Raw genomic sequence first — 57,671 nt, forward strand, 5'->3', positions numbered from 1 at the left:
TGAACGAGATTATCTGGAGGATGTACAGAAACGTCTTCGGGATATCATTGGCGTCACAGTGCTCATCTACGATCAAGCCTGTGCCACAGAATTACGTCGTAAAAGAAAACGGGGTTTAGCGCCAAAAGTAACGCGGCGCGCCGTCATCAATGAATTGGTCTGTGAGGGATGTGGTGACTGTCAAATACAATCAAATTGCCTGGCCGTAATTCCAGTCAAAACGCCTTTAGGCACTAAACGCAAGATAGACCAACACGCTTGCAACTCAGATCTGTCCTGCCTGAAAGGATTCTGCCCCAGCTTTATCACTGTCGAAAATGCCAACCCACGTGCGGATCTCAGTAAGATCATCACACAGACTGAGTTAGATAAAATTATCCACAAACTACCTCAACCGACACTGACTTCTGCCGAAATACCTTATGAAATCCTGTTAGTCGGTATCGGTGGTACAGGTATCGTCACCGCAGGACATCTACTTGCCAATGCGGCGCAATTAGACGACTGCTTTGTCAGTCTGCTCAATTTTACCGGATTTGCGCAAAAAGGCGGGGAAGCCATAACCCATATTCGGCTATGCCATGACCAGGATAAACTGCATCAAGTCAGGATTGATCGCGGGCGTGCTAATCTGGTTATCGCCGCCGATTTGGTGGCTGCCACAGGGCAAAATGCACGGGAAGTGATGTCAAGGGGATCAACAAAATGCATACTGAACACCCATGAAACCCAAGTCGGCACTATGCTTCGCTCCCCTATGCTGGATTTGGATCACCCCAAAATGCTGGACACCCTGAATCAACATACACAAGTATTACACGCCATTGATGCAGAAATCATGGCTGCACATCTGGTCGGTGACAAAGACCAAACCAATATCATATTAATGGGTTATGCCTGGCAGCTCGGCAAGATTCCAATCACATTAACTGCCATCAACAATGCGATGCAAGAACTGGGAGCCTCAGCAGATAATGCCCGACGAGCTTTCTGTCTGGGCCGCATCGCGGCAGCCCAACCCGATATTCTGCAAAAACACCTCAATATTACGCCGCCAGAAAATATAAAAAGTCTGGACGATCTCATTATGCATCGGTATCAATTTCTGGTTGATTATCAAAATGAAAGATATGCGATGCGTTATCTCAGCCGTATAGCCCAGGTTCAAATGGTGGCTCAGCAGATCGACGCAGAAGAAATTACTCAATCCGTTGCTGAAAACTTATTCAAGTTAATGGCGTATAAAGATGAATATGAAGTCGCCAGACTCTACGTTAAAACCGGTTTTTTCGATAAGCTCCGCTCACAATTTGATAATACAGAAACCCTCCGCTTTCACCTTAGCCTTCCTCTCTTCAATCGCAAAGATCCCCGTACAGGCCAACGCGGAAAAAAAGAATATGGTTCGTGGATCGTTCCTGTATTCCGCTTTCTTGCCGCATGTAAATCGCTACGAGGCACTGCTTTTGATATTTTTGGCTATCAGGAAGAGCGTAAACAGGAAAGAAATCTGCTGCTTGAATATGAGCGATTAATTGATTTTTTAATCGAAAAAATGGAACGCAATAATTTGGCAATCTGTCGGCAAATTGCGGAGCTTCCCAATCAAGTGCGCGGTTTTGGGCATGTGAAACAAAAAGCGATGAAAAACATGATGGAACGTAAGGAAATATTGCTGAAAGAATTACAAAAAGTGATGTGATAAAGCGTGTTGGACATTATCAATAATAATGTCCAACACTTTTCGAACCGCGATCAGCTATAGATACAATGTTCATGCCTTTCAAACACTATCCTTTCCAAACACTATCCCTTCCAAACACTATCCTTTCCAAACACTATAGTAATCACGTAACCGCCTAGTTATCTGCTCATCATGGCAAGAGAATGCAACCAAATCAGGAGGAGGCGTATAGATCGCATCAATAGATTCAACGTGCGCACGATACTTATTGTGTAAACCTTCATGGATTAATTCATCCCATCCTGGCTTAATATTCCAGAGATATTCATAACCCATCGCGACTGTTTGCTGCGCCGCTTCTAAAATAGTTTTCTCTCGGTTAAGTCCCACTAAGGGCCGACGGATAGGTATAAAATCCCCCAGATCAATATCCAGATTAGGCCGCCCCATAAGTGCATTTGCAACATAATCTGCTAAAAGCGGAGATTGATGCAAACCGTCCCGATATGTTCCCGTCACAAGCCACAACCCATCTATGCCACACTCCCCAATCAAGGGAAAACCATCTGCTGAGATGGGTCGATTGCCCACTTGAACAGCAATAATCTCAGATGCAAATAAATCAACGTTTATCTGATTGTAAACGCATTCTAAAAGGAACTGTGTGGTAGCAACTGTTGCATATTTACGAGGTTGGCTGAATACAAGATTGGTCGCACCAACGTAGAGAATACCATCACCACGCGGAACACAATGTAATCCACAAGCAAATGCGCGGTTAGGTGTTCGAATAACTGATGTTGGTAAATCATCGGGATTTTTAACTTTGAGTAAAACAGAAACGCCATGACCCGCAAAAAGCGGAGGGATCTTCTGCACGATAGAAAGCTGGTCTGATAATATATCAAGTGACTGCACTCCTGCTGCAATCACTACTTTATTTGCTGTAAAGCGCACCCCATCGATGGTTTCAACACCGGTTATAGCCCCCTTTTCTGTAAGAACACGTTTAACATTATTATCAATAAGTTCTCCCCCTTCCTTGAGAAAAGCAGCATCCAGCATTTCAAGCAATATATGAGAATTAAGGGCATTTTCTTCTGAAATATAAATTCCTTTGAGCGAACGTACCAAATCGTTAGCTTTCATTCCCTTAATCGATTGCGGATCGACAACCTCATAGGGTTCATTATATTCACGAAGAATACTTTCTATCGCATCATAATTAACACTATCAACAGCAGCCATTCCTGCGGTATTGAGAATGACATGAGTACCTTTTGCAGTAAATAAAGGACGGGGATCTCCCGAAGATGCGATTAAACGCTGTGCCCATATTGACCAACGCGCTTTCGCGATACAATCCATTTTGAGTTTCAGTTTTCCATAATCGCTCGCAATCAGCCCGCTGGTCACTTCACCAAAACAGCCATTCATTGCCCCCGCAGCTTTTGACGCTGCATTGCTACGATCAAGACGTCCCAACCTGCATATTTTCAATTGGCGACTAGCCAGTTCATAAGCAATTGAACCTGCAATGGCACCAGATCCTACAACAATAACATCATACTTCATCGGCTCTATCCTTGTTCACATTGACAGATAAACATCCTTAAGAAACCCTTAAGGACAGATTAGAGATGCTTTGCAGATAACTGGATTATGGAGAGCTTCCATCATACGTTCACTCCCATTGCAGGGAGATTACGTTAAATTGATTTCTATGAGTGATTATAACGATCGATTCAATCTACCAAAGGATTTTAATATTCGTCAACATGAATATGACAGAATCGCAACATTGTAACTGAGCAAATTTCAGTACCGCTGAATATTCAGAAAGTTGTTGGCTTTGGTTGGAATTTTGAAAACAAAAAAAAACGCACTTAGGCGCTTTTCTTATGACTTGCAGACCTGGTTAGCAATCTACCGTCTTGAATTTGGAGCGGGAAACGAGACTCGAACTCGCGACCCCAACCTTGGCAAGGTTGTGCTCTACCAACTGAGCTATTCCCGCATTTTGTACGGCTTGCATTAAGCCTGACTTGAAATACCCGAATAAATTTTAATTTGGAGCGGGAAACGAGACTCGAACTCGCGACCCCAACCTTGGCAAGGTTGTGCTCTACCAACTGAGCTATTCCCGCATATATTCTGGCATGTCGTACAGTTGAAATTTTTCATCGGTACGGGGAGCGCATTATACGAAAAATTATGCCGCTGGCAAGTCCCACAACACAAAAAATTGTATTTTCCCTCCGATTGATGATTAAACCCGCAAACAATCCGCTTAACCATCAATACAGAGATTAATTTACATACAAATCTTATATCAAATACCGTTCTTTATTTTTAGATCACATTTTATTTTTGGATAAAGTGCTCACGGTAATACACCAATTCAGCAATGGATTCCCGGATATCATCCAGGGCCTGATGGGTATTTTTCTTACTGAATCCTGACAGCATCTCAGGCTTCCAACGACGGGCCAATTCCTTAAGCGTACTGACATCCAAATAACGGTAGTGAAAATACTTTTCCAACTCTGGCATATAACGAAACAGGAAACGACGATCCTGCCCCACGCTATTACCGCAAATGGGTGATTTTCCTGCCGGCACCCATTGTTCCAGAAAGGCAATAGTTGCTTTTTCAGCTTGCGCATCATCAAACTGGCTCTGCTTTACACGTTCTACCAATCCACTCGCAGTATGCGTCCGTACATTCCATTCGTCCATCAATGCCAATTGCGCATCCGACTGATGAACCGCAATCACAGGCCCTTCTGCAAGGATATTCAATTCCGAATCGGTGACAATAGTTGCCATTTCAATTATGCGATCGCGCTCGGGATCTAACCCCGTCATCTCTAAATCTATCCAGATAAGATTGTTCTCACTTTTTGACATGATATATCCTAGTTTCCTTCAAAAGAGGTAGTCTGTATCTGTGAGGTATCATAACGGTTTTGATCACTCACAGCGATGATCAGCAAGATAGATGAAATATAAACAAAAAATAAGTGAGGTTCGGTGGCTAAAAGTAAACTCTCCAAAGGGCAACAACGCCGTGTGCAAGCCAATCATCAGCGCAAGCTGAATAAGGCCGATGCTCAAAAGTCAGAAATGGATGACAGCCAGTTTGGTGAGCCACAAGAAGGGCTGGTGATCAGCCGATTCGGGCAACATGCCGATATTGAAGCAGCCGATTCTTCTATACAGCGTTGCAATATCCGTAGAACAATCCACTCATTGGTCACGGGTGATCGCGTTGTATGGCGCCCCACGCTGCAACTCCAGTCTGATGTCAAAGTGAATGGTATTGTAGAAGCGGTCCATGAGCGTACTTCCGTTCTTACTCGTCCTGACTACTATGATGGCATCAAACCCATTGCATCAAATATCAACCAAATCGTGATAGTTTCTGCTATCTTGCCTGAACTCTCACTGAATATTATCGATCGCTATTTAGTCGCCTGTGAAACACTCAATATCGAGCCTCTGCTCGTACTCAATAAAATCGATCTGTTGGATGCCGAGAGCCGTGAGTGGGTTAACGATGTCATGGATATCTATCGCCATATCGGTTATCGCGTACTGGAAGTTTCCCGCTATACCGGCGAGGGTATCCCTGAACTCACCACGATGCTGACTAACAAAATCAGTATCTTTGCAGGCCAATCTGGCGTCGGGAAATCCAGCTTACTCAATACCCTGTTGCCCGACATGAAAGAAGATATTCTGGTCAATAATGTCTCAGATAACTCAGGTCTCGGGCAGCATACCACGACCACCGCACGTCTTTACCATTTCCCACTGGGGGGAGATGTGATCGACTCTCCAGGTGTCCGTGAGTTTGGCCTGTGGCACCTAACGCCAGAACAGGTTACACAAGGTTTTGTCGAATTCCGCGAATATCTGGGGGGGTGCAAGTTCCGTGATTGCAAACATCTGGACGATCCGGGATGTGCCCTAAGAGAAGCATTGGAACAAGGCACCATTGCTCAGGAGCGCTTCGAAAATTACCACCGGATTCTGGAAAGCATGGTACAGGTTAAACCACGCCGAAATTTCACAAGCGCTCATAAATAAGGCAATAATTAATGATACCCTGACATTAAAAATAATGGCAGGTACAATAGCCGACTTTTGTCCAATTTGCCAAGAAGAGATCCAAGAGGTTGACGTGCTGGATAATTTTAAAATCAGTCTACAATATTTACTGCCAAAACAATGCATTACAAAACTGGCAGGTTGGTTTGCCAATAAAAAAGCGGGCTGGCTGACACAGCTTGCAATCAAGGCTTTCGCTAAGGCCTATAAAGTGGATATGAATGAGGCAAAGGATCCTTCATTCACGGCTTATTCAACATTTAATGAATTTTTTGTTCGCCCTCTTAAGGAAAGCATTCGCCCTATCGCCAATGAAATCCACCAATTGGCTCTACCAGCAGACGGCACCATAAGCCAGCTTGGGGCGATCCGCGAAGATCAGATTATTCAGGCTAAAGGCCACTATTACACGATAGAAGCATTGCTGGCAGGGCAGTATCAACTGGCCGAACAGTTCCGTCATGGTCAATTTATCACGACTTACTTATCACCAAGGGATTATCACCGTGTCCACATGCCATGTGATGGCGTGCTCAAGGAGATGATCTATGTCCCTGGTGATCTGTTCTCAGTCAATCCTTTGACGGCCGCCAATGTGCCAAACTTATTTGCACGTAATGAACGCGTCATCTGTTTATTTGAGACCGCGTTTGGTTCCATGGTGCAAATTCTGGTTGGTGCGACCATTGTTGGCAGTATTGAAACTGTCTGGAGTGGCTGTGTCACACCTCCGCGTGAAGGCATCATCAAGCGTTGGACCTACCCTACAGAAGGTCAAGAAGGCGTCATTTCCCTCAAAAAAGGCGAGGAAATGGGACGCTTCAAGCTGGGTTCAACCGTGATCAATCTGTTTGCTGCTAATCAGATTAATTTTGCCAACCACTTATACAGTGGTTCACAAACCCGTATGGGAGACATGATGGCGCAGACTGCCACATCAGAAGAACCCACAGTAAATAACGATGAATCAATGAATTAAAGATATCATCAACTAATTTATAACCAAGGAGCCCCTTATTGTGCGCCTGATTATCAGTCTACTTCTCAGCCTCTTAATTGCGAGCCAGGCTTTTGCTTCTGTGTCCCCGTTGGATGAAACCCAACTAAAACAAGAGCTGAAGCAGGTTGGAGGCAGTAAACGCTCACAAGATTCTGAAATCGCACATGCACTTCAAGGGGCAATAAATTGGGTTAATGATACAAAATCCGCCAATGAGCGTACCCAGAAGTACCGACAGGCAATTGATGAATTTCCTAAAATCATCAAAGATCTGCGCCAAAAAATCCTTGCTGAAAACAATGCTGCTACGTCCATTCCGGCCAATCAACCTACCAGCAATTTAGAACAGCAAATTATCCAGACCAATAATGAATTACAGGAACAAGGACACCAATTACAGCGCGAACAGGATAAACTCCGAGAAATCAGTGATTCCATGAGTCAATTGCCTCAACAACAGGCTGAGGCAAAGCGTTTGCTGGCTGAGGCAACTTCCCGGTTCCAGTCTCTGGATTCACCTTCCACGCCACTGGCCAAAGCGCAATTAGCGTTGGCGCAAGCAGAAGTCAATGCGCGTAGGGCTATGGCTGATGAACTGGAGATAGCTCAACTTTCTGTCAATAATCGTCAGGAGATTGCGCGCATACGCGCAGAATTATACAAAAAACGCTATCAACGGCTGGATCTTAAACTCCAGCAATTACGCAGCCTGTTAAATACCCAACGCCAGCAGAAAACGGAATCTGCATTGGAGTATACAGAAATGCTGGCGGAGCAGAGTGGAGAAAAATTGCCAACGTTTTTGCAGGATGAACTCCAGCAAAACCGCCAATTATCGCAAATGCTCAATCAACAGGCCCTGAGAATGGAAGCCATTGGCTCAAAACAGCGCAAGGCCAATAGCGAAATTCTTTTTGTTCTCCAAACACTCAATACTATCCGTGAACAAGCACAATGGCTAAACGATTCCACTGCGCTTGGCGAAACCTTGAGGGCGAGAGTCACCCATATTCCCGATATGTCAAAATCCCAGCAAATTGACAGAGATATTGTCGAATTACGGGTCGAAAGACTGAAATATGAGGAAATACTGGAAAACCTGCAACGGCCTCCTGAGCAAACATTGCCCTTATATCACACGCTGATGCCAGAGCAAAAGAAGGTCTACGAATCACTTATCCGCACCAAGAAAGAGCTATTAAATTCCCTGCTATCAGGATATGACAATGAGATACTGGAACAGACTCAATTCAAGGTCATCACCAACAAATTAAATGATGCCCTGAAAGAAGTTCAGGATGCTACCCATCGCTATCTGTTCTGGGTAGCGGATGTCAATCCTATATCGCTCAATTATCCATTGCAGGTGGTGCAGAATCTGACGCTTCTGTTATCTCTGGATACGTTCTCTCAGTTGGGTGCCGCTATCCACAGCATGTTGACTAAACAAGATACTCTGCTCTATTTGCTGGGGACTTTATTACTGGTCATTTTTAGTGTTAGCTCACACCGCCAGTATCATGCTTTTCTTGAGCGTTCGAGCAACCGCATCGGTAAAGTAACACAAGATCATTTCTCTTTGACTATGCGCACCGTTTTTTGGTCTGTTGTTGCGGCATTACCGTTACCAATGCTTTGGTCAGCCATTGGTTATGGATTGCAAAACGCATGGCAGTATCCGATGGCTACCGCAATAGGTAACGGTGTACGTGAAACCACTCCCGTTCTGTGGGTCTTTATGCTCAGTGCGGCCTTTGCCCATCCCAATGGCTTATTTATCGCCCACTTTCGCTGGCCGGAAGAACGTATCAAGCGAGCGATGCGTTTCTACCGTCTTTCCATTTTCCTGATCGTGCCCCTGATGATGGCATTGATCACGTTTAATCATTACAAAGACCAGGATTTTATCGCAACCCTCGGCAGGCTCTGTTTCATCATGCTCTGTATCTCGCTGAGTCTGGTCACCAGCAGCTTAAAACGCGCCGGCATTCCACTCTATATGGACAAACATGGTTCAGGCGAGAATATTGTCAGCTCTGTTCTATGGTGGATACTCCTCTCGGCCCCAATCTTAGCGGCACTCGCTTCGATCCTGGGTTATCTGCAAACCTCACAGGCGCTATTAGGCCGTCTGGAAACCTCTGTTGCTATCTGGTTTTTCCTGCTGGTCGTTTACCACATTGTCCGTCGATGGATGCTGATCCAGCGCCGTAAGATAGCTTTTGAGCGGGCAAAACAACGTCGTGCGGAGATATTGGCCCAGCGAGCCAAAAGTGAGGAAGATGCTGGCAATATTAATAGCAGTGTAGAAGGTGCAATCGAAGTTGAAGAACCCGTCATCGATTTGGATGCCATCAGTGCCCAATCGTTAGGATTAGTGCGTTCAATCCTGACAATGATAGCACTGGTTTCACTTATCCTATTGTGGTCTGAGTTACATTCAGCGTTCTCTTTTCTTGAAAATATCCGGCTTTGGGACGTGAGTACAACCATCAACGGTGTTGATAGCGTTCAGCCAATTACCCTGGGTTCCGTATTAATTGCAATCTTAGTTATTGTCATTACTACACAGCTTGTCCGTAACTTGCCAGCCCTGCTAGAACTCGCCCTGTTACAGCACTTAGTGCTGACACCGGGAACCGGTTATGCCATTACGACACTGACCAAATATAGCATTACCCTCATTGGTGGCCTGGTGGGTTTTTCACTGGTGGGTATTGAATGGTCAAAAATACAATGGCTGATTGCTGCAATGGGGGTTGGGCTGGGTTTTGGCTTACAGGAAATTTTCACCAATATTATTTCTGGCCTGATCATCTTATTTGAAAAACCGATACGCATTGGTGATACCGTGACTATCCGTGGTCTGACAGGCAGTATCACGAAGATCAATACGCGGGCAACAACGCTGTCTGACTGGGACAAAAAAGAGATTATTGTCCCCAACAAGGCCTTTATTACAGAGCAATTCATCAACTGGTCACTATCTGACACAATCACGCGTATCGTCCTGACAATCCCTATGCCGGCTGATGTTAACTCTGCAAACGCCACCGACATATTGATGTCTGCCGCCAAAAGCTCACCCTTTATTCTCGATAACCCGATGCCGGAAGTGTATTTAGTGGATTTGCAACAAGGCATTCAGATTTATGAACTACGTGCCTATGCCGCAGAGATGGGGCATCGTATGCCTGCCCGTCATGAAGTGCATCAACATATTTTGCAGGAATTCCGCAAACACGATATCACCTTGCCATTCCCACCATTCCAGGCACGGGTTGATATTTTTGGACAAGAGATCCGCAGTGCTACAACTAACTTCACGGGCCGTAATCCTCCACGCAGGCCGGGAGAACTGTAGCCTATGCCAATCTCACCACATGTCCAAACGCATACCTTTTTAAATTAGCGGATACCTATTCTTTCAGGCTACGGGCGTTTTCGTTCGCCACCCGAAGGTGATCCTGACAGGCGAGGGATCATTTTTGTAGAAAAAGATATTAACGGTCAGGCAGGAGAGAGCCAAACCGTTAACGATTCCTGCCAGCCTGATTTTTGCCTGAATGACCGTGCATATTCTGATAATCCCCCTATATTCTGCCAAAACCCGCCCAAAACTGGATTTAATTCGTTAATTAATTTGATTGATTAATGTGTAGAATAAATGTGCTTTGCTGTTCAATTGCGCATTTTATCTCGCTGATATTCAGCCTAATACCGAAATCCGATTGATAAAACATAAGTTAAATTCAATGAAAAATAACAAGGAATTGCTGTACCTGCAAGAACGCGCTTACCTGCGAGAGCTGGCTGAGCACATCGCAAAAGCGTCGCCGCATCTGGCTGAATTTCTGGTTTCCTCTCATGACCCCGATATTGTCCGTGTTTTCGACGCCTTTGCGTTTTTGACTGCCAATCTGCGGGGCAAGCTGGAAGATGATTTTCCCGAAATTGTTCACGGCATGCTCTCCCGTATCTGGCCGTTAGCCCTGTCGCCTATTCCACCCACGACGATAGTCCAGTTTACGCCTGCGGATGACGAGCATCAGGGCACGGCCGAGATCCCGATCGGTACATCGGTGTCTGCCAGCCTTAACGGGCAGTGGCTCGGCTTTAAAACCTGCCGTCCTTTGCATATTGAACCGTTGATTGTGCAGGAGCGCACCGTCAGAAAAACGGGCACCCACAGTGAAATTATCCTGACACTAGGTCAAACCGGTTCGGCATCGTCTTTCTGGCAAAGTGGCCCGCTGACGTTCTTCCTCGGCACCGACACAGCGCGTGCCGCCCAGCTCAGCCTGTGGCTGGATCAACATATCTGTGATGTCAGCCTGAACACACAGGGCGGGCGGCGAACCATTAAAAGTTTTCCTTATGGCTGGTATGGCCTGCTGGACGAGCAGTTGCTGCCCACCGCCAAAAGTCCCTGTTCCGGCCTGCAACCGTTGCTGGAATACTATGCGGTGCCGGCGCTTTATAACTTTGTCACGCTGGATATCAGTAGTCGCTGTGCGCAAGTGCCTCTCAATGACGATGGCACGTTTGAGCTGATTTTGCGGTTCGAGGGCGAATTGCCGCTGGATGATGTCGAGGGGGCATTTTTGTTGGGTTGTGTTCCGGCGATTCATCTGGAAAACCAGACCAGCCCGCCTGTCCGGTTGGAAGCCGGTGATCACCGCTATCCGCTGCCATTGGGGGAGTCAGTGTGCTTGTACCGGCTGCGGGAGGTTCAGGTGGTGGTGCAGCCCGAAGACAGCGAGCAGCGTGGCACGCCTTATCACTGGCTGCCGATTGAGCAGTTTGTTCCCGGGCGTTTTTTCGATGACGATGAGCAGCCCGACACGTTTTACTACCAGCTCCAGACTGAATCTGATTTTCTGGGCAGAACCCGCCATCGGCTGTGCTTTTTTGATTTGACCGGCAATCCGGCCCACACTCTGCCGGATATTGCTGTCTCGTGCTCTTTCACCGGCTACCATGAGCAGGCACGGACGCTGGAACAGGGCGCAATTACCGTGACGCCGGAAAGTGCACCGTCTCATCTTGATGTACAAAATATTATTCCTGTGGTGACCGATTATCCGCCCTTGTTACAGGAAAATAACGGCTGGCCGCTGCTCTCCTGCCTCTCCAGCCCGCCGGTGATGTTATTTGCCACTGACAGCCTGAAACAGTTTCTCCGCCTGTTTGACCCGCACCGCGAGACAAACCGTCCGCTGAGTCGCCAGTTCCAGCAACACATTGACGGCATTGTGCAGGTTAAAGAGCGCCTGACCGACCGCTTAAGGCGTGGGCAACCGATTCGTGGGTCTGTGTTGTCGCTCACGCTGGCTCCCGGTTGTTACCGCACGCCCGGTGAGATGTACCGCTTCAGCCGGTTAGTCAATCAGGCGATGGCCTGCTTTATCAGCCAGTCCACGTTCGTCATGCTGGAAATTTTCACCCCGGACAACCCTGAAGTACTGTGGCAGTTCTGGCACGTCGATGGATTACGCCCCGCCATGTAAGGCATTCATGTCATAAACGAGAAGGAATAAGGAATAAACATGAAAAGTGGATTACGTTTTACCTGCCGTATCGCGGGTGTGCCGGAAGACACCTTTGCGGTTGGCGATTTTTCTTTGCAAGAGGGATTATCGGAACTGTTTACCCTCAACCTGACGCTGGTCAGGGCCGGTAACGCGAACCCGTTCAGGCCACAGACTGAGATTGATTTGGCTTCACTGCTAATGCAGGAAGCGGTGTTGCAGGTTTTTTATGGTGAAACGGTGCAGCGCAAAATCACCGGGATTGTCTCTCAGGCTAATTGGGTGGGCACTGACGGTAACAAGACGCACTATACCGTCACCGTCCGCCCTGCCTGCTGGCGGTTGACGCTCAATCAGGACAGCCGGATTTATCATCGGCAAAATGTCCCCGCCATCTTAAACAGCCTGCTGAAAAAACACCGGGTAAAAGCCGATTCAAAACGCTACGATACGCATCAGGACCGGGAATATGTGACCCAGAAGCGTGAATCCGATTATGATTTTTTCAGCCGGTTAGCGGCGGAAGAGGGATTCAGTTTCTGGTTTGAGGATGAAACGCTGTTTTTCAGTGACAGCCATCTAGGTATGACCGCGGGCTTGCCGCTGCAATACCAGCCCCAGCCGGAAACCGCCCACGGAACAGACACTATCTATCAGGTGCAACTGGGCGTCGGGATGAGTCCGCAACGCAGTTTCCACAAAGATTTCAACCCGGAAAAACCGCGCTATCACCTCTCCCATATGCACAGCAGCGAAGGTTTCCGCGATTTCGGCAGCCAGACCCCTTACACCGTGTTTGAGAGTTACGGGCGGTTCCAGAAAGATGCGGCCGCCAAACCGTTTTTAAAATACCGGCAGGAAGCGCTGGATAACCAGAAGCAAACCGGCAGTGGCCACAGTAACTGTATCAAACTGATGCCGGGTAAAATCTTCGAGATAAAAAATCACCCCCATAAACCGATTAACGCCCGCTGGCAAATCGTCACCATCAGCCACTACGGGCGCTGCCCGCAGGCGTTCGGCGACAGCAGCGGCACCGGCACGACACTGAGCAACGATTTCCGTTTTATCGATGGCCTTGCCGACTACCGCCCACCGTTCCACTACAAACCGTTAGCCGATGGGGATGAAACTGCCATTGTGGTCGGCCCGAAAGGAGAAGAAATCTTCGTCAATAAAGACGGGGCGATTAAAGTTCATTTCCACTGGAACCGCGATGACCAACCGGATGATGGTGCTTCGTGCTGGGTACGTGTGGCGCAGGGCTGGAATGGTAACGGCTTTGGCTTTATGGCGATCCCGCGTATCGGGCAGGAGGTGATTATCTCTTACCTCAACGGCGATATCGACCGTCCGATTGTCACCGGTTGTGTCTACAACGGCCTGAATCGCCCGCCACTGGATTTACCGGCAGAAAAGACCCGCACCACCTTTAAAACCAAAACCCACAAAGGCAAAGGCTTTAACGAAATGCGTTTTGAAGATGCCAAAGGCAGTGAGGAAATTTATTTCCACGGCCAGAAAGATTTTACCGCCCAGATTGAAAATGATGTGCTCTGGCATATCAAACACGACCAGAAACAACGTATTGATAACAACCGTTACCACGATATCCGCGCCGATGACCATCATCAGGTCGCCGGTTCACGCAAAATCACCACCGAAGGCGATGTATCGCACCGGATTGCCGGTAGCCAGCATACCCAGACCGGGGATGCCACCGTGATTGACAGCGGGCAGGAAATCCACCTGAAAAGCGGCGGCAAAGTCGTGCTGGAAGCGGCGGCAGAAATCACATTGAAAGTGGGCGGCAGTTTTCTGAAAGTCACGCCGGGCGGCATTCTCTGTTCACCGATTAATGTCGGGCAGGGTTCAGGCGGCAGCGGGCGCGGGATTTCACTGCAATTACCGGAGGGAGTAGCGCCACTCTCACAAGTAGGGCAACTCCCGATGGCGGAAGCGCTCCCGGCAACTGAATTTCCGGCTAAGCCTCCCTGCGCCATTCTCGCCCAACAAGAAGAAAACTGGGTTATCACCGGAGCAGAGGAAGCATGATGGAATCGACGAATTGGAAAAATTGGTTATCACAGCAGGACCGAGGCGAGTGTTATTTTCTGGTCAACAGTCTGGCAGAACCGAACCCTGTCCAGCGCTTTTACCTCAACGGCTGGGCAGAACAGGCCTTTCCGCTCTATAGCGGTACACCAATGAAAGCCATGCTGGAACAAAGCCCGTGGCTGATCCAACCCAAAGCCAGATGCCTGCCGGAACTGGCGCAATTGCTGGATAAACACGCATTCAGCGATGCCAGTTGGGGCTGGGGATATCGCAGTACCTTACCGTGGTCATTTCAGTTAGCACACTGGCGCTTACATCAGCAGGTGTTGCTGCGGGGTCAGGTTGTGGTATTGCGGTTGATGGATAACCGGATCTTTACACCATTGCTGCCTGCCCTGAAATCGGGGGACTGGCGTGAACTGTTAACCCCGGTTAATGAACTGATGATCGATACGCCCGATCCGATTTGTTATTACCGGCCAGAAAATTGCCCTCAGGAACTGAACACGAGTTTGTTTGTATTGGGTGATCACCTGATTGAAGCCCGTTACTCAACCGATACAGCCCTCAAGAATCTGGCTTACGCCTTAAGTTGCCAGCTTTGGGAAGAAAACCCCGAATTGGCGCTGAAACTGGATGGACCGGAAGGGCAATTGCAGCACAGCCTTGTAGCGTGGCTGAAACAGGCAAGAGATGAAAAGCAGAATCTGAATAAACTGACTGTTGAGCGCTTTATTACCAATAACCAACAGGTTGTGCTTAAAAAAGAAATTTAAGGCTCGCCCGCTATTATCTATCATTAAGGAAGAAAAAATGAGTCAGTTAGAACAGTCGGATTGCATTAACTGCCAAGATATACTGAAACACTGGATTGAATTTCAGCTTGTGGATGAGCAGGGGGGAGCCATTAACCGGTATACCTTATAAGCTGACAAGCCGGGGGAACAAAAGCATTGTGCGAACGGGCACTACAGATGGGAATGGCTTATTACGTGAAGCAGATCTTCCCCCCATGCCTGTGACATTATCTGTTACAGCACAACCTCTTGCCGATGAAATAGTTAAACGAACACCCCGCCAGCAAACGGGAGAGGCTAATTCTCTTGTTAAGCCAACGGCTATATTGGACGGACATGAATACCAATATATGACATTGGGTATGCTCAGTAATGCATACCCTAAGATTAAAGGCTGGCAGGAAGACGAATTGAAATCATCCGAACACTTTAAAAATTCGACCTTAAAAGGATTTAGCGCCCATCCTCTTAACCGGCGGTATGTACTGGAAGTTCAGGCGATAGAAAGTGGGATTACCTTAACGATTGGTGTCTTTTTTGATGGAACGGGAAACAATACCAAGAATATTAATGAGCGGCTTCTATGTATTCCAGAAGCAACCAATACCAGTCAACAGTCAATGAGTTGTTCTTTTAACCAATTTGGGTTGCCCGGTGATACCTCGCGGATCAGTTATGATGGTTACTATACCAACGTGCATTTTTTGCATGAAATATATCTTGATGGAAAACCTGATGAAAACTCACTTCAAATCAAAGTGTATATCGAAGGAATTGGTACGCAGGCGGGAAAATCAGACAGCGTGGTGGGCTATGGATTGGGTATAGGGGAAACCGGTGTTCATGCCAAAACCGAAATGGCCATACAAAAAATAAAAACTGAACTTGCAGAATCACTGAAGAGTATTCAAAGTAATATCAAATGCCTGCAATTTGATATTATCGGCTTTAGCCGGGGAGCTGCGGCAGCGCGGCACTTCGCTAATCGGGTTTTTAATTGTGATCCGATTTTGGAGCAGGCGTTAACAGATTGTTTTGACCAGTACCGCTATCTGGGTAAGTTTGCCTGCCCCACGGGAAAAAGCCGTTTTCTGGGGATCTTTGATACTGTAGCGGCTATTGGCACATTAGGTAATGGGCTGAACCCACATTCGGCCGATACGGGAGCAGTTGATATTTGTTTACCCGCAGGCATTGCCGAACATATCTTCCACATCTCGGCCATGAATGAATGCCGCTATAACTTCTCTTTAAACAGTGTCAACCCTGATTATCCAGAACTGATATTTCCGGGGGCTCATTCAGATATTGGCGGGGGGTATAACCCGATCGAAACAGAAAGATTATTTATCACCCGGCCACGCACTCTTACAGTAGATGAAAGTATTCCCAATAGCGCCACCTGGATATATAAAAAAGCACAGGATGAATTATCTCAGATGAGAGGCTACCCCACTATTGCTCCGTTACTTCACGGTAACCGGGTAAAAGTAGAAACATGGCAAAACAACCAGTTTTATCCCCGTAACGAGCTGGAGCGCTTTCAAAAACAAGTGGCAGCGGCAGCAGTGCTGTATCGTGAAATTACCAATGACTGGTCTAAAGTCGTTATGCGAGTGATGCAGGATGCAGCACAAGAAGCAGGTATAGTCTTTGGTAAACCCAAAGATAAAGATGACGATTACCAACTGTCCCCGGAGCTTACTTTATTAGCAGAAAAAGCGATTAAACAAGGACGAGCTATTCGGCAAGGTCAGGCATTGATTCCTTTTACTGCTGAAGAGTTAACTATGATTCAAACTAAATATGTACATTGCTCATCTCACTGGAATTCTGTGGTAATAAAAGATGAACAGATTCAAGGTGGCGTGAATGCGGTAGAGTTAGTCAGTTTTGTAAACCGTCCTTGTGAAAAATGGCACCGATCCATATTTGATATTACTGGTAAGGAAATTTCAAAATGAGAAATAAAAAAACATTAGTCTTATTATTGAGTCTAGGCATGATTGTGGGATTAACTGCCTGTCAGTCTTATCCTCCGGGAAAACGAGTGGTGACTTATAAACCCATTGTACGGCACAGTCAGCCGTTGCCTTATGATAAATGGTGGTTTAAGTTACGCACGCCGAAATATTTTCCTGCCAGCATCAGCTTTGTCCAATTTCAGGATGAGGATAACTATATTGTTCAAAAATTTATGCCAGATGGTGCAAACCCAGATTATGAAAGTTTGCATGGCTGGAATAAACGCTTAAGGGGGAGTAGTGGTATTCGAAACTATGGTGAAACTTTACCCCGTTCATTGATCGTTTGCTGGGATTCAGTTATTGATAAAAAATCTTATCAGACAACCTTTAAATTTACTCCTGAGGTCTGGCAACTAATGCGTGAGCCTGCCTTTTATCCCAGATATGAAAAACAACCACCGGATTACCGGAAAGTTATTTATATCGGTTTAGCACCAAGTGGTATAGCTCGCGCATGGTTAAGCGGCATCGATAAGAATAACGGTGATAATATCTTAATTGCCACTGGTGAATCCGTTTTCGGCAATAAGATGACGGTATGTCAGGGTAAAACAAAGCATTCTAGTGGTTATGGAGACGATTACCCGGAATATATCAAAGATTTTATCAAAGGGAAAAAATACCCCTACGGTGAGTGGTAAAACGGTTATTTGGAAATCGCCTCAACATCAGAAATTGGCATGATTTCTGATGTTGGAACTTGAGACCAATCACTAAATGAGAAATAAGAAAATATTAGCATTGTTACTTTGCTCAAGCATGATATTTGGATTAACTGCTTGTCACTCTTATCCGTCCGGAAAGCGGGTAGTGACCTATAGCTGGATTAACGCAATAAGTGCAACATGCGACCCAGTATAGGCTTCCATTGGCGTCAGCCCATTTAAAATCTTTCTTGGTGTCATATTCAGCCTCAATTCCATATCGCTGATACCTTACCCCGCCAGTGGGCTAAAAGCGGTTCCCTTAGGCCATTGGCGACGAACTAAACCCTTTGTAGCAAGAGTTTATGGTTTCACATATATAAGTAAAAAAGGGAAACAAGTGGATTTTGAGGAGAATGTGGAGGCTTATGACGCAGAAAAAAAAGATTGCATTTGGAAATAAACGTGACGTTGTTTAAGATTTTGTGTAATCGCCATTTCATGTTAAATGTGACCGTCTAGGCGGTCTTATTGGAGGCGTGTCCGAGATACAGCAAGAGAATTAAATAAAGCCATTAATATCAGTCAATTATACCTAACATCTATGATTTTTGATTTGGATAAGATTTTCTTTTAAAAGGAGGGACCGTAATCCCAACTTCCAGAAGAAAATATTTCCTTTTAATTAGCTCAAAAGCAACGATGATGAAATCAAATAACATTAATGGCGCATACCGATTGCCAGTCGATTCATCCCATTCATAAGCGCAATCGCAAAAGTCAAATCAGAAATTTCCTGATCTGTGAAATGATCTTTTAAGGGTAAATAAGCATAATCGTCTGCGTGTGTGGTCACAACGTGAGTCAATGCCTCGGCCCATTCCAACGCCGCTTTTTCACGGGGAGTAAACTGACTACTCACTCGCCAACCGGCTAATTCAGCTAACCGACGTTCTGCCTCTTGATTTTCGCGCAAAACTTGCGAGTGTTTGTTTAAACAGAAAGAACAACCATTAATTTGAGATACGCGCAAATAGATCAATTCAACCAATTGCAAACCTAACGGACTATTTTCCAGACCTTCTTTTACAGCACGAAAACCTTGCAGTAACTCTGGAGATAAGTTGTAGTAGGCGAGACGCAATTTACTCATAAATAATACTCCTTATATTAATATTCCAAGAAACTATATTAAAAACACTTACATTAAGTAAAGGAGAAAATTATTTTTTATAAGACCAAATCATTTAAGCAATAAAACGCATAAAAACCCGTCATTCAAAGAGATAAATATAATCCACTGAATTAATTATTCAGTAAAGTAACTATCAAAAAAAACGCCACACAAGTAATAAGTGGCATTTCATCTTACATGGCAAACTAAATAGTTAACATTTCAATTCACCGATTTATAGACAGTAATTTAAAATGATCAGGGATATATTTTCCGATATTAAGACATTCTTCTTGGATCAGGACCGTATTCATTATTACCCTGAGTACCTTTCAACAGAGTAAAAACGAATACAAGAATGCTGGCTACAGGAACAAAGGTAAATAAAATCCACCATCCAGAACAGTTAATATCATGCAGTCGGCGTATTGTTACAGCAAGATTTGGAATAAAAGTAACAATGATATAAATCCCCAACAATGCAATACCGGCAGTATCATTAATTGCTGAACCCAATACTAAAAGAACAAAGGCTACAATAATGTTCAATAACTGGAACATCCAATATTCTTTACGACGGGCACGGCCAGAAAATTCAGCATAATTCTTTAAAACACTAAAATACCAATTCATAATGTCACTTTGTTTAAATTAAATGATATAAAATAAAAATAGGCAAACTATAAAGGATGATAGATTCTATACTCATTTATCTTTTTATGTCCACAATTCATGATTCGTTGATAGATGGCTCCTTATTCATGTCATTATTAGATAATGAATTAAAAAATACTTCCAAATGTAAAATTAGAAACAGGAACAATATAAACCTCTTTAACTCATATCAAAGTTATGCATAAATCTATCCGAAAAATAAGAGCAATTATGTTACTATAAACTATAGCTTACATCCACAAGATTCACTAATCTGTAATTCGAGTTCAAACTCCCGCTCTTGAGCTGTCCTATTCCATGTTCTTAATATTTCAATGGCAGTTTTAGCCATTTTATCGATGGGCTGACGCACTGCGATTCAAGAAATTGGACATGTTATAGGAAAAATACCTAACACGATAAAAAAACAGCATCACGCCGGATGCTGTTTTTTAAGTCATGATTTAAATTATTAGCTTCACACCTGATACATTTTCCGTAAATAACAAGAAACGGCATCATCTGCATTGGAACCAATGACTTCCATATCAGGTAAAATATCTTTCAAGCGCTGATGCGCTCCCTGCATGATACAGCCTTTACCGGCCGCACTTAACATTTCTCGATCGTTCATACCATCGCCAAAAGCAATGCAGTCATTTAATTGATACCCGATCAATTGACAAACTTGCTCCAATGCATGGCCTTTAGAAACACCACCAGCCATCACTTCCAAACAATTCCTCAGTGAAAAACTGACATTAACCCTTTCCCCCCAACGCGCTTTAATCCTCTCTTCCAAATCCACCAAATAATCATGATCTTCACTGGTGTAATAAACCTTGCATACGCCATCCGTGGAAAAATTATCGCGCTGAAAAAGTTGGTAATGGAAAACGGACTCCTGAAAAAACGCTTTCTGTTCAGGTGATTCTCTATTTATTAGCCAATCATCGTTATTGAAATAATTAGTCAGGATATCGGGATTATCAAACTCCAATAAACACAAATCATGGGCAATATCCGGATCTAAGTTATGGCTAAATACCAATTCATCCTGGGGATTGTGAACCCTTGCACCGTTGGAAGTGATCATATAAGCATCAATGCCTAATCCATCACGGATCTGTCCCACATCAATATGATGCCGCCCTGTTGCAAAAACAAAATGAATCCCTTGTTCCGTCAATAAGTTCAACGTTTCCTTGGTATACGGGGTTAATTTATGGTCGGGAGATAACAAAGTGCCATCTAAATCTGAAGCAACAATATGATACATGGTTATAGTTCCTAAACTAAATCAGTTCTGGTCAAAAAAATCACAAATTGCATTGAGGCCCTGCGCTCGCAATACATCTTTTTCGAACAGGATTTCGTGATGAGCCCCCTGGATAATCAGGGGATTTTGGTGCGATGCACAAAAAGCCAATAACTCCCGATGACTGACTATCTTATCTTCACTTGCTTGTAATACGATGAGTGGAGTTTGAATTTTGCCCGCATTTTCAATCAGATTATCGCCCATCAGCATACTTTCACGCATCCAATGGTAAGTCGGCCCCCCAAGGCGCAATTCAGGATAATCAGCATAGTAACGCAAATAACGCTGATAACGCGCATAACTGTGCGTTAATAGATTGATAAAATAGGGTAATGGCTGCCATTGCCCCGTTGACAGGGCATAGGCGTTACGTCTTTTGATACTGGGTTCCGCCTGATTAACCAGAAAATTCGCTAACCAGCGCGGCATGGGTAAGTTAATACCAAACATCGGCGCACATAACGCCACAGCACGAAAAATCGGTTCCTGGTAACGCACCAGAAAACGGCTCAAAATTGCGCCCCCCATTGAATGGGCCAGAGCATAACAGCGATGAGACTGACGAGGTGCTACTTCAAGCTCAATAAATTTAACTAAGTCATCCACATAATGATCGAATTCTTCAACATGGCCTTTTTGTCGATCGTCTAACATTCTCCCTGAACGGCCTTGCCCACGATGATCAATAATGAAAACATCGTAACCCAGATGATAAAAATCATAGGCAACTTCAGTATATTTCACGTAACTTTCACTACGGCCAGGCAAAACGACGAGTGTTTTGTCATGATGGAAGGAACAAAAGGAGACATAATGGATGGAAATATCATCAACTCCTACAAATTGCCGTTCTTCCCTTGTTTGCCAAAAATCCAGTAATAGTCCATTCGTAAAGGCTGAGAACTGAGGTTCACGGTTTAACCAGCTGGCTTTCAATATCTCAGATACCATGCGTTATCCTCAGTTCACTGTCCTTTAGTTATTCAAATCTTTCAGTTACTCGAATTCTTCAAAATGCTCTCGGATTAAGGTCATAAATGCATCACCAAAACGCTCTAATTTCCGCTGACCAACGCCATTAATCAGCAAAAGTTCATCTGGCGTTATTGGGCACTGCTCTGCCATCTCAATTAACGTGACATCATTGAAAACAACAAAGGGTGGAATATTGTTTTCATCAGCAATGGATTTACGCAATTTGCGTAACTTAGCAAATAATTTGCGATCATAATTGCCACTGTATGATTTGTTTTGCTGATTGCGGCTTTTCAAGTTTTGGATACGTGGTACGGCAAGTTGCAGAGACACTTCGCCACGTAATACAGGCCGTGCAGCCTCTGTCAATTGCAGCGCAGAATAGTTGGCAATGTTTTGGCTGATAAGCCCCAGGTGAATAAGCTGACGCAAAACGCTCATCCAATGTTCCTGACTCTGCTCTTTACCCATGCCATAAACAGGCAGCTTGTCGTGCCCAAAATCTCTAATGCGTTGATTATTCGCACCACGTAGCACTTCTACAATATAGCCAATCCCAAAACGTTGTCCAACGCGATAGATGCAGGACAGCGCTTTCTGTGCTTCGACCAGACCGTCGTAACGTTTGGGAGGATCAAGGCAAATATCACAGTTGCCACAAGCTGTTTGGCGGCTTTCCCCGAAATAATTCAACAATACCAAGCGACGACAGGTCTGCGCCTGTGCAAATGCGCCCATAGCATTGAGTTTATGCCGCTCAATATCCTGTTGTTCACCAGTAGGTTTTTCCTCTAAACAGCGACGCAGCCATACCATATCCGCAGGATCGTAAAACAGCACGGCTTCCGCCGGTAAGCCATCTCGCCCAGCCCGGCCTGTTTCCTGATAATAAGATTCGATATTACGGGGAATATCAAAGTGCACAACAAAGCGCACATTAGGTTTGTTAATTCCCATACCAAATGCAACCGTTGCTACTACGATCTGCAAATCATCTCGCTGGAAGGCATCTTGTACCCATGCCCGTTGACTGTTTTCCAGCCCCGCATGGTAAGGCGCAACACTTAACCCCCGCTTTTGCAGACGCACTGCGGTTTCTTCCACTTTATTACGGCTATTGCAATAGATAATGCCACTTTTTCCCTGCTGGCCTCGGACAAATGACCAAAGCTGATCAAGCGGTTTGTATTTTTCAACTAAAGTATAGCGAATATTGGGACGATCAAAGCTGCTGATATGGATAATCGGCTCATGCAACTCCAATAAACGTACGATATCCTGACGGGTCGCTTTATCTGCTGTAGCGGTTAGTGCAATCACTGGAAGCTCGGGGAAACGACGACGGAGTTGCCCTAATGCTCGATATTCTGGGCGAAAATCATGCCCCCATTGAGAAACACAATGAGCTTCATCGACAGCCAATAAAACAGGTGGCCAGTCGCGGAGCTGGTCAAGAAAGTTATCCGTTACCAGCCGTTCAGGCGCGATATAGAGCAGTTTAATACTTCCCTTACGACAACGTTGAATGATATCAAATTGCTGTTCACGATTTTGAGTTGAGTTCAGGCATTCCGCTTCAACGCCATTCGCACGCAGCTGATCAACCTGGTCTTTCATCAATGAAATGAGTGGAGACACAACCAGAGTCAGCCCATTTTTAACCAATGCGGGGATCTGGTAGCACAGTGACTTACCGCCTCCCGTTGGCATAACCACCAGACAGTCGCGTCCGTCAAGAACGGCGTCAATCACTTGCTGCTGCCCCGGACGAAATTGCTGGTATCCGAATGTTTTTCGTAATGCTTGTTCAGCCAGCGAGGCCGTGCTGATAAGTTCTGCGGTAGACACGCCTTTCCTCGATCGTTAGATACTAATCCCTGAAAAAGCCTGAAAACAGGCTATAAAAATACAGTAGCGATCCGATCGCCTGTATATAAAAAATTACCGTTTATTCTACACGCTATATGGTTATTTTTTGTAGTCCGTTTTTTCCCCCCTGAATTGTTTCTCGAAGCGCTTCACAGACTGGCAAAGACGATAATGAAAGCATAGACTTAACAAGAAATTAACTATATAAATTCATTTAGCACCCGTTAATTTTACTTTTTATTATCAGATTATCAGGAAAATCACCATGGAAAATACTCAGCCAGTAGACACCCTCTTAACGCCAGAAGAAGCCCGTAAATTTATCGGTGAAATCTTTGTTTATCGTATGCCATTCAACCGCCTGTTGGGTCTCGAACTGCTCCGCTTCGAGCAAGACTACGCAGAACTGCAATTTTGTTACCAAGAAAAATTGGTAGGTAATATGATCCATAAAATTCTACACGGGGGTGCTATTGCTTCCATATTAGATGTTGCTGGAGGGCTGGTTTGTGCTGGCAATGCATTAACATCCATTGAAACAATGACCATCGCCGAGATCCAAAAACGTCTAACCACATTAGGCACTATTGATTTGCGCGTGGATTATCTGCGCCCAGGACGTGGTGAAGTATTTACTGCCAGTTGCAATCTTATCCGCGCAGGCAATAAAGTTTCTGTCGCCAGAATTGAATTGCATAATGAAAAACAAGTGCATATCGCTAGTGCCACGGGAACTTATTTGGTCGGCTGATGTTTTCAGACCCTAATACCTAAAACGAATACCCCACTCATGCCCAGAATACAAACTTAAAATAAATGAAGGAATTAATAATTTAGCATAAAGTGCTATTTGGCTAAGTGGAAAATTTAATTTATTATTCATGCGATTAACTACTTGTAAATCATTCATCCCAATGACAAATTGTATAGGTCTATGAGCTATCACCTTAACCAGCTCTTCTGATTTTCTGAACATTTTCTAAATATTCAAGGATATTATGAGTAACCAACAGACTGCCAAAGGTATCTTGTATGCCTTGGGGGCTTGTCTTATTTGGGGATTTGCGCCCATTTACTTCAAAGCCATACAATATGTGCCCCCCGATGAAATCGTATCACACCGTGTTATATGGTCAGTTTTTTTTATGGTACTGTTGCTGACAGTGACTCGTCACTGGCGCCAGACTTGGGCTGTTGTTCGCCAGCCAAAGATACTGCTATTACTAGGCATCACTGCCTTCACTATTACCAGTAACTGGCTTACCTATATCTGGGCAGTCAATAATGGGCACTTGCTGGAAGCGAGTCTGGGGTATTTTATTAGCCCACTGGTTAATGTGCTGTTTGGTATGATATTTCTTGGTGAACGTTTTCGCCGTATGCAGTGGGTTGCCGTAGGATTGGCCTTTACCGGTGTATTGATCCAGCTATGGCAGTTCGGTTCTGTACCGGTGATTGGTTTGTACTTAGCGACGACGTTTGCTGTCTATGGGCTGATCCGCAAAAAATTGGGAATTGATGCACAGACGGGGATGTTGATTGAGACAAGCTGGGTATTCCCTGTCGCCCTAATTTACCTGCTGTTTTTCACCCATAGTCCAACAAGTAATATGTTGGATAATACGTACTCTTTGAACCTTATGTTGATTGCTGCCGGTATTATTACGACGGTGCCACTGCTGCTCTTCACCGCAGCAGCTACGCATCTGCGTTTATCTACGCTGGGCTTCTTCCAGTATCTTGGCCCGACATTGATGTTCTTGTTGGCAACGCTAGTTTATGGCGAGGAAATTGGTCCCGATCGTTTGATGACGTTTGGCTTTATCTGGGCTGCCCTGATTTTGTTTATACTGGATGCGCTCTATACGCAACGTCGTTTACGGCAGTAGCCAACTTCCTCCAACAAGCACCCGTATCGATAAAATGTCTAAACTGACCCAAGGTATTAGCGAAAATTCGGGTCAGTTTCTTCATAAATTAAATCGATTTCAACTTGCAGTATCACGACATCCCTCCTCCAGAAACATAGATAACCATGTAACTGGAGACAGATAGCTGGTGAGATGATTACAGCCAATTTTTGCGTTTGAAGTAGAGATAAGGGGCCAGGCCCGCTGCTATCATCAATCCAATCGCCGCAGGATAGCCGAATGTCCAATGCAGCTCCGGCATAAATTCGAAGTTCATACCGTAGCTGGACGCGACTAATGTTGGTGGCAGGAATACCACCGAAACCACCGAGAAAATCTTGATAATTCGGCTTTGTTCGATGTTGATAAAGCCCATCGCCGCCTGCATCAAGAAGTTCACTTTCTGGAACAGGGATTCGTTGTGCGGTAGCAAGGATTCAATATCCCGCAGTATTTCACGAGCCTGTTCCAACTGATTGGCTGGCAAGCGGGCACGGCGCACAAGGAAGTTCAGCGCACGCTGGCTATCCATCAGACACAAGCGGACTTTCCAGCCAATATCTTCCTGTTCAGCAAGATTAGACAAAGCAGAATCAAACTCATCGCCCTGTTTGCCTTTCATAATGACCCGACTCAGAGATTCAAGCGCACTATAGATGTTTTCAATGACATCAGCCAATTGTTCGATTTTGGTTTCGAACAAGTCCATCAACAGTTCATAGGCATTTCCATCAACCATCGTCTGGTTACGGGCACGCATTCGGTATAATCGAAATGCAGGGAGTTCACGCTCTCGCAATGTGTAGAGACGACCGTCACGGATGGTAAATGCGACTGTCGAGTTGCCAGCATGGTCTTCGGCATCTTCAAAGTAGAAGAATGAATGGACGTGCATACCATCTTCATCTTCAAAAAAACGGGCTGATGCCTCGATGTCATCCAACTCGGTGCGGGTCGCCAGGGCTTGTCCCAGCTCATTCTGGACGCGGAGGCGATCATCATCCCCCAGCCCCACTAAATCTACCCACATGGAATCAGATAACTTATCACCTTCTTCAAGTTCAAGACGGAGCAGGCGATTATTCTCTAATTTAAATGCGTTCAGCATGTACCATAAGTCTCCTTATACTCCCTACGCTTATCGTAAGGCGCGAATGTTACGCTTAGAAGAAAAAGTCTGTCAACATTCAACCGGATTATTGGCCTGTTTCGAGTCGGGCATAAGCGGCCACCAACCACTTAATGCCTTCGCCCTGAAACGCGATTTGCAAGCGGCAATGCTCCCCACTGCCTTCTATATTGATAATCGTCCCTTCACCAAATTTGGGATGGCGTACACGCTGTCCAAGTGCATAACCACTGTCATTGGCACTGACAGGCGTACCCAGTCGTCTGTGGCTGACCGGACGGGATACCGTTGCCCGCAAGCGAACTTCTGCCACGCATTCTGTCGGTAATTCTCCAATAAAACGAGATGGGCGATGATGCACTTCCTTACCATATAAACGACGGCTTTCCGCATAAGTCAGCGTCAGTTTTGCCATCGCCCGGGTAACGCCTACATAGGCCAGACGACGCTCTTCTTCCAGCCGACCGCCTTCTTCGATGGACATCTGACTCGGAAACATGCCCTCTTCCATCCCCACAATAAAAACTTGCGGGAATTCCAAACCCTTCGCTGAGTGCAAGGTCATCAGTTGCACTGCATCCTGATAGGCATCTGCCTGACCTTCCCCCGATTCAAGTGCGGCATGGGAAAGGAAGGCTTGCAATGGCAGCAGATTTTCATCTTCATCCTGATAGCTGAATTGGCGGGTTGCCGTGACCAATTCTTCAAGGTTTTCGATACGCGCTTGCGCCTTTTCGCCTTTCTCCTGTTGATACATCGCCCATAGGCCAGAATCACGGATAATGCGATCGGTCTGCACATGCAACGACATCTCCTGCGTTTCCGTTTCCAGCGCATCAATCAATTCGATGAAGCGTTGCAGCGCAGATGCCGCACGGCCAGCCAGCACTTTTTCCTGTATCAATCCCTGACTACTTTCCCACAAGGTTTTTTGCTGATCCCGCGCCACCTGGCGCACAACATCAAGCGTTCTGTCACCAATGCCACGCGTCGGGGTATTCACCACACGTTCAAAAGCAGCATCATCGTGACGGTTTGATACCAGACGCAAATAAGACAAGGCATCTTTGATTTCCTGACGTTCGAAGAAACGCTGACCACCATAAATGCGGTAAGGCATGGAAGCCTGCAACAAGGCTTCTTCCAGTACGCGGGATTGGGCATTACTGCGATACAGGATCGCACACTCTTTCAGTGCACCGCCATTATCCAGCCAATGCTTGATACGGCCGACAACATAACGGGACTCATCCAATTCATTGAAGGCGCAATAAAGTGAAATTGGCTCTCCCTCGCTGCCTTCTGTCCACAAATTCTTGCCCAAACGATCACTGTTATGAGCAATCAGGGCATTGGCCGCTTTCAGGATATTACTGGTCGAACGGTAATTCTGTTCCAGACGGAGCGTTTCCGCTCCCTGAAAATCCTTGAGGAAACGCTGGATATTTTCTACCTGCGCACCACGCCAGCCATAAATGGACTGGTCATCGTCTCCGACAATCATGACCTTACCGCTATCACCAGCCAGAAGACGAATCCAGGCGTATTGAATGCTGTTGGTATCCTGAAATTCATCCACCAGAATATTCGTGAAGCGTTCACGATAATGTTGCAGGATTTGTGGCTTATTCAGCCAAAGTTCATGGGCGCGTAGCAACAATTCAGCAAAATCCACCAGCCCTGCGCGGTCACACGCTTCCTGATAAGCCTGGTAGATTTTCAGCCAGGTCGCCTCTACCGGATTGCCATAGCTTTCAATGTGTTGCGGACGCAATCCTTCATCTTTTTTGCCATTGATGTACCACATCCCCTGACGGGAAGACCACTGTTTTTCATCCAGATTCATCGCTTTGATGATACGTTTGATGAGGCGGTGTTGATCTTCGCTGTCAAGGATCTGAAAATCCTGCGGCAGATTTGCATCAAGGTGATGAGCGCGCAGCAAGCGGTGAGCAAGTCCATGGAATGTACCGATCCACATTCCGCCCTGGCTGGTGCCAATCAGGTTTTCGATTCGGTGCCGCATCTCAGCAGCCGCTTTATTGGTAAACGTGACTGCCATAATGGAAAATGGCGAGGCATTTTCAACTGACAGTAACCAAGCGATCCGATGTACCAGCACGCGCGTTTTACCACTGCCAGCCCCAGCCAGCACCAGCATGTTACTACGGGATGCGGCGACCGCTTCACGTTGTTTATCATTGAGGCTTTCGAGCAGATAAGAAACGTCCATAATTACCGTCAGTTGTGAGTATTTTTATACAGATTTCAGTCTGAAATTATATCAGTGCTATCAAAGAAGCCAAATCAGAAATCTCAATATGTGGAACCAAACGTCCTTCAGGTTCCTGCATCAGATTTTTATTTTCGATGTTAATCCAGCAAGCTTGCATACCACTGCAAAGTGCGCCTTCTACATCTGTAGTCAGATTATCCCCCACATGCAGGATCTGATTTATAGGCAGATTGAGCCGCTCTGCTGCGAGCTGGTACATATCAGGGTAAGGTTTGGCGCGCCCATCTATGCCCGCTTTCAATACAAATTCAAAATAACGGGCAAGCCCGCATGCAGCCGGTTCAGCGTTCCCATTGGTAATTGCCACTAACGGCATTTTTTCCGCCAGTACGGACAACGCCTTATGAGTCGATTCAGGAACCGTGATTTGGTTACGCCAGTACGTAAAACAGGACATGATTTCATTCGTACCGCATACCGCCTCTTCATGATTGAAACCCTGGTGGGCAAACATGAGTTCTGCGGATTGTCGCCGCCATGAAGTCACATCATGATAAATCTCCGGTTCCCGTTCAAGAACCGCCTGGCGGTATAAATGCAGATCTTCATAGCCAAAGTGACCGAATTTGGCATCGTACTGCCTGATAAAACACAACACTTCTTTTTCGGTTTTATCGATGACCGGATGATTATCGTAAAGCGTATCATCCAGATCGAATGTCATCGCAGAAAACGGCGCGACAGGCCGATAAAAACGCATTATGATTTTCCTCGTTTGGCTCTGGGGTGGGCCACATCATAGACTTTGGTCAGGTGCTGAAAATCCAGATGAGTATAGATCTGGGTGGTCGACAAATTCGCGTGACCCAGTAATTCCTGTACTGCTCGCAGATCGCCGCTGGACTCCAGAATATGTGTGGCAAAAGAGTGACGCAATTTATGAGGGTTAACATGGCTGCTAACACCTTGCCGAATCCCCCACTGTTCAAATCGTTTCTGTACATTACGGGCAGAGAGACGTTTGCCGCTTTTGGTGGAAATGAACAGCGCATTATCTTCCGGTTCAAGTAATTCCCGCATTTCCAGCCAACGCCGGAGCCATTCCTGCGCCATACGGCCGAACGGCACTTTACGCTCTTTGCTGCCCTTGCCATGTACCCAAACGTCCCCAGTTTCCAAATCCAAATGGCGGCAATCCAGGCCCACCAGTTCAGACAAACGCAATCCCGCTCCGTACATCACTTCCAGCATGGTTCTGTCACGCACTGACAGCGGATCGTTCAGATTAATATTGAGTAGTTGGTTAACTTCATCCACATCCATATTTTTAGGTAAGTGGCGTTTTTTACGTGGGGTACTGACTGTTTTAGCCGGATTAGCTGCCAGCTTATTTTGCATTACCATCCAGTCAAGAAAACTACGCAGAGAAGAAAAGCGTAAAGCAAGGCTGGCAGACTGCAATCCTGCCCGCCGGCTGCGGGAGGCAAACATTTTGACCTTAACCGAATCTAATTCCTGCCACTCACGTATCTCCATCTCCCGTGACATTTCCGCCAAAACAGCCAAATGGCGTCGATAGTTCGTGATCGTGACGGGGCTTAAACGTCGCTCAACCCGCAAATAGTGCAAGAAGTCTTCCACGGGCGCTAACAGTAAATCAATCGGCTGAGTCATGCGCGTTCAATCCAACGGGACAACAAATCCGGCAACAGCTTCGCCAAATGGGCGAGAATGTCAGTTCCCATGCTTTCGTGATAGTGCTGTTTATTATGACTATTGAAAATGACCATGCCCAACTCCCCTCGTGATCCCAAAAGGGAAATCGCCACGGAGCCAACATGACGGGCCTGTGGCATCAACAATAAAATCTCTGGGCCATGCAAGCGGCCAAGATAATGATTTTTTTCACCGAATCGTTTAATGCGAACGGCTTCAAAAGCCTGACGGGAAATCGCCAGCTCCGGCACATTCAGTGGTGCGCCAATATGCCATTGATCACCGAACAACCGAATATAACTGTTACTTAATCCCAATGTTTTTGACCATGAACTTAAGCAGGAAAGAAAGTCCTGTAAACTCTTGGCGCCAGAGAGATCTGTCAGTAATTGCAATAGGCTACTGAACAGCACTTCATTCTGTTTCGCCTGCTCTATCAAATGGTTCAGATCGTCTTCCAGATAACAGATACGTTTCCTCTGGCGGTTCATATGCCATTCCATTAAAGAAACACATTCCCGCACTGGATGAGGAACTCTTATCTTATCGACCATATTGGCATTACGGATAAAAAAATCTGGATTATTCAATAAATAATCCACGACTGTCTGATCATCCAACCTGTTTCCAATGTGCAATGGATCGTCTTTTTTACTCATTTTCCAATGCCCCATATTTCAAGAGAGACTCAGCGAACACAGAATCAATCACAAATGAATCGTACCATCATAGACATGGGTTGCAGGTCCCGTCATAAAAAGTGGTTTGCCCTGCCCATCCCAGCGAATTTGCAGTACCCCACCCGGAAGATCAACCCGAACCTGATTATCCAACAGATCCTGCTGGATACCGACGGCTACTGCGGCACATGCACCGCTGCCACATGCCCGTGTCTCACCCGCACTGCGCTCAAAGACACGCAACCGAATATGGTTCCGATTTATTATCTGCATGAAACCAATATTGGCGCGTTCAGGAAAACGTTCATGGCTTTCCAATACGGGTCCCAATATTTCCACTTCGGCAGTGTCCACATCCTCAACCTGTATGACACAATGAGGATTTCCCATCGATACAGCGCCACAAAGTATCGTACGTTCGTTAGTACGAATAATATAGGTTTTCTCCGCCTTATTGGCGCGAAAGGGAATACGCTGCGGCTCAAAATCCGGCTCTCCCATGTTGACACAAACCTGGTCATCATTGGTGATGCTCAATATCATTTGGCCCGCTCGCGTGCTGACTTTGATATCTCGTTTATTGGTCAACCCCTTGAGACGGACAAAACGGGCAAAACAACGTGCCCCATTACCACACTGGGAAACTTCACTGCCGTCAGCATTAAAAATGCGGTAGTGAAAGTCTAAGTCAGGATCATAGGGCGCTTCCACAATCAAAAGTTGATCAAAACCCACCCCAGTATTCCGGTTAGCCAGACGGCAAATTAACTCCGGAGAAAAATAAATATTTTGGGTCACGGCATCAACAACCATAAAGTCATTACCAAGACCATGCATTTTGGAGAACTGCATATACGACTCCAAGAGAAATCACATCACCGAATCACTATCATTAAGCATTCATCGATATATTGTCTTTAAAGAAGCTGTTTTTTAACAACTTTTCTGGCTGCACCTTATCCATTTTGTGCATAGATACCTGTGTTGCAGATGTTTTTGCAGGAGGAAAATAGAGAGGCCCTTTCAAGCCACAACCAGCCAGAGAAAGTAATGTTATGATAGCCAGTGACCAACGAAGTTGTTTTTTCATTATATTAATGCCTGTGATTCATACGCCAATACTCTCTATAATCGCAGCTAGACCCTGAAAAGCAAATAGGAAATAAACATGAACGATAGCGAATTTCATCAATTGGCTGATCAATTGATACTTCATCTTGAAGAGCAACTGGATAATTACGAAGGTGATGCGGATATTGACTATGAAACAAATGGCGGTGTGATGACGCTGAGTTTTGAAAACGGCAGCAAAATCATTATTAACCGCCAGGAGCCTTTCCATCAGATATGGCTGGCAACCAAAAATGGCGGTTACCATTTCGATTATCGGGATAGCCAATGGATTTGTGACCGCAGTGGCCATGATTTTCTCTCCCTGCTGGCACAAGCCATTACTGAGCAAAGCGGTGAGCCGTTCCCATTTTCGTGACTATGTTTTATCAAAACCGCCTTTTATCAAAACCAAATAAAAACAATGAGTCGATGAAAGGTATCTAATATAAGCGCCTGATAAAACAGGCGCTTAGGATTATTGATAATATCAATAGTGATAAAGCGAACGATAAGGGTCACGTGCATGTGTCCTACAGGTTTTATCAAGGTGCCCGTCAATATGGAGCCTGGCATCATTCGCTTCTATATTATTATCCACTGGGTACACTCCCGCTATAAATGGAGTGGCATGGGTACGCTCACCTTTCTTAACGATTTGATAGAACTGAGGCAAGTTGAAATTGACAAAACTAGAACCATAAGTGAAACGATCATGTGATGATGAATAAAATCGGCTGATATCTCGCACCAACTCTTCTTTACTGCCTTCGCAATGGGAATAAATTTCCACCCGATTTGATTCATCAAGAATATAAATATTGAACCCTTGTTTGCTGTCAATATCTTCGAAAAAGAACTGGATAATTCCTTCACAGGCAAAACCGTCGATGACAGACGGTAAGTGTTTTTCTTTGGTATCAATTTTAACTGGCAGACCATGCAATTTGGTGTTGGAAATCGCACCATAGAATTCCACTGCATTTTCCAATTTTTGCACCGAAACGTTTAACCGTTCGAAGAATAATCCCCATGTTTGCCCTGAAATGCGTAACGCCTTGAAACGGTTTGGATCTTGTCGGTTGCTGGACAGGCGTAACTCTATACACTCTGAAACTAATTGCTGGATACGAGTGCAGATCAACCCACGCAAATGTTTGCTATAACAGAATACTTCAACATCAGATGGCGGCGCTGCATCTTGATGCATTTTTCCCAATATGGTTTTTAATGCTTCCAATACCGATTGTTCACCACTGAAATGCAAGGTTCTCACTTCATTCCATGAATTGCGGTAAAGCAAATCAATACTACCTACCAGACATTGTTGCAACTCGCCAAAACTGAAAACATTCAGGTTCCTTAAGTCAAAACGAACGATTTGATCAGAAAATGCAGCCGTTGGATCTTGTTCTAAATTGACAATGATCGCCAAATGGCGAATTTCACAAGGACTATATAGTGCTTTTGGTGTGGGGGCAGGTAGACGGATTGAGAAGTGAGCGGCAATGTCACCCACCAAATCACATAATTTCTGCCTGTCACACTGAGATTCCCCGTGATGAATATGGAGCCGAGTTTCTTTAGCCAGCAGGCCATTAAAATAGGTCCAGGAAACTAATTTATTCAGATAGCGATTGTATTCCAATGGTTGATAACCAATGATCGATTCAATCGTGGGGGCATGGTTGTAAAGATACCAACCACTGCGGTTTACTCGCCCCGGAGGGACATAGATGAAAGTCAAATCCTTTTCCGACAGATCCGGTGATATCTGAGGATTGACCAAAGTCACTTTACCGGGTAATGCTTCAAAAGCCGCATACAATTTACGGGTCAATACGCCAATATCTTGCGGGCTGGCACTCACACTTAAATTATTACGGCGGGCAAAGCGGATTAAGTTGCGATAACTCTGCATCATGGTATCAAGCAATTCATTATGGGCATCACGTACTTGCTCAATTTTCCATGCATGACGCTTATCCAGCATAGCCAGTTTCTCGTCATCCCAACCCCATTCGCGCACTAACTGGGACATAACCTGACGACGCCATCCTGTACAGCCTTTATCATTCTGGCTTGCCAATAGTTTCTCGCATACCTTCAGATAAAAACAACGACGCGCCAAATCAAGGCGCGCAAGGTCGTTCGTGGCAATCAGATAGCGGGTTACACGCTCCAGCATCATGCTATAGGCATCGAGACCAAACGAAACAATCGCACCATCATGAAAATATTGCTTCATTTCCATCGCCAGAAGTTTTCCATTGGGATACTCCCATGAATAAGCTTCCAACAGCAGGCTTTTCAATACAGCTTTATAAGGAGAGTCCACACTCTTGTAAAGCTGCCAGAGACTCGCCCCAAAATATTCCTCTGCGGATAATTCGCTCAAGCCGCCCAGATCTAACCATTCATTTGGTGTCAGCACGCCCTGGGCATAGAGAGAAAGAACGTACTCATCATAATGAGCTTCCTCTTCTACCGGAACCATTGCCCATAATAAGCGTTTGCCAGCCAGACAAACCGCTGTACGATAAAATTCATCAAGCAGAAGGATATGTTGGGTAGAACCGCAATCTTCACCGTTCAAACGACCACAGCTATTATGCCGAAAACGGTTTTCATCAATCAGAAAAAAAAGTAACCTCAGTACCCAGTGAAGCCGCCCACTGTTCTATCAAGGTACATTTTTGTTCCAGTAACGCTTTCTCATCACTATCCAACCAAGATTGATGGCAGACCCAAATATCTAAATCAGAAGAACAACTTTGCCCGATAGAAGAAGTACTGCCCATGGAATAAATTCCCGTAATCGGCAATTCACCATTAGACGTATGTGACAATACATCTGGCAGGGCACCAGTAAGCTGGCTATCCAGATCATTAATCCAAAACTGCTGTGCTTCATCAGGCATAAAAAAGCAGACGCCATGAGGAACGTCGCTTTTGATATAACCTGGCATCATTGAATGATGATAATGTAATAATACTGGAATTAAACTATAAACTTGCTTGAAAGCGTCACTCATTAAGCTCGTAGCGCGCTCTAATCTAAGTTGGTTAATTGCATCCAGTCGCTGCTTTAGCGTTTCAATATAGAGATACAAGAGTTTCGCCTGATATCAGTTCCAGTGCCTAAAGTAGTCCCCTGTTTCCGATAACGCATGGTATTACAAGATTATTTAAAATTATTTTTACAAACTTATTGTCGGAAACGTGATCAATTTAACACCTTGCAATCAAAGCGTAAAGTACGCAATACCATCTTTTCTCTTTACCTGCAATAGCCAAAACACAATTAACTCATTGTAAAATATTAAGTTAATCACAAAACAGACACAATAATATGCTTTTTTAGTATCACTATTATCGCTGATTATTTTTCATATCGCGGTTGTAAGATATTGTAAATACATCACTCTTTCATAAATATTTAATCGAATAATATTTTTCTTATTGTTAAATATTTTCAGCGCTTTTTATCATTAAGATAAGCCCAAATTTCAATTTGCTTTTAAATCAATCTCTTTGTTTATTTTATCCATTAGAGCAAAATATTATTTTAATATTTAAAATTATTTTTATTTCATAAACTGTATATCCATATACTATTTTGATTTCTTCTGGCTTTTTCGTTACTGGAAAAAAAATCATTGAGATGTTAAAACTGGCACTATTTTCTCACTAATTGGTGACTAACTGGTGGCTAAAAACCATTATTTCCCATCAATTACCCAATATACTTACCTAATAGATTTATCCATGACAATGAAAACCATTCGCATCGCTACCCGCCAAAGCCCATTAGCTATGTGGCAAGCGCAATATGTTCAAAAGCAACTGAAACACTTTCATCCAGAACTGCAAGTAGAACTGGTTCCAATGGTGACACGCGGTGATATTATCCTCGACACGCCATTGGCAAAGGTGGGCGGCAAGGGGCTGTTTGTGAAGGAACTGGAATTAGCGCTGCTCGAAAAGCGAGCTGATATTGCCGTTCACTCCATGAAAGATGTCCCTGTCGAATTTCCTGATGGTTTGGGATTGGTCACAATCTGCGAACGGGATGATCCACGGGATGCTTTTGTTTCAGTAAAATACGCCTCGCTTGATGACCTACCGACTGCCAGTGTTGTGGGTACGTCCAGTTTACGTCGCCAGTGCCAAATCCGTCAGCGACGTCCTGATCTTGTCGTTCGTGACTTACGCGGTAATGTCGGGACCCGTCTGAACAAGCTCGATAACGGCGATTATGATGCCATTATTCTTGCAACAGCGGGCCTGAAACGGCTGGGGCTGGAAGAACGCATTCGTATGCCATTAGAGCCTGAATTATTGCTGCCAGCCGTTGGTCAAGGGGCGATAGGTATTGAGTGTCGGCTTGATGATCATCAAACCCGTGAACTGCTGTTGCCCTTGAACCACGCAAGAACAGAAGCTTGCGTTCTCGCTGAAAGAGCGATGAATACCCGCCTTGAAGGGGGCTGTCAGGTACCGATTGGCAGTTATGCCATCTGGCAGGGAGAAAGCATTTGGTTACGCGCGCTAGTGGGTTCCCCTGATGGCACAGTGATCCTGCGCGGTGAAAGAGTGGTTTCACCCAAAGAGGCTCGTCAGGCAGGTATCGCATTGGCGGAAGAGTTATTGGAAAAGGGCGCACGCCAGATCCTGGCGCACGTATACCAGAGGAACCTACCGAAATGAGCATTTTGATCACCCGCCCTGTCCCCGCAGGAGAGGAATTGGTCAAGCGACTGCGGTCTATTGGAAAATCAGCCTTCAGCGCCCCCCTCATTGAAATTCATCCGGGGGCAGATTTGCCATTACTGCTACAAAAACTGCAATGGCTGTCTGCGGGAGATCGGGTTTTTCTATTATCAAAAAATGCGGTTCATTATGCCAATGAACAGCTTATTCAAGAAGGCCAGTCATGGCCTGAACAGTTATCCTATTATGGGATCGGCAAACCAACTTCCCTGATGTTTCATCAATTAACTGGATTAGAAATCTTCTATTCTAAGCAGGGTGAAACCAGTGAAGAGCTGCTGCAACTCCCCACTTTACAGTCAATGGACAATAAAAAGATTTTATTGCTCCGAGGCAATGGCGGCCGCGAAGTGATTGCCTCCACATTAAGGCTCCGTGGAGGTGCAGTAGATTACTGTGAATGTTATTCACGCCAGCCAGTCAAATACGATACAGCCGATTTCAGTCGTCACTGGCAGCAGTGTGGTATAAAAACCATCGTTGTTACAAGTGGCGAAATGCTGCAACTGTTATATAACTTAGTCACGGATAGCGCTGGAAAAGCATGGTTACTGAATTGCAAGCTGATTGTGGTCAGCAAACGTCTTGCTGATATCGCCCAGACTTTGGGCTGGCAAACAATACAAGTTGCCAAGAGTGCAGATAATGACGCCTTAATCCAGGCACTGGAATAAATTAATAGGGGATGTCCATTATGACGGAACAAAAAAAAGACGGAACAAAAGCCATCTACCGATACGGTTAAGAGTTATGGATGGTTAGGTAATACGCTCTCAATTGCCACTTCTTTGGCGATAGGTGTTGGTGGTCTTTATATTTATTATCATGGTCAACAGCAGAATACAGCATTAAAAGCCGAAAATCTCGCTCTTCAACAAGAGACAGCTTCTCTGACACAACAGCAGTCTGCCGATAAGCAAAACTTTAGCGCCAAACTCCAAGAGTTGGCGGATTCCTTACAACAAGCCAACTCACAACGTCAGCAACAGGCTGGTCGCATTACAGAGCTTCAAAACCGTGTTTCGGCATTTGCAAATACAGATATTGAAAACTGGCGACTGGCGCAGGCAAGCTCCCTCGTTAAGATGGCTGGCCGAAAAGTCTGGAGCGAACAGGATATGACTACTGCCATCGCCTTGCTGAAAGATGCCGACCAGAACCTGGCTGAAATGGATGATCCCAGCCTGCTCAATGCCCGTAAAGCTATCATGGCAGATATCGATTCCCTGACCAAAATCAAACAGATTGATTTAGACGGTATTATCCTGATGCTGAATCAGCTATCAAACCAAGTCGATAACTTACACCTTGCCAATAAAGTAGAACAAGCCACATCGGAGAAGGAAAACGAGCATGGGATCACTGCCTCCCTCGCTGATTGGCGCCAGAACCTGGGCCATAGCTGGCACAGCTTTATGGATAACTTCGTTACCATTACGCCACGTGATAACAGCAAAGAGCCACTGTTGGCACCTAACCAAGGTGTTTACCTGCGCGAGAACATTCGTTCCAGACTACTGATTGCTGCTCAGGCAGTTCCTCGCCATCAAGTTAAAATTTATCAGGACGCATTGAAAGATGTTCAATCTTGGGTGAATGCTTATTTTGATACCACTGACTCAGGGGCAGAGCGCTTTTTAACAAACGTTGCCTCACTGCAAAAGAGACCGTTATCCATCAATGTTCCTGAACAACTGAACAGCCAGCCGATATTGGCAGAGCTGGTTCGTAAGCGTATCTATAACTTACCAGATTCCACGCAATCCCAAACGGATTCCCAATCTGAAATTCTGCCTGAGGCACAATCACGGTCGACAACCGCCGATCAGGTAAAAACATCCGTTGAGGGGAACTGAACATGCTGAAGATATTCTTGCTGTTCGTGATCCTTATTATCGGGATCGTCGTTGGTCCCTTGATGTCTGGCCATCAAGGATATGTTTTGATCCAGACGGACAAGCTCAACATTACCACCAGTATCACTGGGCTAGTGATCATCTTCCTCCTGCTGCAATTCCTGCTGATTCTGATCAGCTGGTGTTATCGGCGTTTAAAACGTACCAGCACGTCCACTCATAGCTGGATCTTTGGTGGATATAAACGTCATCGTGCTCGCTCACAAACCAAACAGGCACTGCTGAAATTCGCCGAAGGGGACTTCAAGCAAGTTGAACGCCTGATGGCCCGCAACGCTGACCATGCAGAACTTCCTGTCGTGAATTATCTGCTGGCGGCAGAGGCAGCCCAACGACGCGGGGATTATTTCCGAACCAACCAATATATTCAACAAGCGGCAGAAGTTGCCGATAAAGACCAGCTTCCCGTTGATATTACCCGTATCCGGGTTCAATTAGCACAAGGTGAAATTCATGCCGCACGCGTTGGTGTGGACAAGCTGTTGGATCATGCCCCTCGTCACCCTGAAGTATTGCGATTGGCTGAACAGGCTTACTCTCTTTCAGGTGCTTATCAATCCCTGATTGATATTTTGCCTTCCATGCTGAAAGCTAATCTGCACAGTGAAGAAGAAATCCTTAAATTACGTCAGCAAGCCTATATCGGATTAATGAATCAGGTTATGGCAGAGAAAGGCAGTACGGGGCTGAAAATATGGTGGAAAGATCAAAGCCGCAAAATGCGCAATGACATTGTACTGCAAGTTGCCGTGGCCGAGCATTTGATTGAATGCAATGATCACAAGACCGCCCAACAAATCATTTTGGACGGATTAAAACAGCAGTACGACGAACGTTTGCTGCTATTAATTCCCCATCTTAAGGCAAGTGATTCTGACGCCATACAAAAGACCCTTGCTCACCTGTTAAAGCAACATGGTGCAACCCCGCTGCTCAATAGTACACTGGGACAAGTTGCCCTGCGCCGTGGTGAATGGGCCAATGCTGAATCGGCATTTAAAGCCGCTCTTGCTCAACGACCAGATGCTCATGATTACGCATGGCTTGCCGATGCACTGGACAGATTGCAAAAGCGTGAAGAAGCTACCCAAACCCGCAATAAAGGCTTTATGCTGACCCTGAAGCGTGATAGCGACGTCGAAGTATAAACGGGGGCACACACCTCAGTTAACGATGAAAGATATGGGATGCAATTGAGTCGTTAACCGAGGTGCATTCACCATTAAAGCTCATGGCAAACTGCCTGAAGCCTGTCTTCACTGTTCTACAGACAAAAAAAAACACCTATCAAAGAAGACAGGTGTATAAATACAATCAGGTCTACAGACGGATAGTGCCTCACTCAACGTTGTGTCCGGTTTGCGATGAAAAGACAGAATACTTACTCATCTATAACGTGGACTATAGGCACTGACAATCAGCTCTACATCATCCCGAGGTTTATGAAGTCATATGCTGTCATAAGGAGTGGAATGAGTATCTACAATCTTAAATATTGCATTTTATGTGCCAACTTTTTCAATCAGGATAAACTTTCTTTACCCAGGGTTTGGCTGGCTTTCCATAATAGATAACCGGACTTTCACCAAATATCGTTAAAAATACCGTCTCTCATTTGAGACGCTCTTTGAGCCTTTTAAATATAGACATGATAAATCATATAGTTGAACGTCTCCTATTTGAGACATTAAGTAGTGCGGTTTGTCGTTGAAATACAACATCAATAAAAAATATCTTTTAAAACATAACGTTAATTCATTAACAAAAACAATAACACTCAATTTATCGATTAAAAATCGAACAGAAATTAAGAAGAAATAAAAAGGGAAAAATTTTTTATCCGCAGGGAGAGCAGGGATAATAGGGAGAAGAAGAAAAGAACCTGGAAGTAGTCAGAAAGAAAAAACCCCGCTTTGCGGGGGTTTTTCAGAATTTGGTCGGCGAGAGAGGATTCGAACCTCCGACCCACTGGTCCCAAACCAGTTGCGCTACCAAGCTGCGCTACTCGCCGAAATATATTTTTTATCTTTCTTATGGTGCGAAGGGGGGGACTTGAACCCCCACGTCCGTAAGGACACTAACACCTGAAGCTAGCGCGTCTACCAATTCCGCCACCCTCGCGTTTCATAAAAAAGATGGGGTGGCTAACGAGACTCGAACTCGCGACAACTGGAATCACAATCCAGGGCTCTACCAACTGAGCTATAGCCACCATAACAGCTATCTTTTTACATACAACAATGCCCGACCACGATAACTCATTACCACTGCTCTTGCACGCTTTAAATGGCGCGCCCGACAGGATTCGAACCTGAGACCTCTGCCTCCGGAGGGCAGCGCTCTATCCAGCTGAGCTACGGGCGCTTAACGCCGTTGCGGTGGAGGATAGTACGGATTTAATGTCGTACTGTCCAGTGCTTTTTTAAAAGAAATGAAGCGTTTGATTACGCTTTACTCATTTAGCTGATAAAGGCAGCACTTTTCCACCGCAGTATTATCACAAATCGTTTTTTAGATTAAAAACCGACCAGAAAACTATATCGATTTTTTAGACAAATACCATTTCATCAACCCATAAATTGATGACACGATCAACAAAAATAGGCCACCCACTATCAGTGAGAAACGTGTATCAGGGTTAATTGCCATTCCCACCAAGACACAACACAGGAAAATCAATGTCAGGTAATTGACGTAAGGGAACAGAATCGATTTAAACCGGTGCTGTTTTATGGCTTCCTCATGATGCTGACGGAAACGCAATTGACTGACCAGAATCACAAACCATGGCACCATGCCAGGCAATACGCTGGCGCTATAGACGTAAACAAATACTGACTGCGGATTTGGTATCAGATAATTCAGGCAGGAACCTGCAATCAAGCAACCAATGGTAATTGCAATACATCTTACCGGCACCCCATTTTTCGACAATTTCAGCAATGAAGCAGGCAATTGACGGTTCTGCGCCAAGGCATACAGCATTCTGCCACCGCTGTACATTCCGCTGTTACACCCTGACAGCGCAGCTGTCAGCACGACAAAGTTAATCACCGCAGCCGCAGAAGCGATACCAACTTTAGAAAAAGTCATCACAAACGGGCTGCCATGCGTGCCTACTGCCGTCCACGGGAACAAGGTTACAACGATAAAAATAGCACCAACATAAAAAATCAGGATACGCCACAAAATATTGTTGATCGCTTTTTTAAGGGTAACTTGTGGGTTTTTCGCTTCACCAGCAGTGATGCCAACCAGCTCTACCCCCTGATAGGAAGCGACCACAATACAAAGGGCAAATAAAAAGCCTTTCCATCCACCGGAGAAGAAACCACCATGTGCAGTCAGGTTATCCAAACCAATGGGTTGCCAGTCATTGCCCAAACCGAAGAAAATCAAACCAATGCCAATCAGGATCATCACAATAATCGTTGTGACTTTGATCATGGCAAACCAAAATTCCAGTTCACCATATAGCCTTACTGCCGCCAGGTTGGCTAAGGCAACCAATCCAACCGCTACCAGTGCTGAAACCCATTGCGGCAACTCTGGAAACCAGAATTCAGCGTAGACGCCCACGGCCGTGATTTCTGAGATCCCGACAGAAACCCACATGAACCAATAACCCCATGCGGTCAGGCATCCCCAATAAGGGCTTAGGTACTTATGCCCAAAAGCAGCAAATGAACCCGTTACAGGTTCAAGGAACAACATTTCTCCCATGGAACGCATAATGAAAAAGACAAAAAAACCAGCAATAATGTAAGCCAGCAAAACAGAAGGGCCGGCCCATTTCAAGGTACTGGCTGAACCCATGAACAGCCCTACACCGATTGTGCCACCTAGCGCAATCAGCTCAATATGACGTGCCTCAAGTCCCCTTTGCAGGCTCTGTTTTGAATCACTCATAAAACTCCCTATCCACTTTTATGATGTCTATACTTGCAAACAGAAAAATACAGGAATTGATAATCAATCGTTGTAAAAAAGGCTGGGATCAAAACACGTTTTGCCAATCAGTGAAATAAAAAATTATAAAATTGAGTCGATATCTGTTTTATTTGACATCGTAATGGAAGAGAACGACTTCCAGCCTGACTGATTTCCCTCATATAACAAGGTGACTATTTGACACTTTTGCCAAGTGAGGCTTAAAAACACGGGAGTTAAAACATGGAATGTGAACACAAATGATTAAACAACAAGCTATTAGCAAATCCAAAAAACAAAAACCTGCTGCAATCGCATATGCCCGACGCAACAGGTAGAAAAAGGACATGATCGGGGCTAAAGCTTACCACCATAATAATAACCAAGGAATCTCAATAGCTTTAGCTGCCTACGGATACGGCTTGGCTGAGAAAGTAAGCGATACAACCACTCCAAACCCAGATTTTGCCAGACTTTTGGGGCACGTTTAACGTGACCAGTAAAGGCATCATAGGTTCCGCCAACCCCCATATACAGTGCATCTGGATATACCTTGCGGCAGTCACGCATAAAGATTTCCTGTTTGGGTGATCCCATTGCTACGGTAATAATCGCAGCACCACTGGCATGAATCCGCTCAAATACCTCATCACGCATTTCGGCCGTAAAATACCCATCCTGGCTGCCCACGATATTGACCTTCCACTGGGTACGCAGTTTGTGCTCAGTCTGTGCCAGGATATCGGGTTTTCCACCAACCAGAAAGACCGGAGTACCTTCACATCCGGCCCGTTCCATCAAGGCTTCCCATAAATCAGCGCCCGCAATACGCGATACCTCCGCCTCAGGGTATTTACGGCGAATGGCACGTACGATGCTAATGCCATCTGCGTATAAATATTCGGTCTCATCCAACAATATATTCAGCGCATTATCTTTCTCGGCCGTGAGCAGTTTTTCTGCGTTAATCGCCACCAATGTCCCTGTTTTTACCTGTCCATCCAGGAAAAGATGATCGAGGAAATGCGACATACCGCGAAAGCCCCAAATATTGAGACCGCGAATGCGGTATTTGGGAGTGTTATTCAACGCCATTTTTTTTCCTTACATCCAAAATAACAGATGTTTTTCGCAAAGTAGCCAGATTACTGACCACAAACTTTCGAATCAGCCCGGCACTTTCAAACAGCCAATACAGCAATTTCGCCGCAACCAGACATAGGCCAAAGACAATACAAAAGAACACCACCCGAGAAACAAAAGAATCTACTCCTTCACGGGCAAGCACAATCATGTTAAAGATGGCGCCAAAGCAGAAAGCCTGCAAAATGGCTGCTTTATAGCGATTGCTTTCCCGTTTTCCTGCTTCATAAATCCAGTCAAACCATTTGATAATAAAACCGACTGCAATCGCCCCCAGAGGGATAAAGAATACCCCCCCCATCACCACAAGAGAGCCTATCAGTGTGGGGGAGATCGCAAGACCAGAGTGGTTATCTAATACATCCCACGTGAAATAGTTAGCTGTGTTCCAGACCAGATTAGGCCTGTCCGGCCATACCCAACCAGGAATAAAAACATAAAAATCACGGATAATCGGTGCCAGCCCTTGAAACTCAATTTTGCTGTAATTATCCAGCAACAGGGCCAAATTTTCCCACGGCGAAAAAGTATCCCGCGTGAGATACAGAAAAGTATAAAATGCCTCCGCCCCGCTTACATCCAGGCTGTAGCGTTTCAACGCCAGCCAGAACATGCCGACAATTCCCATTGCGCCCGCAGTAAACAGCACCCACAGCGTGATCCAGCCACGGACAATCCCGATAAACAGGAACAATGCAAACGCGATAATGATGTTAGCCCGCGTTCCGCCAACGATCACATACGTCAGGATGCCAAATCCCACCGTTCCGACCAAAAAGCATAACCATCGTACTTTGGTCGGTTTCAGAAAAAAGACCACCAGCATGGCAGGAATAAAGAAATAAAAGAAGCGCTTGAGCGCCACGCCGGAAACCTGGCTGGAAAATATCTGGCTATAGGACTGTAACTTAAACAGCAAAAAGCCGTTCTGCATAAAGAAGGAACCTACCGTAACGATAGCAATACCGGCAAGCAGTAACCACGTCAGATTCGTTTCCACCCGATTCATCGTAAACAGGGGCTTACGCGGCACAGTCACCGTTAAGTTTTCAGGTCTGATATTATCGTCGGGCCGTATTTTGTAAGTGAGGCGTGTTTTATAAGCCACATAGTAAATGGCATAAAAACAGCCAGACGCCAACATCGCATGTAACAACGAATCTACCGGCACGACTTCCACATCAAACTGAAATACCAACAGGCTCGTCAATGGAAAGCCAAAATAGAATGTCAACAAATACAACAATGAGAAAAAGACATTAAAGTTAAAACGGATACGCCGAAACTCCTGATACGTTAAAGTCAGGATAAAGGCCACCGAAATCACGTAAACAACAAAAAGCCCGCCGAATTGTGTCAAGGTCATTGCTACTCTCCAGATGCTGCCGACAGGGCGGTTTTCCACCCCTCAATGAAATGGGGATCAAAAAAAGCAATCGCCTTTTTATCGAGGGACAGCATCTGGCGCTGTGCTTCCTGCACCCAGTGTTTATTGAGTTCATCACCGTCAAACAGCACAGGGATCTGCTGTTCCGTTAAATCATGCCAGAATGGATTCTGACGACTCAGAACAAACGGAATACCAAATTGAATCAACAGACAGAGTGTTCCGATACCCTGCTGACGATTGAAAATGAAATAACCCAAATCGCATTGGCGCAACAATGATAAGTATTCATCAAAGGCTATTTGCTCTTTCAAAATGCGGATGTTTTGCGCCGGAAACAACGATAACGCCGTTTGCTCCACACTCTGGATATAGGCCTGATTATTATCAGGATAGCCCATTGGAATGATTACCTTTGCCTCATTACCGAACTGGCGGTGGATCGTCTGCAAGGCTTCAGTATGACGATTGGATTGATCTCCTGAATTGCCCAATAAGATGGTAATCCCTTGCGGTGAAAATGTTTTCTCCGTTACCGTCAGCATAGGGTTCATCCGGGTCGGGAAATAGAGTAATGATGATGGCACATCAGGTTCGGCCTGACTTGAACGCGGATCATTCTGAAAAAAGTGCCGCAGATCACCACGCGTGGCAAAAATATGCCCTAACCGCTTCTGTGCCAGGCGACGGATCAGATAGAACAAACGAAATTTCAGTTGGCGGGACTCTTCATAGAGATCTGCGCCCCAAACATGCCAAAAGAATTGATGTCGCTTAATTTTGCCCATTAATAAAGCTAACCACAAAGCAGCATTAAACTGGCCGTGGAAAAAGAAACGAACGGTTCTGTCGGCCTTCGCTTTCTCTATCACCGCCTGTGACAAGGCAGATTTACTGTTATAAAGTGAAATAGCTAGGTCAGGGTAATTTGATAACCATGCGTGGTCTTTGGACACCACCATAAAACACGGTTTGGCGGGAAAATGTATTTCCTGTGCCAGGACGTCATTAAAGAAACGCAGTAACGTTTGATTGTGATGTGGGATATCCGATCCCAAAACGTGAATTAGGGTTGTCATGCTCGCCTGCGATAAATAATAAATACGCTACAACAAAGAATGAAATAAACAATGTAAGTTACCATATATGACTGGGCAGCCCCCAACGCCCCATTTGCTGGTATCAGCCAATGAGAAAAACCCGTCAGTAAAAGGAACTGGCTCACTTCAGTCAATAGATAAAAACGCAGTGCCGCCTTCGCTATCACCAGATAACCAAAAACATAAGCACCAACTTTCAACACGTCGCCCACTAACTGCCACGCAAACAGATCCCGCATGGCGATGAATTTGTCTGAAAATAACAGCCAAATCACGAAATCACGCAACAACCAGACAGAGAAACTGGCAGCTGCCACCGCAGGCAAGACAAATTTCAGCGCCTTCATAATCTCGCCAGTGATTTCTTGTTTACTCTCCAGACGAGAAAGGGTCGGCAATAGATAAACCGTGAAGGAGGCGGTGATAAATTGTAAATAGGCATCTGAAATACTGCTCACTCCCTGCCAAATCCCGACCTCTTCCCAGCTATAACGCGTTGCCAGTAAATTTCGCATCATGACATATGCAACGGGCAATGTAATGGAAGTCAGCAATGCCATAAGGGTAAATTTGCCCAAATGGCTGGCAATCGCCCGATCCCACATAGGTTTCAAGGCAGAAAACGTAATCACCTTGCGATGCAGTATCATCAGACCGGCAGGTAAAACTACCAATGCAGGCACCAATGCCAGGCCAGCCAATGCCCCTTCATAGCCCCCCAGCCAATAGCAAAGGCTATAAGCCAGCATGCCTGTCAGACTGCCCAAAATAATGGCTAACGCATTTCCCTTAGCATCCCTGAACCCTTTCAGGATTGCCAGAAAATAGTTGGCGTAAGCAATGCCCATTTGAATAAATGCGAGCGCCTGCACAACAGTTTTGTAATGGGTGTGACCAAACAGGCCAATACTGATAATTTCACTGAACCAGAGGAAAATCACTGCCAGTAAGGTCGAAAAACCCAAAATTATCAAGGATGATGTGCCCAATACGGCCCTGAGCCTTTCCGGTTGCTGGTGATGTTCCGCCACGTATTTGGTGACACCATTAAAAATCCCTGCCCCAGAGAGCACACCTAATACAGTAATGAGTTGGCGAAAATTACCTGCCTGCCCAACACCGGTTGGACCAAAAGATACCGCCAGAAGTTTAATGACCAGCAACCCCACACCGATCTTGATCAGTGTGGAGCCTGCTGTCCAAACAGAAGCTTTAGCAAGTGACATATCAGGCGAAAAATTCCTTGATACGATCGATAACGATTTGCTGTTCTGTATCAGAGATATTGTAGAACATCGGTAAGCGAACTAAGCGGTCACTTTCGCGGGTGGTGAAGCTATCTTCGCCGTGGAAACGGCCACATTTCTCACCCGCCGGGCTGGTATGCAATGCCACGTAGTGGAATACGCTCAGGATACCATTCTCTTTCATATAACTATTGAATGCGCTACGTGCGCCTATCTCTTTGAGCTTGATATAGAACATGTGGGCATTGTGTTCCAAGCCTTCCGGGACAATTGGCAAAGCTAAGTGTCCCGCGTCTGCTAATGGTTTCAGGGCTTGATAGTAGTTCTCCCACAAAGTCAGGCGGCGTTGGTTTATTTTTTCAGCAAGTTCCAGTTGTGCCCACAGGTAAGCCGCTTGCAGATCAGACAACAGATAGCTGGAACCGATATCACGCCATGTGTATTTATCGACTTGTCCACGGAAGAATTGACTACGGTTGGTACCTTTCTCCCGAATGATTTCGGCACGGGCAATCATAGAACTCTCATTGATTAATATTGCCCCGCCTTCACCACCGGCCGAGTAATTTTTGGTTTCATGAAAGCTGAAACAGCCAATATGTCCAATTGTGCCCAATGCACGGCCTTTATAGGTGGACATGACGCCTTGTGCAGCATCTTCCACCACATACAGGTTATATTTTTTTCGCCAGTGCCATGATGGTATCCATTTCACAGGCCACGCCCGCATAATGCACCGGTACGATGGCACGGGTTTTCTCTGTAATAGCGGCGGCAATCTTGTTCTCATCAATGTTCATGGTATCAGGACGAATATCCACGAATACAATGGTTGCCCCACGCAGTACAAAGGCATTGGAGGTCGAAACAAAGGTATAGCTCGGCATAATGACTTCATCGCCCGGCTGGATATCCAACAACATTGCCGCCATTTCCAGTGAAGCTGTACAAGAGGGTGTCAGCAATACCTTCGGGCAATTAAAACGCTGTTCCATCCATTCTTCGCAACGTTTGGTAAATTCACCATCACCGCACAATTTACCGCTAGCCATCGCCTGTTGCATGTATTCAAGTTCAGTGCCGACTATCGGTGGTTTATTAAATGGAATCATTTCGTCCTCTGTATAACCAATATGCGGTGCTTTCAATGATGGCACCACGACGTGTATAAAGACGCAACGCAGCGATATTGCTTATTTGTGTCGCTACTCTCAGCCGTTGTATCTGATGGCTCTGGCACCACTGTTGCGCCGCCGACATTAATTTTTTGCCAATCCCTTGATGATGATTATCTGGTACAGCTGCCAATAAACCAATGCGTGCTTCGCTGTTACCTATGTCCCTTAACGTGACAAAACCCGCTATTTGACCGTGTTCATCATGGACAAGCAGGCATTCATGATCAAATGTGCCTAAAACGGCTTTTTTCAACCCAAGCGGCGTAAAATCGCCCACTGTCATCCTGTTGATACCAGGGTGCCCGGAAACGACTAGCGGTAAATACACGCGCTGCAACAGCTTTCAATACGGGGATATTTTCTTGTTTTGCCCGAATGGCTTCTTTTCCCGTATGCATGCCAGGAATATCTCCCGCCTCAATCGATAACCGTAAATCGACCTCACCTTCAACCAGTGAAAATCCGAAAGCAGAAAGCTCATCGATAATGTCCGTTTGCTGGGCCGCCACTTTAGCTTGTACCAATGCATATTGGTCCAAATCAGTAGCAGTCAATACTGCTGCTTCCAACGAAAAATTCAGGCGAGCAGTAGATAAACCAAAAAACTGGTTCTCCCAAGCCAAAGGGTCAAGGTTGGCGTGAATAGACATTGAGCAAATCCATCAGATAGTTGCCGTAACCTGTTTTCGCTAAATCCGTGGCCGCCACTTTTAATTGCTCCTCACTGAGCCAACCATTACGCCATGCGATCTCTTCCAGACAGGCAATTTTGAAGCCTTGCCGTTTTTCAACGGTCTGAACAAAAGTACTGGCTTCAATCAGGCTGTCATGCGTCCCCGTATCCAACCAGGCAAAACCACGCCCCAATAATTCAACATTCAATTCACCGCATTCCAGATACATCTGGTTAATGCTGGTGATTTCCAGTTCTCCGCGCGCAGAAGGTTTTACTTGTCTGGCGAAATCCACGACTTTGTTGTCGTAAAAATAGAGACCCGTCACCGCCCAATTGGATTTAGGCTGTACCGGTTTTTCTTCTATGGAAAGTACCCGATACTGCTCGTCAAATTCCACTACACCAAATCGTTCGGGGTCCATCACCTGATAACCGAAGACTGTCGCGCCTGTTTTTCGGCCCGAAACATGTTGTAGTTTCGGGCTAAATGCCTGACCAAAAAAGATATTGTCACCCAATACCAGACAGCAAGTATCATTGCCGATAAATTCTTCACCAATCAGAAATGCCTGCGCCAAACCATCAGGTGAAGGCTGTTCGGCATAGCTAAGTTGGATACCAAATTGTTCACCACTGCCTAGTAATCGTTTAAAAGCGGGTAAATCTTCCGGTGTCGAGATGATCAGGATATCGCGTATGCCCGACAGCATTAATACTGACAGCGGATAGTAAATCATCGGCTTGTCATAGATCGGTAATAACTGCTTTGATACACCGCGGGTTATTGGATACAAACGGGTGCCAGAACCCCCAGCCAGTATAATTCCTTTCATCTGCTCCCCCTGACGGGCTTATTCATTTCCTAACCCAAGCCGTTCCCCTGTATAAGAGCCATTCTGCACTCTTTCCCACCAATTTTCGTTTTCCAGATACCATTGCACGGTCTTGCGAATACCGGATTCAAATGTTTCCTCGGGGGTCCACCCCAGTTCGCGTTCAATTTTTGCTGCATCAATCGCATAACGCATATCATGCCCCGGGCGATCCGTTACATAGGTAATAAGATCGCGATAATGCGCTACCCCAGCAGGTTTTTCGGGGCGCAGCGCCTCCAGCAATTCACAAATCGTTTCCACAACTTCGATATTTCGGCGCTCATTATGTCCACCGATATTGTAGGTTTTGCCAGGCTCCGCCTGGGTGACCACCAAATATAACGCCCGCGCATGATCTTCCACATAGAGCCAGTCACGGATTTGCTCTCCCTTGCCATAGACCGGCAAGGGCTTGCCTGCCAATCCATTCAGGATCATCAATGGGATCAGTTTCTCAGGGAAATGATAAGGACCATAGTTATTCGAACAATTGGTGATCACGGTCGGTAAGCCATAGGTACGACGCCATGCCCTGACCAGATGATCACTGGACGCTTTTGATGCAGAATAAGGGCTGCTTGGTGCGTAAGGTGTGGTTTCAGTAAAGAAACCATCTTCACCGTGCAGATCACCATAGACTTCGTCTGTTGAAATATGGTGGAAGCGGAATTGGCGCTGTTTTTCCTGATCCAACTGTTGCCAAAATGCACGAGCCGCTTCCAACAAAGTATAAGTGCCGATGATATTGGTTTCGATAAAAGCCGCCGGCCCGTCAATGGAGCGGTCAACATGGCTTTCGGCGGCCAAATGCATGACAGCATCCGGTTGATATTGCTGGAATACGCGATCTAAGGCATCACGCTGGCGGATATCAATCTGCTCAAACGCATAGCGGGGGTGGTTGGCAACCGGAGCCAGTGATTCAAGGTTACCGGCATAAGTCAGGCTATCAACGACAACGACGCTATCTTCCGTCTGATTAATAATGTGGCGAACAACCGCAGAACCGATAAAACCTGCACCACCTGTAATAAGAATACGTTTCAACGCCAAACTCCTTTTGTATCAATAACCCATTTTTGTTTTATGGCAGAACCATGAATAGCTTTAAACTGGCGATGATCCACCAGCATCAAAACAACATCCGCTTCTTCTAATGCCTGATTGACACCCATCAATTTCACCCTATCTTTCAGTGAATCAGGCAGTTCATACACATTGGGTTCAACCACAATGGTCTGCCCTGCATGCCACTGTGCAACCATTTTGGTAATATAAACAGCCGGGCTTTCCCGCAAATCATCAATGTTTGGTTTGAAGGCCAAGCCAAAACAGGCAATTTTAATCTCACTTGCCCGTTTATCACTCTCAGCCAAACAGTCAGCGACTGCGGCTTTCACTTGATCCACGACCCACAGCGGCTTGTCATCATTCACCAAACGTGCGGTATGAATTAAACGGGATTGCTCAGGGTTCTGGGATACAATGAACCACGGGTCGACGGCAATGCAGTGCCCTCCTACACCAGGGCCAGGTTGCAAAATATTTACTCGTGGATGGCGGTTTGCCAGGCTAATCAGTTCCCACACATTGATTCCCTGTTCGGCACAGATCAAGGAAAGTTCGTTGGCAAAAGCGATATTAACATCACGGAAGCTATTTTCTGTCAGCTTGCACATTTCCGCTGTTCTGGCATTGGTGATAACACATTCACCTTCAAGGAAGATATTGTACAGCTCACTCGCCCTGCGGGAAGATTTGGCTGTCATGCCCCCTACTACCCGATCATTTTTAATCAATTCCATCATCACTTGCCCGGGCAAAACACGCTCGGGGCAATAGGCGATATCAATATCTGAGTTTTCACCCGCTTGTTGAGGGAATGAGAGGTCAGGACGTACCGCAGATAACCATTCTGCCATCTGCTCAGTCGCACCAACGGGAGAAGTGGATTCCAAAATAACCAAATCCCCTTTTTTCAAGACAGGTGCTATTGATTCCGCCGCAGAACGCACGTAGGCCATATCGGGTTCATGCTCCCCTTTGAAGGGCGTCGGAACAGCAATCAAGAAAGCATCCGCAGTTTGTGGGATCGTCACGGCTTTCAAAAAGCCCTCTTCTACCGCAATTTTTACTACCTTATCTAAATCAGGTTCAACGATATGGATCGCACCACGGTTAATCGTTTCTACCGCATGTTGATTAACATCCACGCCAATAACCCTCTTTTGACGGGAGGCAAACGCCGCTGCGGTGGGCAAACCGATATAGCCCAGACCGATAACAGAAATTGTTTCAAAACTCATAATGTCACCTGATTTTTTCTCAATGCTTCAAGAATTCGCTGGCAAGCCCGGCCATCTCCATAAGGGTTATGGGCATGGCTCATTTGTTGGTAGGTGTTAACATCCATCAATAAACGTGTAACTTCCGCAACGATAGTTTGTGTTTCTGTTCCCACCAGCCGCACTGTCCCCGCATCAATCGCTTCAGGTCGTTCAGTGGTATCGCGCATAACTAAAACCGGTTTTCCCAGAGAAGGCGCTTCTTCCTGAATGCCTCCTGAATCGGTCAAGATTAAATAAGCATGATTCATCAAATAGACGAAGGGCAGATAATCCTGTGGTTTGATAAGGATAACGTTATCAATGTCATGCAAAATGCGCTTAACCGGTTCACTGACATTCGGGTTCAAATGAACCGGATAAACTATCTGGACATCAGGATGCGCCTTGGCAATCTGTGCCAATGCTTCACAAATACGCTCAAACCCTTTACCAAAATTTTCACGGCGATGACCTGTCACCAGGATCATTTTTTTATTGAGATTAAGGAAAGGATAAAGTTCAGCAAACTGCCCGTATATAGCTTCATCATTCATGATGCGATCACGCACTGATAGCAGGGCATCAATCACCGTATTGCCGGTAACAAAAATACGGTTTTCCGCAATGGATTCTTTTAAGAGGTTATTCCGGGAGTTTTCCGTCGGTGCAAAATGGTACATAGCCAAGTGTCCGGCAATCTTACGGTTGGCTTCTTCCGGCCATGGAGAATAAAGATCCCCTGTTCTTAAGCCGGCTTCAACATGGCCTACCGGAATATGCTGATAGAAAGCAGCCAGACTCGTTGCCATGGTTGTTGTTGTGTCACCATGCACCAATACCACATCTGGTTTGAATTCTTCTAATACAGGCTTTATACCTTGCAGGATACGACATGTGATATCCGTCAGATCCTGCCCTTTTTGCATGATATTCAGATCAAAATCTGGCGTTATCCCAAACAGATGCAATACCTGATCCAGCATTTCCCTATGTTGAGCTGTGACACACACTTTTGCTTCAAAGGCAGTATCCATAGCCAACGCATGTACCAACGGGGCCATTTTAATGGCCTCCGGCCGAGTACCAAACACAGTCAACACTTTCACAGTGACTCTCTTATTTTGTCAATCATTGCAGATACTTCCAAGAGTGGAACTCAAAAGCCCGTCGTTTATTTTTACATACGGTTACTGATAGGAACTATCGGAGCGAGGACGTCTTACTAAAGCGACACCTGCACCAACCAACATGCCTACGGCTCCCCATAAAATCATCATGAAAGCACGGCGAGGACTGTCTCGGTTAACGGGTTCCTGCGGTGTTCTGAGATAGCGGTAAGTCAGAAAAGAATCCTGCAAAGTCGGACCGACATTCAATGTAGCCAGCATCGCGATATTTTGATCATAATCAATGCTGTAGTCAGGGCCTGTAGCTTCCAACGTTTCAATTTGGGCTTGCAGTAATGGTGTACCCAGCATAAACATTTTGGATTCAGGCAGTTCTTCGATAGGAATATTTGTCTGATTACGGTGAATACCTTGCTTCTCAGCCACTTTCAGTGACTGCTGCAAGACATTCAATTCACGATTATATATTGCCTTTCCCACCATCTCCTGACGTTTCACCAACGCTTTCATTGACTGAGTTCGCGTCGCCCACGCCCCTTTAATTTCATTGTTCAGATGAGTACTTGCCCGTTGGTTGGCGAACGCAATATATTGACGCAGAAGTTGATTGGCTTCAACGGCGGTTTCTGCTGTCAATTTGATACTGTCATTTGATGATGTTTTATCATCACTGCGCGTGATTTTAATATCGTTGATCAATTCATCCAACAATACAGCATCCGCTTTGACATGCCCTTCCTTGCGTTGCTTGTAATACTCAGAATGAAGCCAAAATTCACGACGGGTATCATACGCAGAAACCTGTGTCATGAATTCTTTGTATGCACCGTCTGGAATGGTTGGTAATTGCGCTTCTGGCGAAGCATTGATATGGGTATCCAAATTGCGCAGGAATTGTTGTTGCGAATAGTAGCTACCCAAATTATTCGTTGTCGGTAAGTCCACAATAGCGGTTGCGCTCCATTTTTGCTGCATCAGATAAGATGCACCCAGAGCGGCGGCAGCGAAAATGATTGCCAGTGCGATAATCCATATCTTTCCATGCCACAAAGCATAACACAGTGCCCGAATATCCAGTTCATGCTCTATAGCAGGTTGATCCTGTTTAGATTTCGTTTCTGAGTTTATCACTGCACAAAACCTCTTTGATTGTCGATGTCTTTAATGATGGCTTGCTGCCCGACGTATACGACGCTTACACCGTTTGATAAAACGGGCGACCTTCCACGCTCTTTTGATACAATAGCCATACAACATAAATGCAAGCAAAAATAATGCCAACATCACCCATTCAGGAACAAAAATCAACCGTTCAGCAATTATCCCGATCGCTGCTAATAAAGCCGCCGCCAAAGTGATCAAAATAAATGCCTGACGAGAAGTAAACCCAGCACGCATAATCAAATGGTGAATATGCTGACGATCTGGAGAAAACGGACTCATCCCCTTACGCAATCGACGGTACATAATAGCAACCATATCCATCAGTGGGATTGCAATAACCCATAATGCTGTCACAGGGCTAATAGAAGCATTTTCCCCTTGCGTTGCTTCAGTCAATAGCCAAATAATGGTAAAGCCGATGAGGGTACTTCCCGCATCCCCCATAAATACCTTAAAGCGTTTTCCTAATATGCCAAGATTAAGGAAGATGTAGGGCAAAATCCCCGCTATAAACGCAAAACACCAAAACGCCAATGCCGTATTGCCATTTTCATACAACAAAATACCCAATGCACCGAAAGAAACACAAGATAGCCCGCCCAGTAATCCATCAATACCATCCACCATATTGAAAGCATTGATAGCGGCCCAGACAGCGAATAAAGTCACAACGTAGCTGAATGGCCCAAGTGCCATTTCCCATGGCCCGAATGCATGCCCCAGGCTATCAAGCTTTAGGCCAGCAAAATACATCATGCTGATACCAACCAAAGCCTGGATAGTTGCCCGAATCTTCACGCTGATATCAAAACGGTCATCTAAGGCACCGATAAAAACCAATATTCCCGCACAAACCAAATACAACCATTTATGAGGTATAAACTCTTTTGTAATAATAAAAGCGAAACAAACACCAAAAAAAACAGATATGCCACCCACCAAAGGAACTAAGCCATGATGACGTTTACGATAATTAGGTTTATCAACCAGGCCGATTTTTTTTGCTGCCTTACGCGCCACAAACAAAAACACAAATGAGAATATAAATACGCAAAAAATTTCGGCACTCATACTGGGAATATTCACAATAATAACTCTCTATAAAAATAATGATGGGGCATCTATTATTCGTATACTTATGGATGTCCCACTTGACACCGAATCCATAAGCTCTCCCTGTTAACAAAACAAAGAGTTCTAACTCATAAAATTAATCAAATAAACCATGCGACCTGTAAAGCATGATTCATAATTATAAAACGTTCGGTTAGAAAAAACGCATCTGATCATTCGAAAAACATGCAAAAAACATGCCATTTAAAGTAAATAGAATCAGTATTCGATAAAAAAAACGCCACAAAAATGTGGCGTTTTAGAGAAGCAAATATTGCTTATTACGAAAATATCAATTTTACAAACACTATGAACGTTTCATAAAGTCGAAGAACTCTTCGTTTGTTTTTGTCATAGCCAGTTTGTTGATAAGGAATTCCATCGCGTCGATTTCACCCATCGGATGAATAATCTTACGTAAGATCCACATCTTCTGAAGCTCATCCTGTGTAGTGAGCAGCTCTTCTTTACGTGTCCCAGAACGGTTGTAATCAATAGCTGGGAAAACACGTTTTTCCGCAATCTTACGGGACAGGTGCAATTCCATATTACCTGTACCTTTAAATTCTTCGTAAATAACCTCATCCATCTTGGAGCCAGTATCAACCAGCGCAGTCGCAATGATGGTCAGGCTACCACCTTCTTCGACGTTACGTGCAGCACCAAAGAAACGTTTTGGACGATGCAGGGCATTCGCATCCACCCCCCCCGTCAAAACTTTACCGGAAGCAGGAACCACAGTGTTATATGCACGAGCCAGACGGGTAATGGAATCCAGCAGGATAATAACGTCTTTTTTGTGTTCAACCAGACGTTTTGCCTTTTCAATCACCATTTCAGCCACTTGCACATGGCGGGAAGCCGGTTCATCAAAGGTTGAAGCAATCACTTCGCCTTTTACCAGACGCTGCATTTCGGTGACTTCTTCTGGACGCTCATCAATCAGCAAAACCATCAGTACGCAATCTGGGTAGTTATGAGCGATGTTAGCCGCAATATTTTGCAGCAGCATGGTCTTACCCGCTTTTGGTGGGGCAACAATCAGGCCACGCTGACCACGACCAATCGGCGCTGCCAGATCCAGAAC

At 45.4% G+C, this 57,671-nt stretch carries 41 protein-coding genes, 6 tRNA genes and 4 pseudogenes (2 of these 51 cut by a window edge); 16 read left to right on the forward strand and 35 right to left on the reverse strand.

Going from position 1 to position 57,671, the window contains the following annotated elements:
* On the forward strand, nt 1–1,702 hold the 3' portion of the coding sequence (locus tag PXH59_RS13625) for an indolepyruvate ferredoxin oxidoreductase family protein (RefSeq protein ID WP_285808791.1). It extends 1,679 nt beyond the left edge of the window; only the last 1,702 of its 3,381 coding nucleotides appear in the window; its start codon lies beyond the left edge, outside the window; its stop codon occupies nt 1,700–1,702.
* Nucleotides 1,703–1,822: 120 nt separating this feature from the next.
* Here the strand turns inward: PXH59_RS13625 and PXH59_RS13630 are convergent, their stop codons facing one another.
* From PXH59_RS13630 to orn, 4 genes are all read right to left on the reverse strand, one after another.
* Nucleotides 1,823–3,259 carry an NAD(P)/FAD-dependent oxidoreductase gene (locus PXH59_RS13630; RefSeq protein WP_285808792.1) on the reverse strand — a complete coding sequence of 479 codons (1,437 nt, stop codon included), beginning with the start codon at nt 3,257–3,259 and terminating at the stop codon, nt 1,823–1,825.
* A gap of 366 nt (nt 3,260–3,625) precedes the next feature.
* Nucleotides 3,626–3,701 (reverse strand) — tRNA-Gly (locus PXH59_RS13635).
* 54 nt (nt 3,702–3,755) lie between these two features.
* A tRNA-Gly gene (locus PXH59_RS13640) sits at nt 3,756–3,831 on the reverse strand.
* Between the two features lie 217 nt (nt 3,832–4,048).
* Nucleotides 4,049–4,594 (reverse strand): oligoribonuclease, encoded by a 546-nt coding sequence (orn, locus tag PXH59_RS13645; protein WP_285808793.1) that lies wholly within the window; start codon nt 4,592–4,594, stop codon nt 4,049–4,051.
* Nucleotides 4,595–4,717: 123 nt separating this feature from the next.
* On the opposite strand from orn, the gene rsgA reads away from it, so the two are divergent.
* The 8 genes from rsgA (at nt 4,718) to PXH59_RS13685 (ending at nt 17,851) form a co-directional block, all read left to right on the forward strand.
* Nucleotides 4,718–5,776 (forward strand): small ribosomal subunit biogenesis GTPase RsgA, encoded by a 1,059-nt coding sequence (rsgA, locus tag PXH59_RS13650; RefSeq protein WP_285808794.1) that lies wholly within the window; start codon nt 4,718–4,720, stop codon nt 5,774–5,776.
* A gap of 94 nt (nt 5,777–5,870) precedes the next feature.
* Nucleotides 5,871–6,776 (forward strand): archaetidylserine decarboxylase, encoded by a 906-nt coding sequence (gene asd / locus PXH59_RS13655; RefSeq protein ID WP_285811790.1) that lies wholly within the window; start codon nt 5,871–5,873, stop codon nt 6,774–6,776.
* A 40-nt stretch (nt 6,777–6,816) separates the two neighbouring features.
* The gene (gene mscM / locus PXH59_RS13660; RefSeq protein ID WP_285808795.1) at nt 6,817–10,161 is read left to right on the forward strand and encodes a miniconductance mechanosensitive channel MscM; all 3,345 of its coding nucleotides are present in this window, start codon (nt 6,817–6,819) and stop codon (nt 10,159–10,161) included.
* Nucleotides 10,162–10,552: 391 nt separating this feature from the next.
* A complete protein-coding gene (locus PXH59_RS13665) occupies nt 10,553–12,307 on the forward strand; it encodes a type VI secretion system baseplate subunit TssF (protein WP_285808796.1) in 1,755 nt (584 codons plus the stop codon).
* A 39-nt stretch (nt 12,308–12,346) separates the two neighbouring features.
* Nucleotides 12,347–14,383 (forward strand): type VI secretion system Vgr family protein, encoded by a 2,037-nt coding sequence (locus PXH59_RS13670; RefSeq protein WP_285808797.1) that lies wholly within the window; start codon nt 12,347–12,349, stop codon nt 14,381–14,383.
* The gene (locus tag PXH59_RS13675) at nt 14,383–15,162 is read left to right on the forward strand and encodes a DUF4123 domain-containing protein (RefSeq protein ID WP_285808798.1); all 780 of its coding nucleotides are present in this window, start codon (nt 14,383–14,385) and stop codon (nt 15,160–15,162) included. The genes PXH59_RS13670 and PXH59_RS13675 overlap by 1 nt, the downstream gene beginning before the upstream one ends.
* A 179-nt stretch (nt 15,163–15,341) precedes the next feature.
* Entirely contained in the window at nt 15,342–17,147 is a 1,806-nt protein-coding gene (locus PXH59_RS13680; protein WP_285808799.1) for a T6SS phospholipase effector Tle1-like catalytic domain-containing protein, read from the forward strand.
* Nucleotides 17,144–17,851, forward strand: a complete 708-nt coding sequence (locus tag PXH59_RS13685) for a DUF2931 family protein (protein ID WP_285808800.1) — start codon at nt 17,144–17,146, stop codon at nt 17,849–17,851. Before PXH59_RS13680 ends, PXH59_RS13685 begins: the two co-directional genes overlap by 4 nt.
* A gap of 724 nt (nt 17,852–18,575) precedes the next feature.
* On the opposite strand, the gene PXH59_RS13690 is transcribed toward PXH59_RS13685, so the two are convergent.
* The 5 genes from PXH59_RS13690 to recQ form a co-directional block, all read right to left on the reverse strand.
* Nucleotides 18,576–19,007: a carboxymuconolactone decarboxylase family protein gene (locus tag PXH59_RS13690; RefSeq protein ID WP_285808801.1), complete on the reverse strand. Its 432-nt coding sequence runs from the start codon at nt 19,005–19,007 to the stop codon at nt 18,576–18,578.
* 300 nt (nt 19,008–19,307) lie between these two features.
* Nucleotides 19,308–19,661, reverse strand: a complete 354-nt coding sequence (locus PXH59_RS13695) for a DUF805 domain-containing protein (protein WP_047766295.1) — start codon at nt 19,659–19,661, stop codon at nt 19,308–19,310.
* 499 nt (nt 19,662–20,160) lie between these two features.
* The gene (gene yigL, locus PXH59_RS13705) at nt 20,161–20,961 is read right to left on the reverse strand and encodes a sugar/pyridoxal phosphate phosphatase YigL (protein ID WP_285808804.1); all 801 of its coding nucleotides are present in this window, start codon (nt 20,959–20,961) and stop codon (nt 20,161–20,163) included.
* A gap of 21 nt (nt 20,962–20,982) precedes the next feature.
* Complete coding sequence (pldB, locus tag PXH59_RS13710; protein WP_047766297.1) at nt 20,983–21,954, reverse strand: lysophospholipase L2; 972 nt, start codon at nt 21,952–21,954, stop codon at nt 20,983–20,985.
* Nucleotides 21,955–21,999: 45 nt separating this feature from the next.
* Nucleotides 22,000–23,826 carry an ATP-dependent DNA helicase RecQ gene (gene recQ / locus PXH59_RS13715; protein WP_285808807.1) on the reverse strand — a complete coding sequence of 609 codons (1,827 nt, stop codon included), beginning with the start codon at nt 23,824–23,826 and terminating at the stop codon, nt 22,000–22,002.
* Between the two features lie 286 nt (nt 23,827–24,112).
* Between recQ and PXH59_RS13720 the strand changes: the two genes are divergently transcribed.
* Both PXH59_RS13720 and rarD read left to right on the forward strand, forming a co-directional pair.
* A complete protein-coding gene (locus tag PXH59_RS13720; protein WP_047766299.1) occupies nt 24,113–24,598 on the forward strand; it encodes a thioesterase family protein in 486 nt (161 codons plus the stop codon).
* Nucleotides 24,599–24,845: 247 nt separating this feature from the next.
* Nucleotides 24,846–25,736, forward strand: a complete 891-nt coding sequence (gene rarD / locus PXH59_RS13725; RefSeq protein WP_047766300.1) for an EamA family transporter RarD — start codon at nt 24,846–24,848, stop codon at nt 25,734–25,736.
* A 178-nt stretch (nt 25,737–25,914) separates the two neighbouring features.
* Here rarD and corA read toward each other — a convergent pair whose 3' ends face one another.
* From corA to lptM, 7 genes are all read right to left on the reverse strand, one after another.
* Nucleotides 25,915–26,865: a magnesium/cobalt transporter CorA gene (gene corA, locus PXH59_RS13730; protein ID WP_047766301.1), complete on the reverse strand. Its 951-nt coding sequence runs from the start codon at nt 26,863–26,865 to the stop codon at nt 25,915–25,917.
* Between the two features lie 88 nt (nt 26,866–26,953).
* Nucleotides 26,954–29,119, reverse strand: a complete 2,166-nt coding sequence (gene uvrD / locus PXH59_RS13735) for a DNA helicase II (RefSeq protein ID WP_285808810.1) — start codon at nt 29,117–29,119, stop codon at nt 26,954–26,956.
* A 46-nt stretch (nt 29,120–29,165) separates the two neighbouring features.
* Nucleotides 29,166–29,882, reverse strand: coding sequence for a 5-amino-6-(5-phospho-D-ribitylamino)uracil phosphatase YigB (yigB, locus tag PXH59_RS13740; protein WP_285808812.1), 717 nt, complete (start codon nt 29,880–29,882; stop codon nt 29,166–29,168).
* Nucleotides 29,882–30,796, reverse strand: a complete 915-nt coding sequence (xerC, locus tag PXH59_RS13745) for a tyrosine recombinase XerC (RefSeq protein ID WP_285808813.1) — start codon at nt 30,794–30,796, stop codon at nt 29,882–29,884. Before xerC ends, yigB begins: the two co-directional genes overlap by 1 nt.
* Nucleotides 30,793–31,497: a DUF484 domain-containing protein gene (locus PXH59_RS13750; RefSeq protein WP_047766305.1), complete on the reverse strand. Its 705-nt coding sequence runs from the start codon at nt 31,495–31,497 to the stop codon at nt 30,793–30,795. The genes xerC and PXH59_RS13750 overlap by 4 nt, the downstream gene beginning before the upstream one ends.
* Before the next feature lie 48 nt (nt 31,498–31,545).
* Nucleotides 31,546–32,370, reverse strand: coding sequence for a diaminopimelate epimerase (gene dapF / locus PXH59_RS13755; RefSeq protein ID WP_285808814.1), 825 nt, complete (start codon nt 32,368–32,370; stop codon nt 31,546–31,548).
* 40 nt (nt 32,371–32,410) lie between these two features.
* Nucleotides 32,411–32,608 (reverse strand): LPS translocon maturation chaperone LptM, encoded by a 198-nt coding sequence (gene lptM / locus PXH59_RS13760; RefSeq protein WP_047766307.1) that lies wholly within the window; start codon nt 32,606–32,608, stop codon nt 32,411–32,413.
* Between the two features lie 78 nt (nt 32,609–32,686).
* Here lptM and cyaY point away from each other — a divergent pair, with 78 nt between their 5' ends.
* Nucleotides 32,687–33,007, forward strand: coding sequence for an iron donor protein CyaY (gene cyaY, locus PXH59_RS13765; RefSeq protein WP_047766308.1), 321 nt, complete (start codon nt 32,687–32,689; stop codon nt 33,005–33,007).
* A gap of 111 nt (nt 33,008–33,118) precedes the next feature.
* Here cyaY and PXH59_RS13770 read toward each other — a convergent pair.
* Nucleotides 33,119–35,741 (reverse strand): annotated as a pseudogene (locus PXH59_RS13770) (class I adenylate cyclase).
* Nucleotides 35,742–36,396: 655 nt separating this feature from the next.
* Here PXH59_RS13770 and hemC point away from each other — a divergent pair.
* The 4 genes and pseudogenes from hemC (at nt 36,397) to hemY (ending at nt 40,465) form a co-directional block, all read left to right on the forward strand.
* A complete protein-coding gene (gene hemC / locus PXH59_RS13775; protein ID WP_285811791.1) occupies nt 36,397–37,338 on the forward strand; it encodes a hydroxymethylbilane synthase in 942 nt (313 codons plus the stop codon).
* On the forward strand, nt 37,335–38,075 hold the full coding sequence (gene hemD / locus PXH59_RS13780; RefSeq protein WP_285808816.1) for a uroporphyrinogen-III synthase: 741 nt from the start codon (nt 37,335–37,337) through the stop codon (nt 38,073–38,075). Before hemC ends, hemD begins: the two co-directional genes overlap by 4 nt.
* A 48-nt stretch (nt 38,076–38,123) precedes the next feature.
* A pseudogene (gene hemX / locus PXH59_RS13785) lies at nt 38,124–39,257 on the forward strand (uroporphyrinogen-III C-methyltransferase); the annotation flags it as partial.
* A gap of 2 nt (nt 39,258–39,259) precedes the next feature.
* Nucleotides 39,260–40,465 carry a protoheme IX biogenesis protein HemY gene (gene hemY, locus PXH59_RS13790; protein WP_285808818.1) on the forward strand — a complete coding sequence of 402 codons (1,206 nt, stop codon included), beginning with the start codon at nt 39,260–39,262 and terminating at the stop codon, nt 40,463–40,465.
* A 786-nt stretch (nt 40,466–41,251) separates the two neighbouring features.
* Here hemY and PXH59_RS13795 read toward each other — a convergent pair.
* From PXH59_RS13795 to rho, 18 genes and pseudogenes are all read right to left on the reverse strand, one after another.
* A tRNA-Pro gene (locus PXH59_RS13795) sits at nt 41,252–41,328 on the reverse strand.
* 23 nt (nt 41,329–41,351) lie between these two features.
* Nucleotides 41,352–41,438, reverse strand: a tRNA-Leu gene (locus PXH59_RS13800).
* A gap of 15 nt (nt 41,439–41,453) precedes the next feature.
* Nucleotides 41,454–41,529, reverse strand: a tRNA-His gene (locus tag PXH59_RS13805).
* Between the two features lie 75 nt (nt 41,530–41,604).
* Nucleotides 41,605–41,681, reverse strand: a tRNA-Arg gene (locus PXH59_RS13810).
* A gap of 171 nt (nt 41,682–41,852) precedes the next feature.
* Nucleotides 41,853–43,226 carry a bifunctional threonine/serine APC transporter ThrP gene (gene thrP / locus PXH59_RS13815; protein ID WP_047766315.1) on the reverse strand — a complete coding sequence of 458 codons (1,374 nt, stop codon included), beginning with the start codon at nt 43,224–43,226 and terminating at the stop codon, nt 41,853–41,855.
* A gap of 378 nt (nt 43,227–43,604) precedes the next feature.
* Nucleotides 43,605–44,342, reverse strand: a complete 738-nt coding sequence (gene wecG, locus PXH59_RS13820) for a lipopolysaccharide N-acetylmannosaminouronosyltransferase (protein WP_285808819.1) — start codon at nt 44,340–44,342, stop codon at nt 43,605–43,607.
* The gene (gene wzyE, locus PXH59_RS13825; RefSeq protein ID WP_285808821.1) at nt 44,329–45,756 is read right to left on the reverse strand and encodes an ECA oligosaccharide polymerase; all 1,428 of its coding nucleotides are present in this window, start codon (nt 45,754–45,756) and stop codon (nt 44,329–44,331) included. Before wzyE ends, wecG begins: the two co-directional genes overlap by 14 nt.
* A 2-nt stretch (nt 45,757–45,758) precedes the next feature.
* Nucleotides 45,759–46,856 carry a TDP-N-acetylfucosamine:lipid II N-acetylfucosaminyltransferase gene (locus PXH59_RS13830; protein ID WP_285808822.1) on the reverse strand — a complete coding sequence of 366 codons (1,098 nt, stop codon included), beginning with the start codon at nt 46,854–46,856 and terminating at the stop codon, nt 45,759–45,761.
* On the reverse strand, nt 46,853–48,103 hold the full coding sequence (gene wzxE / locus PXH59_RS13835; RefSeq protein ID WP_285808823.1) for a lipid III flippase WzxE: 1,251 nt from the start codon (nt 48,101–48,103) through the stop codon (nt 46,853–46,855). Before wzxE ends, PXH59_RS13830 begins: the two co-directional genes overlap by 4 nt.
* 1 nt (nt 48,104) lies before the next feature.
* Nucleotides 48,105–49,236 (reverse strand): annotated as a pseudogene (gene rffA / locus PXH59_RS13840) (dTDP-4-amino-4,6-dideoxygalactose transaminase).
* Nucleotides 49,223–49,952 (reverse strand): annotated as a pseudogene (gene rffC / locus PXH59_RS13845) (dTDP-4-amino-4,6-dideoxy-D-galactose acyltransferase). The pseudogenes rffA and rffC overlap by 14 nt, the downstream one beginning before the upstream one ends.
* Complete coding sequence (rfbA, locus tag PXH59_RS13850) at nt 49,930–50,811, reverse strand: glucose-1-phosphate thymidylyltransferase RfbA (protein WP_047766322.1); 882 nt, start codon at nt 50,809–50,811, stop codon at nt 49,930–49,932. Before rfbA ends, rffC begins: the two are co-directional and overlap by 23 nt.
* Before the next feature lie 18 nt (nt 50,812–50,829).
* Entirely contained in the window at nt 50,830–51,900 is a 1,071-nt protein-coding gene (gene rffG, locus PXH59_RS13855; RefSeq protein ID WP_047766323.1) for a dTDP-glucose 4,6-dehydratase, read from the reverse strand.
* On the reverse strand, nt 51,897–53,159 hold the full coding sequence (gene wecC / locus PXH59_RS13860; RefSeq protein WP_047766324.1) for a UDP-N-acetyl-D-mannosamine dehydrogenase: 1,263 nt from the start codon (nt 53,157–53,159) through the stop codon (nt 51,897–51,899). The genes rffG and wecC overlap by 4 nt, the downstream gene beginning before the upstream one ends.
* Nucleotides 53,156–54,286: a non-hydrolyzing UDP-N-acetylglucosamine 2-epimerase gene (gene wecB, locus PXH59_RS13865; RefSeq protein WP_047766325.1), complete on the reverse strand. Its 1,131-nt coding sequence runs from the start codon at nt 54,284–54,286 to the stop codon at nt 53,156–53,158. Before wecB ends, wecC begins: the two co-directional genes overlap by 4 nt.
* An 81-nt stretch (nt 54,287–54,367) precedes the next feature.
* Nucleotides 54,368–55,438, reverse strand: a complete 1,071-nt coding sequence (wzzE, locus tag PXH59_RS13870) for an ECA polysaccharide chain length modulation protein (protein ID WP_285808826.1) — start codon at nt 55,436–55,438, stop codon at nt 54,368–54,370.
* Between the two features lie 30 nt (nt 55,439–55,468).
* Nucleotides 55,469–56,557, reverse strand: coding sequence for a UDP-N-acetylglucosamine--undecaprenyl-phosphate N-acetylglucosaminephosphotransferase (wecA, locus tag PXH59_RS13875; RefSeq protein ID WP_047766327.1), 1,089 nt, complete (start codon nt 56,555–56,557; stop codon nt 55,469–55,471).
* A gap of 334 nt (nt 56,558–56,891) precedes the next feature.
* Nucleotides 56,892–57,671 carry the 3' portion of a transcription termination factor Rho gene (rho, locus tag PXH59_RS13880; RefSeq protein WP_010845326.1) on the reverse strand. It continues 480 nt past the right edge of the window, so the window shows 780 of its 1,260 coding nt (coding positions 481–1,260); its start codon lies beyond the right edge, outside the window; its stop codon occupies nt 56,892–56,894.

The organism is Xenorhabdus bakwenae (assembly GCF_030272115.1).
GTDB lineage: Bacteria > Pseudomonadota > Gammaproteobacteria > Enterobacterales > Enterobacteriaceae > Xenorhabdus > Xenorhabdus bakwenae.

What these genes read in the sequence shown, in the direction of transcription:
- PXH59_RS13830 (WP_285808822.1), bottom strand. Translation starts at nt 46,856, where the DNA reads ATGACAACCCTAATTCACGTTTTGGGATCGGATATCCCACATCACAAT.
- yigB (WP_285808812.1), bottom strand. Translation starts at nt 29,882, where the DNA reads ATGCGTTTTTATCGGCCTGTCGCGCCGTTTTCTGCGATGACATTCGAT.
- PXH59_RS13750 (WP_047766305.1), bottom strand. Translation starts at nt 31,497, where the DNA reads ATGAGTAAAAAAGACGATCCATTGCACATTGGAAACAGGTTGGATGAT.
- PXH59_RS13695 (WP_047766295.1), bottom strand. Translation starts at nt 19,661, where the DNA reads ATGAATTGGTATTTTAGTGTTTTAAAGAATTATGCTGAATTTTCTGGC.
- hemC (WP_285811791.1), top strand. Translation starts at nt 36,397, where the DNA reads ATGACAATGAAAACCATTCGCATCGCTACCCGCCAAAGCCCATTAGCT.
- orn (WP_285808793.1), bottom strand. Translation starts at nt 4,594, where the DNA reads ATGTCAAAAAGTGAGAACAATCTTATCTGGATAGATTTAGAGATGACG.
- PXH59_RS13675 (WP_285808798.1), top strand. Translation starts at nt 14,383, where the DNA reads ATGGAATCGACGAATTGGAAAAATTGGTTATCACAGCAGGACCGAGGC.
- yigL (WP_285808804.1), bottom strand. Translation starts at nt 20,961, where the DNA reads ATGTATCATATTGTTGCTTCAGATTTAGATGGCACTTTGTTATCTCCC.
- rfbA (WP_047766322.1), bottom strand. Translation starts at nt 50,811, where the DNA reads ATGAAAGGAATTATACTGGCTGGGGGTTCTGGCACCCGTTTGTATCCA.
- hemY (WP_285808818.1), top strand. Translation starts at nt 39,260, where the DNA reads ATGCTGAAGATATTCTTGCTGTTCGTGATCCTTATTATCGGGATCGTC.
- PXH59_RS13665 (WP_285808796.1), top strand. Translation starts at nt 10,553, where the DNA reads ATGAAAAATAACAAGGAATTGCTGTACCTGCAAGAACGCGCTTACCTG.
- PXH59_RS13630 (WP_285808792.1), bottom strand. Translation starts at nt 3,259, where the DNA reads ATGAAGTATGATGTTATTGTTGTAGGATCTGGTGCCATTGCAGGTTCA.
- rarD (WP_047766300.1), top strand. Translation starts at nt 24,846, where the DNA reads ATGAGTAACCAACAGACTGCCAAAGGTATCTTGTATGCCTTGGGGGCT.
- PXH59_RS13720 (WP_047766299.1), top strand. Translation starts at nt 24,113, where the DNA reads ATGGAAAATACTCAGCCAGTAGACACCCTCTTAACGCCAGAAGAAGCC.
- uvrD (WP_285808810.1), bottom strand. Translation starts at nt 29,119, where the DNA reads ATGGACGTTTCTTATCTGCTCGAAAGCCTCAATGATAAACAACGTGAA.
- cyaY (WP_047766308.1), top strand. Translation starts at nt 32,687, where the DNA reads ATGAACGATAGCGAATTTCATCAATTGGCTGATCAATTGATACTTCAT.
- pldB (WP_047766297.1), bottom strand. Translation starts at nt 21,954, where the DNA reads ATGGTATCTGAGATATTGAAAGCCAGCTGGTTAAACCGTGAACCTCAG.
- hemD (WP_285808816.1), top strand. Translation starts at nt 37,335, where the DNA reads ATGAGCATTTTGATCACCCGCCCTGTCCCCGCAGGAGAGGAATTGGTC.
- corA (WP_047766301.1), bottom strand. Translation starts at nt 26,865, where the DNA reads ATGCTGAACGCATTTAAATTAGAGAATAATCGCCTGCTCCGTCTTGAA.
- wzyE (WP_285808821.1), bottom strand. Translation starts at nt 45,756, where the DNA reads ATGACCTTGACACAATTCGGCGGGCTTTTTGTTGTTTACGTGATTTCG.
- wzxE (WP_285808823.1), bottom strand. Translation starts at nt 48,103, where the DNA reads ATGTCACTTGCTAAAGCTTCTGTTTGGACAGCAGGCTCCACACTGATC.
- xerC (WP_285808813.1), bottom strand. Translation starts at nt 30,796, where the DNA reads ATGACTCAGCCGATTGATTTACTGTTAGCGCCCGTGGAAGACTTCTTG.
- wecG (WP_285808819.1), bottom strand. Translation starts at nt 44,342, where the DNA reads ATGGCGTTGAATAACACTCCCAAATACCGCATTCGCGGTCTCAATATT.
- dapF (WP_285808814.1), bottom strand. Translation starts at nt 32,370, where the DNA reads ATGCAGTTCTCCAAAATGCATGGTCTTGGTAATGACTTTATGGTTGTT.
- thrP (WP_047766315.1), bottom strand. Translation starts at nt 43,226, where the DNA reads ATGAGTGATTCAAAACAGAGCCTGCAAAGGGGACTTGAGGCACGTCAT.
- PXH59_RS13685 (WP_285808800.1), top strand. Translation starts at nt 17,144, where the DNA reads ATGAGAAATAAAAAAACATTAGTCTTATTATTGAGTCTAGGCATGATT.
- PXH59_RS13690 (WP_285808801.1), bottom strand. Translation starts at nt 19,007, where the DNA reads ATGAGTAAATTGCGTCTCGCCTACTACAACTTATCTCCAGAGTTACTG.
- PXH59_RS13670 (WP_285808797.1), top strand. Translation starts at nt 12,347, where the DNA reads ATGAAAAGTGGATTACGTTTTACCTGCCGTATCGCGGGTGTGCCGGAA.
- wecC (WP_047766324.1), bottom strand. Translation starts at nt 53,159, where the DNA reads ATGAGTTTTGAAACAATTTCTGTTATCGGTCTGGGCTATATCGGTTTG.
- lptM (WP_047766307.1), bottom strand. Translation starts at nt 32,608, where the DNA reads ATGAAAAAACAACTTCGTTGGTCACTGGCTATCATAACATTACTTTCT.